This window comes from Amycolatopsis sp. (genome assembly GCF_036008905.1).
GTDB lineage: Bacteria > Actinomycetota > Actinomycetes > Mycobacteriales > Pseudonocardiaceae > Amycolatopsis.
Window position 1 is genome coordinate 1 of sequence record NZ_DASYMU010000129.1, and the last position, 53,266, is coordinate 53,266.

54 protein-coding genes are annotated in these 53,266 nt (G+C 68.4%); 34 read left to right on the forward strand and 20 right to left on the reverse strand.

Annotated elements, in window-relative coordinates; all coding sequences use genetic code 11:
- The 4 genes from VGP60_RS22530 to VGP60_RS22545 form a co-directional block, all read left to right on the forward strand.
- A partial coding sequence (locus VGP60_RS22530; protein WP_327550041.1) for a hypothetical protein occupies window positions 1–822 on the forward strand: 822 nt, incomplete at its 5' end.
- Window positions 823–835: 13 nt separating this feature from the next.
- Complete coding sequence (locus VGP60_RS22535; RefSeq protein WP_327550042.1) at window positions 836–1,264, forward strand: hypothetical protein; 429 nt, start codon at window positions 836–838, stop codon at window positions 1,262–1,264.
- 288 nt (window positions 1,265–1,552) lie between these two features.
- A complete protein-coding gene (locus VGP60_RS22540) occupies window positions 1,553–1,738 on the forward strand; it encodes a MerR family transcriptional regulator (RefSeq protein ID WP_327550043.1) in 186 nt (61 codons plus the stop codon).
- Window positions 1,739–1,864: 126 nt separating this feature from the next.
- Window positions 1,865–2,749, forward strand: coding sequence for a MurR/RpiR family transcriptional regulator (locus VGP60_RS22545; protein WP_327550044.1), 885 nt, complete (start codon window positions 1,865–1,867; stop codon window positions 2,747–2,749).
- A gap of 86 nt (window positions 2,750–2,835) precedes the next feature.
- Here VGP60_RS22545 and VGP60_RS22550 read toward each other — a convergent pair whose 3' ends face one another.
- The gene (locus VGP60_RS22550) at window positions 2,836–4,638 is read right to left on the reverse strand and encodes an AfsR/SARP family transcriptional regulator (protein ID WP_327550045.1); all 1,803 of its coding nucleotides are present in this window, start codon (window positions 4,636–4,638) and stop codon (window positions 2,836–2,838) included.
- Window positions 4,639–4,797: 159 nt separating this feature from the next.
- On the opposite strand from VGP60_RS22550, the gene VGP60_RS22555 reads away from it, so the two are divergent.
- From VGP60_RS22555 to VGP60_RS22575, 5 genes are all read left to right on the forward strand, one after another.
- Window positions 4,798–5,772, forward strand: a complete 975-nt coding sequence (locus tag VGP60_RS22555; RefSeq protein ID WP_327550046.1) for a winged helix-turn-helix domain-containing protein — start codon at window positions 4,798–4,800, stop codon at window positions 5,770–5,772.
- 67 nt (window positions 5,773–5,839) lie between these two features.
- Window positions 5,840–7,009, forward strand: coding sequence for an RNA polymerase sigma factor (locus VGP60_RS22560; RefSeq protein ID WP_327550047.1), 1,170 nt, complete (start codon window positions 5,840–5,842; stop codon window positions 7,007–7,009).
- Between the two features lie 78 nt (window positions 7,010–7,087).
- Window positions 7,088–7,441: a YciI family protein gene (locus VGP60_RS22565; protein ID WP_327550048.1), complete on the forward strand. Its 354-nt coding sequence runs from the start codon at window positions 7,088–7,090 to the stop codon at window positions 7,439–7,441.
- Entirely contained in the window at window positions 7,438–8,634 is a 1,197-nt protein-coding gene (locus VGP60_RS22570; RefSeq protein WP_327550049.1) for an RNA polymerase sigma factor, read from the forward strand. The genes VGP60_RS22565 and VGP60_RS22570 overlap by 4 nt, the downstream gene beginning before the upstream one ends.
- Before the next feature lie 82 nt (window positions 8,635–8,716).
- On the forward strand, window positions 8,717–9,133 hold the full coding sequence (locus VGP60_RS22575) for a nitroreductase family deazaflavin-dependent oxidoreductase (protein ID WP_327550050.1): 417 nt from the start codon (window positions 8,717–8,719) through the stop codon (window positions 9,131–9,133).
- Between the two features lie 288 nt (window positions 9,134–9,421).
- On the opposite strand, the gene VGP60_RS22580 is transcribed toward VGP60_RS22575, so the two are convergent.
- Window positions 9,422–10,915, reverse strand: a complete 1,494-nt coding sequence (locus tag VGP60_RS22580; RefSeq protein WP_327550051.1) for an alkaline phosphatase family protein — start codon at window positions 10,913–10,915, stop codon at window positions 9,422–9,424.
- 318 nt (window positions 10,916–11,233) lie between these two features.
- Here VGP60_RS22580 and VGP60_RS22585 point away from each other — a divergent pair, with 318 nt between their 5' ends.
- Both VGP60_RS22585 and VGP60_RS22590 read left to right on the forward strand, forming a co-directional pair.
- On the forward strand, window positions 11,234–11,653 hold the full coding sequence (locus VGP60_RS22585; RefSeq protein WP_327550052.1) for a hypothetical protein: 420 nt from the start codon (window positions 11,234–11,236) through the stop codon (window positions 11,651–11,653).
- 213 nt (window positions 11,654–11,866) lie between these two features.
- Window positions 11,867–12,433 (forward strand): EF-hand domain-containing protein, encoded by a 567-nt coding sequence (locus VGP60_RS22590; RefSeq protein WP_327550053.1) that lies wholly within the window; start codon window positions 11,867–11,869, stop codon window positions 12,431–12,433.
- Between the two features lie 4 nt (window positions 12,434–12,437).
- On the opposite strand, the gene VGP60_RS22595 is transcribed toward VGP60_RS22590, so the two are convergent.
- From VGP60_RS22595 to VGP60_RS22610, 4 genes are all read right to left on the reverse strand, one after another.
- On the reverse strand, window positions 12,438–13,241 hold the full coding sequence (locus VGP60_RS22595; RefSeq protein ID WP_327550054.1) for a sulfite exporter TauE/SafE family protein: 804 nt from the start codon (window positions 13,239–13,241) through the stop codon (window positions 12,438–12,440).
- Between the two features lie 157 nt (window positions 13,242–13,398).
- Window positions 13,399–14,364, reverse strand: a complete 966-nt coding sequence (gene ligD, locus VGP60_RS22600) for a non-homologous end-joining DNA ligase (RefSeq protein WP_327550055.1) — start codon at window positions 14,362–14,364, stop codon at window positions 13,399–13,401.
- 45 nt (window positions 14,365–14,409) lie between these two features.
- On the reverse strand, window positions 14,410–15,603 hold the full coding sequence (locus tag VGP60_RS22605; protein WP_327550056.1) for an MFS transporter: 1,194 nt from the start codon (window positions 15,601–15,603) through the stop codon (window positions 14,410–14,412).
- Window positions 15,604–15,634: 31 nt separating this feature from the next.
- Complete coding sequence (locus tag VGP60_RS22610) at window positions 15,635–16,393, reverse strand: DeoR/GlpR family DNA-binding transcription regulator (RefSeq protein WP_327550057.1); 759 nt, start codon at window positions 16,391–16,393, stop codon at window positions 15,635–15,637.
- A 124-nt stretch (window positions 16,394–16,517) separates the two neighbouring features.
- Between VGP60_RS22610 and VGP60_RS22615 the strand changes: the two genes are divergently transcribed.
- On the forward strand, window positions 16,518–17,111 hold the full coding sequence (locus VGP60_RS22615; protein ID WP_327550058.1) for a TetR/AcrR family transcriptional regulator: 594 nt from the start codon (window positions 16,518–16,520) through the stop codon (window positions 17,109–17,111).
- Window positions 17,112–17,183: 72 nt separating this feature from the next.
- On the opposite strand, the gene VGP60_RS22620 is transcribed toward VGP60_RS22615, so the two are convergent.
- From VGP60_RS22620 to VGP60_RS22640, 5 genes are all read right to left on the reverse strand, one after another.
- A complete protein-coding gene (locus VGP60_RS22620; RefSeq protein WP_327550059.1) occupies window positions 17,184–18,284 on the reverse strand; it encodes a Gfo/Idh/MocA family oxidoreductase in 1,101 nt (366 codons plus the stop codon).
- Window positions 18,281–19,021 carry a sugar phosphate isomerase/epimerase gene (locus VGP60_RS22625; RefSeq protein ID WP_327550060.1) on the reverse strand — a complete coding sequence of 247 codons (741 nt, stop codon included), beginning with the start codon at window positions 19,019–19,021 and terminating at the stop codon, window positions 18,281–18,283. The genes VGP60_RS22620 and VGP60_RS22625 overlap by 4 nt, the downstream gene beginning before the upstream one ends.
- A gap of 143 nt (window positions 19,022–19,164) precedes the next feature.
- Entirely contained in the window at window positions 19,165–19,287 is a 123-nt protein-coding gene (locus VGP60_RS22630; protein WP_327550061.1) for a ribosomal protein bL36, read from the reverse strand.
- Between the two features lie 59 nt (window positions 19,288–19,346).
- Complete coding sequence (locus VGP60_RS22635; RefSeq protein WP_327550062.1) at window positions 19,347–19,940, reverse strand: hypothetical protein; 594 nt, start codon at window positions 19,938–19,940, stop codon at window positions 19,347–19,349.
- A 119-nt stretch (window positions 19,941–20,059) separates the two neighbouring features.
- Entirely contained in the window at window positions 20,060–20,614 is a 555-nt protein-coding gene (locus VGP60_RS22640; RefSeq protein ID WP_327550063.1) for a peroxidase-related enzyme, read from the reverse strand.
- Window positions 20,615–20,809: 195 nt separating this feature from the next.
- Here VGP60_RS22640 and VGP60_RS22645 point away from each other — a divergent pair, with 195 nt between their 5' ends.
- Window positions 20,810–21,385 (forward strand): hypothetical protein, encoded by a 576-nt coding sequence (locus VGP60_RS22645; protein WP_327550064.1) that lies wholly within the window; start codon window positions 20,810–20,812, stop codon window positions 21,383–21,385.
- On the forward strand, window positions 21,378–22,697 hold the full coding sequence (locus VGP60_RS22650; protein WP_327550065.1) for a copper resistance CopC/CopD family protein: 1,320 nt from the start codon (window positions 21,378–21,380) through the stop codon (window positions 22,695–22,697). The genes VGP60_RS22645 and VGP60_RS22650 overlap by 8 nt, the downstream gene beginning before the upstream one ends.
- A gap of 3 nt (window positions 22,698–22,700) precedes the next feature.
- Here the strand turns inward: VGP60_RS22650 and VGP60_RS22655 are convergent, their stop codons facing one another.
- Window positions 22,701–24,434 carry a pyruvate dehydrogenase gene (locus VGP60_RS22655; RefSeq protein ID WP_327550066.1) on the reverse strand — a complete coding sequence of 578 codons (1,734 nt, stop codon included), beginning with the start codon at window positions 24,432–24,434 and terminating at the stop codon, window positions 22,701–22,703.
- A 114-nt stretch (window positions 24,435–24,548) separates the two neighbouring features.
- Between VGP60_RS22655 and VGP60_RS22660 the strand changes: the two genes are divergently transcribed.
- From VGP60_RS22660 to VGP60_RS22670, 3 genes are all read left to right on the forward strand, one after another.
- On the forward strand, window positions 24,549–25,457 hold the full coding sequence (locus VGP60_RS22660) for a LysR substrate-binding domain-containing protein (RefSeq protein WP_327550067.1): 909 nt from the start codon (window positions 24,549–24,551) through the stop codon (window positions 25,455–25,457).
- The gene (locus tag VGP60_RS22665; protein ID WP_327550068.1) at window positions 25,454–26,128 is read left to right on the forward strand and encodes a maleylpyruvate isomerase family mycothiol-dependent enzyme; all 675 of its coding nucleotides are present in this window, start codon (window positions 25,454–25,456) and stop codon (window positions 26,126–26,128) included. The genes VGP60_RS22660 and VGP60_RS22665 overlap by 4 nt, the downstream gene beginning before the upstream one ends.
- Before the next feature lie 66 nt (window positions 26,129–26,194).
- Complete coding sequence (locus VGP60_RS22670; protein ID WP_327550069.1) at window positions 26,195–27,814, forward strand: AMP-binding protein; 1,620 nt, start codon at window positions 26,195–26,197, stop codon at window positions 27,812–27,814.
- 80 nt (window positions 27,815–27,894) lie between these two features.
- Here the strand turns inward: VGP60_RS22670 and VGP60_RS22675 are convergent, their stop codons facing one another.
- Window positions 27,895–28,689, reverse strand: coding sequence for a class I SAM-dependent methyltransferase (locus VGP60_RS22675; RefSeq protein WP_327550070.1), 795 nt, complete (start codon window positions 28,687–28,689; stop codon window positions 27,895–27,897).
- Window positions 28,690–28,698: 9 nt separating this feature from the next.
- Window positions 28,699–29,613 carry a LysR family transcriptional regulator gene (locus VGP60_RS22680; RefSeq protein ID WP_327550071.1) on the reverse strand — a complete coding sequence of 305 codons (915 nt, stop codon included), beginning with the start codon at window positions 29,611–29,613 and terminating at the stop codon, window positions 28,699–28,701.
- An 82-nt stretch (window positions 29,614–29,695) separates the two neighbouring features.
- Between VGP60_RS22680 and VGP60_RS22685 the strand changes: the two genes are divergently transcribed.
- Genes VGP60_RS22685 through VGP60_RS22695 form a run of 3 tightly spaced genes read left to right on the forward strand, consistent with a single transcriptional unit; the run spans window position 29,696 to window position 33,076 of the window.
- Complete coding sequence (locus VGP60_RS22685) at window positions 29,696–30,400, forward strand: succinate dehydrogenase cytochrome b subunit (RefSeq protein WP_327550072.1); 705 nt, start codon at window positions 29,696–29,698, stop codon at window positions 30,398–30,400.
- Window position 30,401: 1 nt separating this feature from the next.
- Window positions 30,402–32,333, forward strand: coding sequence for a fumarate reductase/succinate dehydrogenase flavoprotein subunit (locus VGP60_RS22690; RefSeq protein ID WP_327550073.1), 1,932 nt, complete (start codon window positions 30,402–30,404; stop codon window positions 32,331–32,333).
- Window positions 32,330–33,076, forward strand: a complete 747-nt coding sequence (locus VGP60_RS22695) for a succinate dehydrogenase/fumarate reductase iron-sulfur subunit (protein ID WP_327550074.1) — start codon at window positions 32,330–32,332, stop codon at window positions 33,074–33,076. The genes VGP60_RS22690 and VGP60_RS22695 overlap by 4 nt, the downstream gene beginning before the upstream one ends.
- 2 nt (window positions 33,077–33,078) lie before the next feature.
- Here VGP60_RS22695 and VGP60_RS22700 read toward each other — a convergent pair whose 3' ends face one another.
- Entirely contained in the window at window positions 33,079–33,510 is a 432-nt protein-coding gene (locus VGP60_RS22700) for a nitroreductase/quinone reductase family protein (protein WP_327550075.1), read from the reverse strand.
- A 28-nt stretch (window positions 33,511–33,538) separates the two neighbouring features.
- Entirely contained in the window at window positions 33,539–34,351 is an 813-nt protein-coding gene (locus VGP60_RS22705) for an SAM-dependent methyltransferase (RefSeq protein ID WP_327550076.1), read from the reverse strand.
- Window positions 34,352–34,479: 128 nt separating this feature from the next.
- On the opposite strand from VGP60_RS22705, the gene VGP60_RS22710 reads away from it, so the two are divergent.
- The 10 genes from VGP60_RS22710 to VGP60_RS22755 all read left to right on the forward strand — a co-directional run bounded on the left by VGP60_RS22710 (window position 34,480) and on the right by VGP60_RS22755 (window position 45,272).
- The gene (locus tag VGP60_RS22710; RefSeq protein WP_327550077.1) at window positions 34,480–35,823 is read left to right on the forward strand and encodes a cytochrome P450; all 1,344 of its coding nucleotides are present in this window, start codon (window positions 34,480–34,482) and stop codon (window positions 35,821–35,823) included.
- 88 nt (window positions 35,824–35,911) lie between these two features.
- Entirely contained in the window at window positions 35,912–36,991 is a 1,080-nt protein-coding gene (locus tag VGP60_RS22715) for an alpha/beta hydrolase (protein ID WP_327550078.1), read from the forward strand.
- Between the two features lie 80 nt (window positions 36,992–37,071).
- The gene (locus tag VGP60_RS22720) at window positions 37,072–39,225 is read left to right on the forward strand and encodes a putative bifunctional diguanylate cyclase/phosphodiesterase (RefSeq protein ID WP_327550079.1); all 2,154 of its coding nucleotides are present in this window, start codon (window positions 37,072–37,074) and stop codon (window positions 39,223–39,225) included.
- 2 nt (window positions 39,226–39,227) lie between these two features.
- Window positions 39,228–40,727: a glycosyltransferase family 39 protein gene (locus VGP60_RS22725; RefSeq protein ID WP_327550080.1), complete on the forward strand. Its 1,500-nt coding sequence runs from the start codon at window positions 39,228–39,230 to the stop codon at window positions 40,725–40,727.
- 114 nt (window positions 40,728–40,841) lie between these two features.
- Window positions 40,842–41,465 (forward strand): hypothetical protein, encoded by a 624-nt coding sequence (locus VGP60_RS22730; RefSeq protein ID WP_327550081.1) that lies wholly within the window; start codon window positions 40,842–40,844, stop codon window positions 41,463–41,465.
- A gap of 336 nt (window positions 41,466–41,801) precedes the next feature.
- Complete coding sequence (locus tag VGP60_RS22735; protein ID WP_327550082.1) at window positions 41,802–43,316, forward strand: sensor histidine kinase; 1,515 nt, start codon at window positions 41,802–41,804, stop codon at window positions 43,314–43,316.
- Window positions 43,301–43,720 (forward strand): roadblock/LC7 domain-containing protein, encoded by a 420-nt coding sequence (locus VGP60_RS22740; protein WP_327550083.1) that lies wholly within the window; start codon window positions 43,301–43,303, stop codon window positions 43,718–43,720. The genes VGP60_RS22735 and VGP60_RS22740 overlap by 16 nt, the downstream gene beginning before the upstream one ends.
- Window positions 43,717–44,076 carry a DUF742 domain-containing protein gene (locus VGP60_RS22745; RefSeq protein ID WP_327550084.1) on the forward strand — a complete coding sequence of 120 codons (360 nt, stop codon included), beginning with the start codon at window positions 43,717–43,719 and terminating at the stop codon, window positions 44,074–44,076. Before VGP60_RS22740 ends, VGP60_RS22745 begins: the two co-directional genes overlap by 4 nt.
- Entirely contained in the window at window positions 44,057–44,686 is a 630-nt protein-coding gene (locus VGP60_RS22750) for an ATP/GTP-binding protein (protein WP_327550085.1), read from the forward strand. Before VGP60_RS22745 ends, VGP60_RS22750 begins: the two co-directional genes overlap by 20 nt.
- Window positions 44,676–45,272: a GAF domain-containing protein gene (locus VGP60_RS22755; protein ID WP_327550086.1), complete on the forward strand. Its 597-nt coding sequence runs from the start codon at window positions 44,676–44,678 to the stop codon at window positions 45,270–45,272. Before VGP60_RS22750 ends, VGP60_RS22755 begins: the two co-directional genes overlap by 11 nt.
- On the opposite strand, the gene VGP60_RS22760 is transcribed toward VGP60_RS22755, so the two are convergent.
- Window positions 45,187–46,467 (reverse strand): acyl-CoA dehydrogenase family protein, encoded by a 1,281-nt coding sequence (locus tag VGP60_RS22760; RefSeq protein WP_327550087.1) that lies wholly within the window; start codon window positions 46,465–46,467, stop codon window positions 45,187–45,189. The two genes, VGP60_RS22755 and VGP60_RS22760, sit on opposite strands and share 86 nt — an antisense overlap.
- A 584-nt stretch (window positions 46,468–47,051) precedes the next feature.
- Here VGP60_RS22760 and VGP60_RS22765 point away from each other — a divergent pair.
- Window positions 47,052–47,744 (forward strand): MOSC domain-containing protein, encoded by a 693-nt coding sequence (locus VGP60_RS22765; protein ID WP_327550088.1) that lies wholly within the window; start codon window positions 47,052–47,054, stop codon window positions 47,742–47,744.
- Window positions 47,734–48,420, forward strand: coding sequence for a TetR/AcrR family transcriptional regulator (locus tag VGP60_RS22770; RefSeq protein WP_327550089.1), 687 nt, complete (start codon window positions 47,734–47,736; stop codon window positions 48,418–48,420). The genes VGP60_RS22765 and VGP60_RS22770 overlap by 11 nt, the downstream gene beginning before the upstream one ends.
- Here the strand turns inward: VGP60_RS22770 and VGP60_RS22775 are convergent.
- Entirely contained in the window at window positions 48,341–49,228 is an 888-nt protein-coding gene (locus tag VGP60_RS22775) for a LysR family transcriptional regulator (RefSeq protein WP_327550090.1), read from the reverse strand. The two genes, VGP60_RS22770 and VGP60_RS22775, sit on opposite strands and share 80 nt — an antisense overlap.
- Before the next feature lie 81 nt (window positions 49,229–49,309).
- On the opposite strand from VGP60_RS22775, the gene VGP60_RS22780 reads away from it, so the two are divergent.
- Together VGP60_RS22780 and VGP60_RS22785 are read left to right on the forward strand one after the other, a co-directional pair.
- Window positions 49,310–50,545 (forward strand): MFS transporter, encoded by a 1,236-nt coding sequence (locus VGP60_RS22780; RefSeq protein WP_327550091.1) that lies wholly within the window; start codon window positions 49,310–49,312, stop codon window positions 50,543–50,545.
- Between the two features lie 74 nt (window positions 50,546–50,619).
- Window positions 50,620–51,471: an alpha/beta hydrolase gene (locus VGP60_RS22785; protein ID WP_327550092.1), complete on the forward strand. Its 852-nt coding sequence runs from the start codon at window positions 50,620–50,622 to the stop codon at window positions 51,469–51,471.
- A gap of 26 nt (window positions 51,472–51,497) precedes the next feature.
- On the opposite strand, the gene VGP60_RS22790 is transcribed toward VGP60_RS22785, so the two are convergent.
- Together VGP60_RS22790 and VGP60_RS22795 are read right to left on the reverse strand one after the other, a co-directional pair.
- The gene (locus VGP60_RS22790) at window positions 51,498–51,908 is read right to left on the reverse strand and encodes a hypothetical protein (protein WP_327550093.1); all 411 of its coding nucleotides are present in this window, start codon (window positions 51,906–51,908) and stop codon (window positions 51,498–51,500) included.
- A 229-nt stretch (window positions 51,909–52,137) separates the two neighbouring features.
- On the reverse strand, window positions 52,138–53,266 hold a 1,129-nt coding region (locus VGP60_RS22795), incomplete at its 5' end, for a glycoside hydrolase family 3 protein (protein ID WP_327550094.1).

Below are 53,266 nucleotides of genomic sequence, written 5' to 3' on the forward strand. Positions count from 1 at the left end.
GCCCGGAACTCGTTGTACAGCCAGGTTCCCCGGCTCGCGCTCGACTACGCCGCAGAGCATGTAGCCGCGCCGTTCGAGCCGATCCCGGACGATCAGAGCCTCCGGAACGGCATCAAGCTCACCCGCAAAAACGGCTCCAGCATCCGTGTCGAGCAGACGACCGGTCCGCTCTCGGTCTCGTCACCGTTCGACGCGCGCGGTGTCGGGCGCTACGACGCCGAGAGCACGCAGAACCTCTACGCCGACAGCCAGCTTCCGGACGCGGCGGCCTGGCTCCTGCTCAACGGCACGGTTGACGAAGATCGATACCCGTCGATCGGGGTCAACCTGCTCACCTTCGATCGCCAACTGTTCCTGGACTCGCTCGCCGTCGACATCGGCGACCGGCTCACGATCGACAACCCGCGCGCCGGGGGCGACCCGAATCAGATCAGCCAGATTGTCCAGGGGTACAAGGAAACGATCAACTCGTTCTCACACAACATCACGTTCAACTGTTCGCCGGAGTCGCCCTACGCGACTGTCCGGCTCGACGTGACGGCGATGGACAAAGTGGACAGTGGTTCGTCGGTCCTGGCGACCGGCTACAGCTCCTCGGCTACGTCCCTGTCGGTCACAACGACGATCGTCACTGACTTGTGGAAGACCGGCGCGGTGTCGATCCCGATCACGGTCGCAGGCGAGAACATGTTGTGCACCAACATTTCCGGCGCGTCCAGTCCGCAGACCTTCACAGTGACCCGCTCGACGAACGGCGTCACGAAGGCGCAGTTGTCCGGCGCTGAAGTCCACGTTGCCCGCCGGGCGACGCTCGCCTACTAGATCGGAGAACATCATGACCGTCTCGGCGGGTATGGACCTCACGGCCGCGATCCTCAACGCGCTCGTCAACGGCACCATCAAGATCAATAGGGCGCTCGCCAGCAGCAACCAGACGGCGGGTGGCCAGACGGACATCGCCGGAACGTCGATGAACATCGTGACGACGGTCCCCAACACGCTGTGGGTCGCGTTCGCCTCATTCGACGTTGCACAGACCACGATCGGTGACACGTTCGTAGGAAGGCTGAGTGTCGGCGGCGTTGTTCAAAACGAACAAGCCATCAGCAACACTCTGCGCGCATGCATCGGACAACACTGGGATGGAGTGATCGCGAGCGCGGGTACCACCGTGTTCAAACTCAGGTCCGAAGTGACAGCCGGAGCCGACACGTCGACACAGGCCACGCACACGAAGCTGACCGTCATTCAGTTCGCGCTCTAAAGCCCCTCGTGCCAGTGCTCGCACCGGTAGGCGTACCCCGCGTTGACGTAGGTCACCTTGCAGTGGAAACACGTCCGAACCTCGACATCTGTCGCCGTCCACGCGCGCACGTCCTTCGGTTCGGCCCTGCCCTTGCGCGCCGACTCAGGCGCCCGTACCCGCGCTAGCCGATCGTGTGGCCCTGTGTGCTCAAGTTGTGTCATTTGGTAATCGTTGCATTCGTAGGTAATCGTGGCAAACGTCGCAGGTCAGGGGCATACGACGCATCCGTGTGCAAGCGTCTTGATCATGTCGCCGAAGCTCGTGCCGACCGGAGTTGCCGCGCAGGCGCTCGGGGTCGATCGCGGCACCCTCGTACGATGGTGGCAACAGGAGATGGTTACCCCGGCTGTCGTCACCCCCGGCGGACACGCGCGGTGGGACCTGGACGACCTACGGCGGCAGCTAGACGCGCTCCGCAAGCGCGACGAATAGCCGGATCTCAGTCACGGATACTGCGCGCGCAACGCTCGCTTACGACCTGGCTGAACAGCGGTTACCTTGACGTTCAGGGCCGCATACAGACCACGTATCGTGACTCTCGATCAAGGGAGAGACACCGTGACAGAGACAGCCGCGGCCGACGGTTTCGAGGACTGGTTGCGCACCCGGGTACCCGAGCGCGGCCTGCGGCCCAAAGCCGCGGCGGTGCTCGAAGTCCTGTTGTCCCAGCCGCGCCGGGCCACCTTCGGCTCGACGGTCGAACTGGCGCAGCTCGCGGGCGTCAACATCGCCACCGTGACCCGCACCGCGCAGGCGCTGGGCTTCGCCGGCTGGCCCGCGCTCCAGCAGGAACTCCGCGCGCGGTACCTCTCGTCGCTGAGCGCCCCCCAGGTCGCCGCGGAGCACCACAGCGCCGACTCGGACTCCCCCGGCTCGGCGTCCCTGCGCCGCGACCTCGACAGCCTCGCGCTCCTCAGCCGCCGCTTCGACGAGGACGCGATCCTGACCATCGCCGAAGCGGTCGCCGCCGCGCACCGCACCATCGTCATCGCCGACGGCAGCTACGCGGCCGTCGGCATCGCTTTCGCCCACAACGCGCGTCTCGCCGGCTACGACGTCGTCGCGGTGACGGCCGGGGACGCGGAACTGGCGAACTCGGTGGCCGCCATCCGCCCGGACGACGTCCTGATCGCGATCAGCTTCTGGCGGCTCTACGAAAGCACCGTGCTCGCCGCCAACCAGGCGAAATCGCGCGGCGCCCGGGTGTTCGCGGTGACCGACGCGGCGAGCCCCGCCCTGTCCGCCGCCACCGAGGAAGTGGTGCTCGTCCCGGCCGAGGGTGTCGCGTTCTTCCCGTCACTGACCGCCGGGATGGCCGTCGTCCAGGCGATGGTCGCGCAGCTCGCGGCCATCGACCCGGCGCGGACCAGCGCCGCCATCGAAAACGCCGAAAGCATGTGGTCGGCCTTCGGCCTCCTGCACCGCCGCCCCACCACCAACTAGCCGGAACGCGTCGTTCAGGGCACCGCAGGTCCAGTGGCCGCGTGGGGGTCGTGAGTGGCAACGAGTGTTCTAACACTCGTAAACACTCACGACCCACCCACCCGACTGAGCGGCCCGTGAAGCGCGGGTTCGTCGGCGCGGTACTGGCGGAGCGCGAACTCGCGGAGCAGGCGGTGCAGCCGGAACCGGCCACCGCCCAGTTCCTCGACGACACTCGCCGCGGCCAGGCGGCAGAGCCGGAGCAGCACCTCGTCCGGGGCCGTGCCGGTCACCTTGGCGACGGTCCGCGCGGTGAACTCCGTGCCGGGCACCGAGCCGAGCAGCCGGAACAGTTTGCGCTGCGCGGGGGCGAGCGTGCGGTAGGACGCCACGAACGCCCGGGTCACCGCGCTTTCGCCGGCACCGTCGAGCGTCAGGCCGGCGAGGACGCCGTGACACGCGAGTTCCTCGGCCAGTCCGGCGATCCGGGGTTCCGCGTTCGCACCGATCTTCGCCGCCGCGATCCGCAGGGCCAGCGGCAGATGGCCGCACAACCTCGCGAGCTCGTCGGCGGCGAAGGACTCGGCCGCCACCGGACCGGCACCGAGCAGCGCGGCCAAGAGGGCGCGGGAGTCCTTGGCGGGCAACACATCCAGGCGCAGCGACCGCGCACCGGTCGACACCATCAGGTCGCCAAGCCGGTGCCGGCTCGTCACCAGTACGGTCCCGCTGGGCGGCAGCAGCGGCCACACCTGCTCGGCGTCGCGCGCGTTGTCGAGGATCAGCAGCACCCGCCTGTCCGACAGCAGCGACCGGTACAGCCCGGCCTGCTCGTCGAGCTCGCCGGGAATCCGTTGCGGCTCCACGCCCAGCGAGCGCAGAAGCTGCGAGAGCACAGTCACGGGAGCGAGCGGGTCGCGGTCCGCGTCGAAGCCCCGGAGGTCCACGTACAGCTGGCCGTCCGGGAACCGCTCGCGCGCCTGGCAGGCCCATTCCACCGCCAGCGCGGTCTTCCCGACCCCGCCGATCCCGGTGATCACCCAGATGTCGGCCGCCGGTTCCCCGGAACCGAGCTGCTCGTCCAGCAGGTCCAGCTCACGCGCGCGGCCGGTGAACCCGCGCGCCGGCGCGGGCAGCGCCGCGGGACGCGAGGGTCTCTTCCGGTGCGGGACGCTCCCGCCGCGCAGGATCCCGGCATGCAGATCCCGCAGTGCCTTCCCCGGTTCGATCCCCAGTTCCGCGGCGAACCTGCGCCGGGTCTCCGCGTAGACGTCGAGCGCGTCGGGCACCCGGCCGGACCGGCTCAACGCCGTCATCAGCTGGGCCAGCAGCCGTTCGCGGAACGGGAACTCTCCGGCCGTCCGGCGCAGCTCGCCGATGAGATGGGCGCAGCGCCCGGTGGCGATCTCCGCGTCGAACAACTCCTCCCGCGCGGTCATGCGCAGCTCTTCGAGCATCGGGCCCTCGCGCCGGGCGAGTACGTCGGTCACGCCGCTCAATCCGTTGCCATGCCACAGTTCCAGCGCTTCGCGAAGCAGGCCGACACTCTCCCGCGACCGCCCCGACGCGCGGGCCTTGGCGACGCCGTCGCGGAAGGCGTGCAGATCCAGCTCACCGGGCCGGACCTCGATGAGGTAACCCGACGCGGAGCGCACGATCACCTCGCGGCCGAGCAGTTTCCGCAGTTCGAAGACCCGGAGCTGCAACTGTCCCCGCGCGCTCGACGGCGGCGCGTCCTCCCAGAGCAGATCGATCAGCTGGTCCTCGGACACCGGCCGGTTCGCGTTCAACAGCAACGCGGCCAGCACCGTGCGCTGCTTGGGACCCCCCAGGCGCACCGGACCGGCGTCGGTTTCCGCCGAAACCGATCCGAGCAGCCGGTAACGCGCACCGATACGTGAGTTGGCCACGTCGCGAACCTGCCAGCGCCGGAGAGGAGGCGTCAACAACGCCGGGAACGTTTCGGATGGGAACGAAACGTCGGGAATCGGTGGCATGCGTCACTGCCCGGGCACGAATAACGAAGGCTACGATCGCTTATCGACGTTGTCGCCTTGGGGGCAGTACAGGTGTTGAAAATTCACTTCACCGAAAAGGATTTGGCCCGGATCAAGATCGCCGCGAGCGCCGAGCCGATGTGGGAAGTGCTGACGAGCGCGTATCGTCTGCGCCGCCCGGAAGGCGGCCGCGTCTACGGCCAATGGCGCAACGAGTCCAGGAGCGTCATTCCCGCGACGGGCAAGGCGCTGATGGACGTCATCCCGGCTTATGGCTATTGTCCGGATTTCCTCACTCCGGCCGATTCGGCGCCGGACATCCACGACGGCGCCTCCGCGCTGGTCCGGACGCCGGAAGCCGAGCTCCGCCGGGATCTCGGCGAATTCGCGGTCCAGGGGAACCGCATTCCGCCGTGGCTCGTCCGGATGGCCGAAGGGGAAAGCAGCGCGCTGCGCGGTCTCGGCACCGCGGCGCAGGAGTACTTCCGGCAGTGCCTGGCGCCGCACTGGAGCCACATCACGCGGACGGTCGCGAAGGACAGGGCCCTGCGCGCCGAAGCGCTGCTCTCCGGTGGTCTGGACCTTTTGCTCTCGACGTTGCACAAGTCCGTGCGGTGGCGGGCACCGGTGCTCGAGGTGGACTTCCCGGTGGAGCAGGACCTCCACCTCGACGGCCGCGGCCTGCGGCTCATCCCGTCCTTCTTCTGCCACGGCATGCCGACCACCTACAAGAACCCCGAGCTGTCCCCGGTGCTCGTCTACTCGATCGACCACCAGGGGCCGCTGAGCACCGGCGGCCGGGATCTCGGCGCACTGTCGGCGTTGCTCGGCGAAACCCGCTCCCGGGTGCTCGAAGCCGTCGCGCAGGGCGACTGCAACACCAGTGAGCTCGCCTACCGGACCCAGACCTCGCTGGCGACGGCGAGCCAGCACGCCTCGGTCCTGCGCAACGCCGGGCTGATCGCGAGCCACAAGATCGGCAAGTCGATGATCCACGTCGCCAGCGAACTAGGCTTGGCCCTGCTCAGCCCGCAGGTCCGGCACTAGCGCTGGAGAAGAACTGAACCCGATCGAAGCAGCGGTCGCCGGCGCGCACCGTCGCGAATGGGCCTACGTGCTCGCCGCGACAGTACGGGTCACGCGTGACCTCGACACCGCCGAAGAGGCGGTGCAGGACGCCTACGTCCAGGCGCTGACGACGTGGGCCCGCGACGGCGTGCCCGCCCGGCCCGGGGCCTGGCTGACGACAGCCGCGCGCAACAACGCGCTCAACGTCCTGCGCCGCCGTCAGACGCTCGCGACCAAGCTGCCACTGCTGCTCGAACCCGAAACCACCGAAGCACCCGAGCCCGACACGATCCCCGACGACCGGCTGCGGCTGATCTTCACCTGCTGTCATCCGGCACTGGCCCCGGAGGCGCGGATCGCGCTCACGCTGCGGCTGGTGTGCGGGGTGACGACGCCGGACATCGCGCGGGCGTTCCTCGTCGCGGAGCCGACGATGGCCGCCCGGCTGACCAGGGCGAAGAAGAAGATCACCGCCGCACGCATCCCGTACACCGTGCCGTCGGCCGCCGACCTGCCCGAGCGGGTCGACACCGTGCTGACCGTCCTCCACCTGCTCTACACCACCGGGCACACCGCGCGGTCCGGCGAAGACCTCGTCCTCGACGAACTGACCGGCCGCGCGCTCGACCTCGCCCGCCTGCTGCGCCTGCTGCTCCCGGACGACCGGGAGGTGGCCGGGTTGCTGGCGCTGCTGCTGGTCCACCACGCGCGCCGCGCCACCCGGACCGACCCGCACGGCAGGCTCCTGCGGCTCGACGAGCAGGACCGTTCCCGGTGGGACACCACGTCGATCGCCGAAGCCGACAGGCTCGTCGTCGCCGCGCTGACCGCGGGCGCACCGGGCCGGTTCACCCTGCAGGCCGCGATCGCCGCGCTGCACGCGCAGGCACCGAGCTACGACGAGACCGACTGGCCGCAGATCCTCAAGCTGTACGACGCGCTGCTGCGGGTCTGGCCGACGCCGGTCGTCGCGCTCAACCGCGCGGTGGCGGTGTCGATGGTCGACGGACCGGCAGCCGCGCTCGCCGAGGTCGAGGCGCTCGAACACGACGGCCGCCTGGCCGGTTACCACTACCTGCCCGCGACCAAGGCGGACCTGCTGCGCCGGCTCGGCCGCGACGCGGAGGCGGCCGAGGCCTACCAGGCGGCGCTGGCGCTCAGCGGCAACTCCGCCGAGCAGGAGTTCCTGGCCGAGCGCGTCAGAGAAACTTCCTGAAAGATCTGGGACGGAAGTGTCGATCCGGCCGGACGCCGTTCGTGTAGAGGGTGCAAGCCCACCAAGGAGGGACACGACATGACCCAGTACCTGCTCAGCATCTACCAGCCCGACGGCCCCGCTCCTTCGCCCGAGTTTCTCGAGCCGATCATGCGGGATCTCAAGGTGTTCCAGCGCGAACTCCGGGCCACCGGCGCCTGGGTGTTCTCCGGCGGCCTCCACGAACCGAGCACGGCGACGGTGGTGCTGGCCAAGAACGACGAGGTCCTCATGACCGACGGGCCGTTCACCGAGGGCAAGGAACACCTCGGCGGGTTCACCATCATCGACGTGGCCGACCTCGACACCGCCCTCAAGTGGGGACGCCAGCTCGCCGCGGCGACCACGCTGCCCGTCGAAGTCAGGCCGTTCCACGACGAATCCCCGCGGTGATCGATCGGATCTTCGCCCGGGAGTACGGCCGGGCGGTGGCGGTCCTGGTCCGCGTCTTCGGCGATATCGACATCGCCGAGGAAGCGGTCCAGGACGCGTTCACCGAGGCCGTGCGCCGGTGGCCGTCCGACGGCGTGCCACCGAGCCCGGCCGGGTGGATCATCACCACCGCGCGGAACCGGGCGATCGACCGGCTGCGCAAGGAGGCGTCCCGTGAAGACAGGCACGCCCAGGCGGCACTGCTGCACGCCGGTGCCGAACCGGCCGAGGAGAGTGCCGTGCGCGACGACACGCTGCGCCTGATCTTCACCTGCTGCCACCCCGCGCTCGCCGCGGGCGCCCGGGTCGCGCTCACGCTCCGGCTGCTGGGCGGGCTCACGACGCCCGAGATCGCGCACGCGTTCCTGGTGCCCGAACCGACCATGGCGCAGCGGCTGGTCCGGGCCAAGGGCAAGATCCGCGACGCGCGAATCCCTTACCGCGTCCCGAGTGAGGCCGAACTCCCCGACCGCCTCCGGCCGGTGCTCGCCGTCGTCTACCTCGTCTTCAACGAGGGTTACACGGCCAGCTCGGGTGATCGGCTCGTCCGCGAAGACCTCTGCGCGGAGGCCATCCGGCTCGGCAGGCTGCTGGCCGAGCTCATGCCCGACGAGCCCGAAGTGCTGGGACTGCTCGCGTTGATGCTGCTCATCGAGTCGCGCCGGGCCGCGCGCAGTTCGCCCGGCGGCGAGGTCGTACTGCTGGCCGACCAGGACCGCGGCAAGTGGGATCGCGGCCTCGTCGCGGAGGGACAGGCGATCGTCCGGGAGTGCCTGCGGCGCGACCGGCCCGGTCCGTACCAGATCCAGGCCGCGATCAACGCCGTCCACAGCGACGGGCCGTCGACCGACTGGGTCCAGGTCCTGGCGTTGTACGACCAGCTCCTGAGGTTCACCCCGACCCCGGTCGTGGCGCTCAACCGCGCTGTCGCCGTCGCCGAAGTCGACGGCCCGGCCGCCGCGCTCTCCCTTGTCGACGACCTGGATCTCGAGTCGTATCACCTGTTCCACGCCATCCGGGCCGATCTCCTCCGCCGGCTCGGCCGTCCCGGTGAAGCCGCCCAGGCCTACGGGGAAGCGATCACCCGCGCCGAAAACGCCCCCGAACGCACCTTCCTGCGCGGGCGGCTCGAAAGCCTCTCTGAGTCCACTTAGGACACTCCGGCGTGATATGTTGGCGCATCACCAAAGTCACGGTAGTTTCACATTCAAGTATCCCCTTTTCGAAAGGTCGCACATGTCTGAACCGGTCGACTTCAACGGCGGCGTCATCAAGGAGTTCCGGGAGAACGAGGGCAAGGTCGGCGGCATGTTCGAAGGCGCCCCGATGATCCTCGTGCACCACGTCGGCGCGAAGTCCGGCACCGAGCGCATCGCGCCGTTGATGTACCTGCCCGAGGACGGCAAGATCTACATCTTCGCCAGCAAGGGCGGCGCCCCCGAGAACCCCGCCTGGTTCCACAACCTCCAGGCGCACCCGAAGACCACCGTCGAGGTCGGCCCCGAGACCTTCGAGGTGACCGCGAAGGTGATCGAGGACCGCACCGAGCGCGACGCGATCTACACCAAGCAGGCCACCGCGTACCCGCAGTTCGCCGAATACGAGACCAAGACGACGCGGGTCATCCCGGTCGTCGAGCTCTCGCGCGCCTGAGGCACACCAACGTCGCCGGGCACTGACCATTTTGGATGGACGGTGCCCGGCCTTCGCCATCTCCTCGACTGCTTCTGGGCCCTGGCGGGCCATCGTGAGCGGTGGAAATTTTCACTCCAGCTGGCGGGTCACGCGGCCCCTGCCAGAGAGGCACTTTCGCGAGAAAGCGCGCCGCGTCGTGACCCCAACCGCACGGCTGACCGGCGACGCTCTGAACGACGCGTTCATGTCACTCAACGCCCTGAACGCGTCGTTCAGGGCATCCCCGAGCACGCCGCATTTGGCGCGTTAGCCGACCTGCGGGCGGTGACCCGGTTCCTGCCGCGGCAGGCTTTGCCGCGTGGTGGGCACGGTCGGCAGCGGCAACTGGCTCGCCTCGAACTGCGCGAGGTTGTACTGACCCAGCGTGTCCGGCAGCACCGGCGCGTGCTTCGTCGCGTCGTGGAACCGGAAGGCCGAGGTCAGGTCACCGACGGTCCGGCGGCGCCAGTCGCTGATGTTCGTCTCGGCGACCCCGGTGACCCGTTCGAGGAGCCGCAGCTGCGAAGTGTGGTCGAAGGTCTCCGAACACACCCAGCCCCCGGCCGTCCACGGCGAGACGATGATCGCCGGCACCCGGAAACCCAGCCCGACGGGCAGTCCGCCACCGTACACCCCGGTCACCGACGTCTTGGTCACGAACTCGTCGGGCGTTCCGGGCTCCGGTGTCGGCGGGACGACGTGATCGAACATGCCGTCGTTTTCGTCGTAGGAAAGGATGAACGCCGTCTTCGCCCACACCTCCGGGTTGGCCGCGATGGCGTCGATCTTGCCCGCCACGAACGTGGCGCCGGCCGCGGGCAGCCCGGCCGGGTGCTCATCGAAGCCCGACGGCGGCAGGATCCAGCTGACGGTGGGCAGCTTGTCGTTCTTGGCGTCGTACTCGAACTGCCCGAGCGGCTGCGGGTTCATCGCCTTCTCGAACAGGTCCGAACCGGGCTTCGCGTTGAAGTACTGGGCGATGTGCTGGATCGCGGCCAGCCCGGTCACCGAACCCGGCTGGTGGTAGATCTTCCAGCTCACCCCGGCCTCGGTCAGCCGTTCGGGATAGGTCTTGAACGAGTAGGCGCCGTTGGGCGCGCCCGTGGTCAGCGACGGGCCACCCGCGACCCCGTCCGGGTCGATGGTGCCCGCCATCCACATGTGCCGGTTCGGGCCGGTGGGGCCGAGCACCGAACAGTGATATCCGTCGAGAACGGTGAACGCGTCGGCGAGAGCGTACTGGAACGGGATGTCGTCGCGGGTGAAATAGCCCATCGTGTAAGGACCGGCGGCGCCGTCGGACGCCATGTGCGCCGGCAGCCAATTGTCCATTTTGCCGTTGTTCCAAGCCTGGTGCTGCACTGTCCACTCGTGACTCATCGAGGGGATCGCCTGTGCCGAGGTGGTCCGGGTGTCCAGGTGGTACGGCAGCAGGTAGCCGTCCGGGTTGGCCGGGTCCGGCTGATAGAACACCGATCGACCATCGGGAAGCCGGGCCGCGTGCGGGTCCCCGAAGCCACGAACTCCTGACAGGGTCCCGAAATAGTGGTCGAAGCTGCGGTTCTCCTGCATCAGCATGACGACGTGCTTGACGTCGCTGATCCGCCCGTTCTCCGGCGGCGGGGACGCCAGCGCCTTGCGGACGTTGGGCGGCAACGCGAGCGAGGCGGCGGCGAGACCACCGGCCGCGGCGGCGGAACCGAGCAGCCGCCGCCGGGTCATGCCACGGCGTTCGTCCGGCGTTTCCGGAGTGTCACTCATCGGGGTCCTTTCGAATCGGCCTCACGGCCGGAGTGGGAGCACCATGACACTCGTCCGGCGTCCCTTCTCCCTCGGTGATCCTCAGATGAGCAGATCCTGAACATCGGCTGAAACTGTTGTCCTGGAGTGGATCCAGCCGCGATCCGGGGCGGACATCCACCACCGGACCAGCCGATTCCATGCGGAAAAGGCAATAAGTGATCCGGCTACCTTTTAGAGTGAAAAGACACCGGAAGCCTTTTCCCGGACACCGCCGATCCCTAACGTTGTCGATTACCCGCGGAATTCGCGCCCCGAAAGCGAGGATGACGGTCAGCCATGACACAGGCCACCGAGATACCGGTCCAGGAATTCTGCCTTCGCTGGACGTTGCCAGGAGCTCGCGGCGGCAGAGTCGGTATCGAGATAGCGGGCCAGGTCTCCCTGTTGCACGACGGACGGTTCTACAAGATCGACGGGGTGCTGTATGTCGCCGAGGGGTCGACATACAGCAAGGAGATCGGGAATCCGCGGCTGACCGTGCTCCGCAACGGCGTCGAAGCCAGCGGGCGGCAATGGGGCTGGGAAACCGTCGCGAAGAAGTCGTGCGCGCGCTTGTGCACCTTCGACAACTACTTCGTGCGGACCGGCTACTGGGCTCCGTCGGATCGGACGATCCAGCTCAAGATGGGCGCCGAGTACGGGTGGGGCCGCCAGAAGACCTACAGCCCGAAGATCGACGTCCGGATGGTCGACTGAGCGACGTCGTCGGCCCGTTCGGCGACGGCGGTACGCGTATCCACGGGTGGGTTTACGGCCTGAAGAGCCGGCTGGCGCGCCAAGGTGCCCAGGGCGGCGCACGACGGAATCCGATCAAGACCGAGCTGCTCCATTTGTGGCAAGTTCACTACGCCATATGGCCTTCGCGCACGGGCTGCGTTAGGAACAACTGAGCAAGCCCCGAAGCGAACCATGGCTGTGGAGGTCACTGTGCCGGATCCCGAAGTTCAGGCCCGAGCGCTCGCCCTGCGTTTCCGGCATTGGGATCGTGACAACAGCGGCTTTCTCGAACTTTCCGATCTCAAAACCTCCGCCCGGCGGCTCGGTGAAGCGTTCGGGCGGCCGGTGAACGCACCGGAACAGCTTGCACTGGAAGAATCCTGCCGTCAGCTCTGGGAAATCCTCGCCCGGCATGCCGACGTCGACCACAACGGCCGGATCAGTCAGGACGAATTCATCGCCGCGTTCACGGAAGAGGTACTCGCCGATCCGGCCGAGTTCGACCGCGTTTACCGGATACTCCTGGAAAACGTCGTCAAAGCGGCGGACGCCGACGGCGACGGGAAACTCGACCTGGGCGAGTACGTCCGGCTGATGGAGAGTTGGTACAGCGCCGGTGAATCCGACGCCGTCGCCGCGTTCGCGAAACTTGATCGCGACGCCGACGGTTTTCTCACCCTCGAGGAATTGGTTCGCTCGGCGATGGAGTTCTATCTCGGCGAAAGCCCGCCCTTGGCGGCTTTCCCTCCCAGCCGATGAGCCGTCAGGCGAAAGCCTGCCAGGCGAGTACCCCGGCAAGACCGAGTCCCGCGACGCTGATCCCGATCCGAAGCGGCCCGGCGGGCAGCCGCCGGACGATCATCGGCCCGATCCAGGCGCCGAGCGCCGAACCCACGCACAGCATCACCGCGGCGGGCCAATAAACCTTGCCGGTGAAGGAAAACACCACCGCGGCGATCAGGTTCGCCGCTCCGGTGGCGATGTTCTTGGCCGCGTTGGTCCTGGCCAGCGACTGCGTCCACACCGTCGAGAGCAACGCGAGCATCAACACGCCCGCCGCCGCCCCGAAGTACCCGCCGTACACCGCGACCCCGAACGCGGCGATCCCGGTGAGGGCGTGTCTTGTGGCTCTGTTCGATGGGATTCGTGATCCAGCACGCCCTCGCCCCAGCCCGGCCGCGTCCGCGCGCTCCCCCGCCGCGCGCAGGCGCGGACCGGCCAGCAGCAGGATCGACGCGCCGCTGATCAGCCACGGCACCACCGTGGTGAACGCGCCCGGCGGGGTCACGAGCAACAGGAACCCGCCGAAAGCGCCGCCGACGGCGGTGATCACGCACAACCGCAGCAGCCGTCCACGCTGACCCGACAGTTCGGGCCGCGAACCCGCGGCGGCCCCGAACGTGGTCCCGAGCATGGCGACGGTGTTGGTCACGTTGGCCATGATCGGCGGCAGTCCCGCGAGCAGCAACGCCGGGTACGACACCAGCGACGCCAGCCCGGCCACCGAACCGACGAGCCCGGCCCCGACGCCGGCCACCAACAGGAAGATCAACACGCCCAAGGTCACAACTACGCAGTCTCGCCGACACTCCCCCTCCCGGCCGCCCTACGTGCCCTTTTTCACTTTCCCCACCTCGATCTCGCCCTCCCCACCCCGTATAGGATATTATACACCCACCTCACAAACGGGAAACACCGTGTCGCGCGTCTGGCGTGTTGCGCGGTTACGGGGTCTCTTCGGCGGTGCGGCGGGCGCGGGCGCGGCGTTTGCCCTCGTGCATGGCCTGGACGCGGGCGACCGGGATGGCGCGGCCCTCCTCGACGAGGTCGGCGCTGAGGCGCTGGGGCTCGGGCATGGCCTCGGCCCACGGGTCGCGGCCGCCGAGAAGGTCGACGGCGGTGTGGAGCGTGAAGTCCCGCGGCGACACGTTGTCGATCTCGTCCCACGACACGGGGAACGACACGGGTGCGCCCGGACGCAGACGCGGGCTGTACGCCGAGACCACCGTCGCTCCCCCGGCGCGGGTCGAATCGAGGAACACCTTGCCGTGACGGTCATCCACGATGTACGCCGTCGTCGCGAGCACCGGGTCGATCCGCTCGGCCCGCGCCGCGATCGCCCGCGTGGCCGCGGCGGCTTCCTCACCGGTCACCTCACCATCGAGCGGCACGAACACGTGCACGCCCTTGGCCCCGCTGGTCTTGACCGCGCCCGACAGCCCGGAATCCGCCAGCGCCTGACGCACCAGATGCGCCGCGCCGACGGCGAGCGAGAACGTCTCCCCTTCGGGCGGGTCGAGGTCGAGCACCAGGTACGTCGGATGCTCCCAGTCGCCGGCGCGCACCAACGGCGGGTGGTACTCCACCGCGCGCTGGTTGGCGAGCCACAGCAGCGTCCGGCGGTCGTCGCAGACCGCGTAGGACACTTCGCGTTTCGACGCCTCGGCCCACAGCGGCAGCGTCCGCACCCAGGGTGGCGTGTACTTCGGGACGTTCTTCTGCATGAACGGCGCCCGGCCCCGCAACACCCGCATGACCGACAACGGCCGATCGCGCAACTCGGGGATGATCCGGTCGTGGACGGCGTCGAGGTAGTCGACGAGGTCACGCTTGGTCGCGTCGGCGCCGTCGAACAGCGGCTGGTCGAGGTTGGTCAACGGAACGTCGTCACGAACCTCATCGCTGCCCATCGCAGTACCTTCCCCCAGTCACCCTCCCCAAGTCCACACCCGGGGTCAACTCGGAAGCTGCGCTTTTTCCGTCCGCGGCGTGAGCACCGACGCGCCCACCGCGGCGACCCCGCACAGCACGATCGGCAGGATGAACGCGACGTTGAGCGGAATCCAGTGGGTGAGCCCGCCGATCACCGCGGGCCCCGCGAGCAGGCCCAGGTACCCGAGGCCGACGACCTTCGCCATGAGCGCGCCGGACGCGCGCGTGTCGAGGTTGCCCGCGGCGGAGAACAGCTGCGGCACACATCCGGACAGGCCGACGCCGAACAGCGCCCAGCCCACGATCGCGACCACGACCCAGGGCGACGCCGCCGCGATGGTCAGCCCGAGCCCGGCCAGCGCCGCGCCGTACCGGACGACCGCCACCGGCCCGACCAGCGCGGTGACGCGGTCCGCGGTGAACCGGCCCGCCGTCATGGCGACCGAGAACGCGCCGAAGGCCAGCGCCGCGGTGCTCGGCGAAGTGCCGAGGACGTCCTTCAGGTGCAGCGCGGCCCAGTCGTTGGCGACGCCTTCGGACAGCATCAGCGCGAACGCGAGGCAGCCCAGCAACCACACGAGCCGCGTCGGCGCCGCTACCCGAGTCGCGGGCTCAGTCGTGGCCTCCACCGGCTCCGAGTCCACCTTGGTGCCGATCAGATGGCGCCCGGCGAACAACGCACCGCCGACACAGACCGCGGCGCACACCGTCAACGTCGTCGACGTCCGGATCCCAGTGCCCAGCACGATCGCGCCCAGCGCGGCCGCCGCCGCGCCACCGATCGAGAACATGGCGTGGAACGCCGACATGATCGGCCGCTGGTAAACGCGTTCGACAGTGACGGCCTGGGCGTTCATCGCGACGTCGAGGGCGCCGTTGCCGAGCCCGAACAACACCAGCGCCAGAGCGAGCGTCCACCAGTTCGTGGCCAGGCCGGGGCCGACCAGCGACAGGCCGAGCAAGACCCCGGCGGCGGGCACGACGACCCGGTGGCCGAACCGGTCGGCGAGCGGGCCGGAGACCTGCATGCCGATGAACGCCGCCCCGCCGAGCACCAGCAGCAACGCGCCCAGCGTGCTGTGGGAAATGCCGGTCGCGGCCTCGATCACCGGGATGTGCACCACCCACATGCCGAGGGCGAAACCGTTGAGGCCGAAGAAGGTCCAGGTGGCGAGGCGGGCCGCGCGGGGCGGCGGGGCGGCGGATCGGTCGGTCATCTCTGCGGGCTCCTGCGGTATCGGTTCGGGATCAGGCGACGTGGACGTGCACACCGCGGGCGGCCAGTTCGGCACGCTGGTCCGGTGACGAAGAAGAGTCGGTGACGATGACGTCCGGCCGGTCGGCGGAGCAGACGTAGGCGAGTGCGGTCCGGCCCCATTTCGAGCCGTCGGCCAGCACGATCGTGCGGGCGGACACCGCGAGCGCCTGCTGCTTGGTCTCGGCGTCACCCAGGTCGAACGCGGTGAGCCCGTCCACGACACTGAGCGCGCACGGGCTGAGGACGGCGACGTCGAACCTCAGCGACCGCAGCGAAGCGAGCGCGAGCGGCCCGACCATCGCGAGTTCACCCGGGCGGGGTTCGCCTCCTGGCAGCAGCATGCGGACGTCCGGAGCGTCGAGGAGCTCACGGGCGGCATGCAGCGACAGCGGCATGACGGTGACCGAGCGGCCCCGCAGCAGGCGGGCGACCTCGAGCGCGGTCGTTCCGCTGTCGAGCACGATCGTCTCGCCGTCACGGATCAGCGAGACGGTGGCGGCGGCGATGGCTTGTTTCGCCGTGCTCGCCGACGTCGTCCGCGCCTCGAAGGGCGGTTCGACCCCGGTAGGCGAGGCCGGGATGGCGCCGCCGTGGACGCGGCGCAGGACGCCGTACGCGGCGAGCGCGTCGAGGTCCCGGCGCACGGTCATTTCCGAAGCCCCGGTGGCATGGGCGAGTTCGGTCACCGCGACTTGAGGGGCTTCCCTGAGCCGCTCGACGATGACCCGTTGCCGTTCCGCACTTTTCACTTCTTCATGATCGCACATTATCTGATGATTCTCACAAGTCCTTTGTGCGAACGCTCACGCCAGGGGTCGGCGGGCGCCTGCGGCATGATGGGCGGGTGACGAACGAACGCCCGAGCGGCCCGCCATGGTGACCGGGGGCTATCTCAAGGGCCGGATCCGCCGGGAGGACATCATTTCGGCGGCCGCCACCGTGTACGGCGAAGCCGGCTACCACGGGTCGTCGTTGCGGGAGATCGCCAAGCGCGTCGGCATCTCCCACGCCGGGCTCCTGTACTACTTCCCGACCAAGGAAGCCCTGCTCGCCGCCGTGCTCGAGCGGCGCGACGCCGAAGACGGCGAGCGCGAGCAGCTCATGGGACCGCCCGGGCTCGAAGTGCTCCGCCACTTCCTCGCACTGGCCGCGCACAACGTCCGCAACCCCGGCATCGTCGACCTCTACAGCAGGCTCGCCGCCGAAGCCGTCTCCCCCGACCACCCCGCGCACGACTACTTCGAGCGGCACTACCAGGACGCGCGCCACGGCGTCGTCAAGTCCTTCAAAGCGCTGGCCCGCCGCGGCGAACTCCGCGACGGGATCGACCCGGAGTTCGCCGCGCTGAGTTTCATCGCGCTCATGGACGGCTTGCAGGTGCAGTGGCTGACGAACCCGGCGAAGGTGGACCTCCTGGGCTCGCTGCGGTTCTATCTCCAGAGCCTGCTCACCGTTCCGCTCGACTAGGTCGTGTCTGGTGAATCTGTTCGCCTGGGCGCGGAGATCGCGAACTTGATTTGCCAGACACGACCTAGCTGCTTAATCCAGCGTCGACTCGCGCGGATCCCATCCAGCGGGGAGCGCGGGCGGGACCTCGACCGTGCTCTCGACGTCGACGGAATGCCCGTGTGCCAACGATTCGTCGATCGCGAGCAGCGCGTCGAGCACGTGGTAGGCCAGCTCCCCCGACGCCCGTTCCGGGACCCCGGCGCGGATCGCCCGCGCCAGTTCCAGCGCCCCGGTCCCCCGCGACGAACCGTGGCCGTCCGGTTCGAGCTCGACGGGTTCCTCCTCGGCGTGCAGATGCAGCGCCGTGACGCCGTCGAACCTGTTGGGATCAGGGAGAACCGCGGTACCCAGACCGCCGGTCACCTCCACGAACCCGGTGCGCTTCACCGCCGAGTCGAAGCTCAGCTGCAGCTGCGCGAACCCGCCGCGTTCGAACTCCACGAGCGCGCTCACCGTGGTCGGCACGGTCACCGGGAACTCGGTACCGGCACGCGGGCCGGAGCCGATGACCCTGGTCTCGCGGACGCGTTCGCCGGCGCCGGTGACCCGGCGGACCGGGCCGAGCAGCTGGACGAGCTCGGTCAGGTAGTACGGCCCCATGTCGAGCAGCGGACCGCCCCCGGCCTGGAACAGGAATTCCGGGGCCGGGTGCCAGCTTTCCGGGCCGGGGGTCTGGAAGAGCGCCAACGCGGACCGCGGCTCGCCGATCCGGCCTTCGTCGATCGCCCGCCGGGCCGTCTGCAATCCGGCGCCGAGCACGGTGTCGGGCGCGCTGGCGACCCGGAGACCCCGTTCTTTCGCCCGATCGAGCAGCTTTCGCGCGCTTTCCCGGTCCATCGCGAGCGGCTTTTCCGCCCAGACGTGCTTGCCCGCGTCGAGCGCCGCCAGCCCGACCTCGACATGCGCGGCGGGGATCGTCAGGTTGACGACGAGCTCGATCTCCGGATGGTCGAGCAGTTCGTTGACGGTCCCGCTGCCAGGGACGCCGTGCTTGGCGGCCTGCTCCGCGGCGCGTTCGGGAACCAGGTCCGCGACGAACAGCACGCGGAGGTCAGGGAAGCCGGTGAGGTTCTCGAGGTAGGTATCGCTGATGACCCCGGCGCCGATCACGCCGACGCCGACGGGGCTCACTGGGCCGATCCGGTCAGGTAGGCGTAGCTCGCGGCGATCCCGTCGAAGACATCGCCGTCGTAGGCGTCGAACTCGACCACGCGCAGTGCCGTCGGCGCGGCCGCGAGGACCTCGGTGAGCGGGACGCTGCCCTGGCCGGCGGGAACCTGGCCGGAGGCGTCGGTGTTGAGCTCGCCGTCCTTGACGTGGATGGCGTGCACGCGAGAGCCGAGCCGCTTCAGCAGCGCGGGAGCGTCTTCGCCACCGGCCGTCGCCCAGTAGGTGTCGACCTCGAGCACGATCTCCGGGTCGAGCTGGTCGGCGAACACCTCGAAGGCGCTCCGGCCGTCGATCCGGGATTCCAGCTCCCACCAGTGGTTGTGGTAGCCGACCTTGACCCCGTGTTCGCTCGCGAGCTTGGCGGCGCTGTTGAGCGCGGACGCGGTGGCGGCGATGTCGGCGGCGTCGGCCCACAGCTCCGGCTTCACGAGCGGGTCGATGATCACGGCGATGCCGAGGGACACCGCGGCCTCGAACACCGCGTTCTGATCCTCGCCGATGAGCCGGGCGTGCGCGGTCGGCGCGGTGAGACCGTTAGACGGCAGGCCGTCCCGCAGCACGTCCACGTTCTCGACGACTCCGTACGGCTCCACCTGCTTGAACCCGATGTCCGCGAGGCGCCGAAGGGTCGCGGCGGGGTCGGCCGCGAAGGCGTCCCTGACCGAATAGAGCTGTACGGAAAGGCCGGGCGTGTCCATGAGAGCGCTCCCTTATTCGGCTTCGTTGACTACGAAGAATTTCTACCATCTGGTCAAAATTGGCGCCAGACCTTTTTCCAAGGTAAGAAAAAAGCCCCGGCGCCGGGTGGCGTCGGGGCCTGGACGAGCTCAGTGTCGGTGTTTCAGCCTTGGCGAGCCTTCGAGCGGGGCTCGTTCCGGTTGACGACGAGGATCTTGCGACCCCGCCGGACGACCTGCGCGCCCGGACGCCGCTTCATCGAACGCAAAGAGCTGCGTACCTTCATGGTGTTCCTCCCGGCGACCTCGTACGGTCGCACCGGGTGTAACCGGCACTCAGGGTTGGCTATTCCAACCCAGCAGACCGGAGGTGGTCGAGGACACGCCGGCCCCGAGGAGAGATCCGGTAGCCGACTTCGAGGCTTTCGGTGAGGCCCTGCTCCTTGAGCTTGCGTACGTCGAGCTTGAACAGCGCGGCCTCCCGGCCGATCTCGACGGCCAGATCGGGCGCCCGGGTGGCGGGCCGCTCGGCGATCAGGGCCAGCACCCTGGCGGTCCACGGGCCGCGCCCGCTGCGGGCGTCCAGCCGCCGGAGTTTCGCCGTCACCTCGGCCAGCTCGGACTCGTCCAGGCGATCGTTCTCGCTCAGCGCGAGGCGCGGATCCGGTCCCCCGTAACGGATTTCGACGCGGTAGAGCTCCCTGTCCGCCCCCGGGCGCAAACTCGCGAACAACGTTTCCCGGTCGTCGAAACCGGCACGCCTGGCGTCGGCTTCGGACACCGAGGACGGCTCGGCCTTGGTCACGGTGTCGATCTCGATCACGCCGAACACCGTCCGCACGCGGCCGCCGGCCTTCGCTTCGGGGCGGCGCCACCGCCGGTACGCCAGTTCGATCTTCCCTGCTTCGACCCCGGCCACGACCTCCTGGGGAAACTGCATCGCGCCCTCCCGGCTCGTCTTCTCGCGACCCTACCGACCGGCGGGCCGATCGGCGACAACAGCGAGAAACGCGGAGATTCCGGAAAAGCGAAATCCACCCCGGGAAAACTATTCCGAATTCACGGAAACACCGAACTTCGTTCGCGTATGTATCCCTCCGCGACAATCCTCTTCGCGCTGGGGACGTACCCCTCCCGCCCTTCCGGACTAAAAGCGCCCAGCCCGTCGACGTACCGGTTGAACATGCAGAACGCCGCCGCGATGAGCACGGTGTCGTGAATCTCGATCTCGCCGGCGCCGGCCGCCTTCGCGGTCTCCACGTCGGCCGCGGTGACGGCGCCGCCGCTCTTACGGGTCGCCATGGCGATAGTGAGCAACGCCTTCATCTTCGGCGTGAGGTTGGCGTCTTCCCAGTTTTGACAGGCTTCGTCGACCATCGGGAAGCCGCCGGGAAGCAGTTCCGCGGCGATCGCGGCATGGGAATTGGCACAGAAAACGCACTCGTTGCCCCGCGACACCACCGCGCCGATCAGCTCGCGCTCACCGCGCGTCAACGTGCTGGGGCCGCGCAACAGGACTTCCGCGAGCTCCATGAGCGGCTTGGCTGTCTCCGGGCGGAACTCCAGCAATGCGGAGATCCCCGGCAGGACCGGATTCACTTCGATATGGGCCACCATTCGATACTGGCGGTGACATCCGACCGGCGTCAAGATGCTCTATCACCACATCGAACTACTGCATAAACTGAATTCCTGCCGTCATTCGGCCTATTCCGACGGAGCAATCCAGAAGTAGGCCGGAGAGGTGCCCGATCGATAGTATGATCGCCGATCCCTGGAAAGAAACCGTCCCCGCAGAGGTGAATGCGCATGGCCGAATTCGACGTGGCACGGTCCCCTGGCCGGCTCGAGACACTGAACCGGAAACATCACCACACCGCGCTGAACGTCTTCATGGTCATCGTGATCGCGCACTGGGCCGAGCATCTCGTGCAGGCGTTCCAGATCTACGCACTCGGCTGGAAAACCCCCGCCGCGCGAGGGGTGCTCGGGATGCCGTTCCCGTGGCTGATCACCTCGGAGTGGCTGCACTACGGCTACGCGCTGGTGATGCTGGCCGTACTGTTCCTGCTGCGCAAGGGATTCGCCGGACGCTCGCGGCAATGGTGGAACCTCGCGCTGGGTCTCCAGTTCTGGCACCACATCGAGCATCTCCTGCTGTTCCTGCAGGCGCAGATGGGCTGGCGGCTCACCGGCGGCGGCGCGCCGTCGAGCATCGTGCAACTCCTCATCCCCCGGGTGGAACTCCACCTGTTCTACAACACGATCGTCACCATCCCGATGGTGATCGCGGTCGTGCTGCACCGGCGTGCGTCGGCCGCGGAACGCGAGATCACCGGCTGCCGCTGTGGCCTGCCAGCGGGCCGCGCACCCGCCCATGCCTAAGGGCTTCTGGCGGCTGGGGCTGATTCTGCTGGCCTTCCTGGGGTTCTCCGTCCTGCTCGCCCCAGCCGCCGCGGCACACGTGCAGATCATCGCGTTCGGTCCCGCCGACGGTTCCCGGCTGGGCGCCGCGCCGGCCCAGGTCGACGTGCGGCTGTCGGAGAACGTGGGCGTCCAGCAGGGTTCACTGCGGGTGTTCGACACGCGCGGCACCCAGGTCGACGACGGCCGGGTGTTCCAGCCGGGTGACGAGTCCGCGCTGGTCGCCGTCCGGCTGCGCCCCGGCCTGGGTGACGGCAGCTACCTGGTGAACTACGCCTTCGTCTCGGAGGACTCCCATCCGGTGCGGGGCGCGTTCGCGTTCGTCGTGGGTGAGGGGCCCTTGCTCAGCGCCAGCGGCGCGGTGGCGGCGTCGACCGGCACGGACACGGCCGTCGACACGACGTTCACGGTCTTCAAATGGGGATCGTTCCTGGGGATGGCCGCACTCGGCGGACTGGTGTTCGTCCTGTGGTGCCGTCCGGCGGGCCGGACCGACCCGCGGGTCCGCAAGGTGCTTCTGGCCAGCGCGGCGATGGTGGCCGTCTCGGGTGCCGCCGCACTGCTCCTGCAAGGGCCGTACAGCACGGGCCAAGGCCTCTCCGGCGTCTTCTCGCCGAGTTCGCTCAAGACGACGCTGAGCCTGCCGCACGGAAAGCTGCTGATCCTGCGCTTGGTCGCGGTCGCGGCACTGGCCGTGCTCATCCGCCGCCTGCTCGTCCCGCTCGATTCGCTGACCGAGCGCGTCCGGTTCCGGTACGAGAACCTCGCGATGGTCACGGGTTTCCTTGTGCTGCTGTCGTTTTCCGCGTCCGGGCACGCCGTCTCCGACAGCGTCCCGTTCTTCACCATCACCGCCGACCTCGCCCATCTGGGCGGGATGGCCGTCTGGCTGGGCGGGCTCGTCCAGATCACGCTGTGCCTGCGCCGGTCCGGGTCCGAAGAAGAACTGCGGCAGGCGCTGGCCCGGTTTTCGCCGCTCGCGGCGATTTCCGTCGGCGTCGTCGCGGCGAGCGGCGTCTACCTGGGACTGCGGATCGTCCCGTCGTTCTCCGCGCTGTGGACGACCACGTACGGGATCCTGCTGCTGCTCAAGCTGTCCGGGTTCGTGGTGCTACTGGCACTCGCCAACCTCGGCCGGATCGCGGTGCGCCGCCGGATGACCGCCGGCGGCGTGGCGACGGCGACCAGGATGCGGGTCACCGTCGCCACCGAGGTCGCGATCGCCGCCGTGGTACTGCTGCTCGCGGCGATCCTCTCCACTACCGCTCCTTGAGCGTCACGGCCGCGGGATGTTGCGCAGGTTGCTGCGCGCCATGTCGACCATCTTGCCGACGCCGCCGTCCAGCACGGTCTTGCCCGCCGCCGCGGCGAACCCGCGCACCATCTTGCCGGTGATCTTCGGCGGGATGGACATCGCGTTCGGGTCGGTGACCAGCTCCACCAGCGCCGGGCCGGGGTGTGCGAAGGCCTTCGTGAGCGCTTCGCGGATGTCGCCGGGCTGTTCGACGCGGGTGGAGTGGATGCCGACGGCCTTGGCGATGGCGCTGAAGTCGACCGGCGCGTGGTCGGTTTCGAAGTCCGGCAGGCCGTCGACGAGCATCTCCAGCTTGACCATGCCCAGTGTGGCGTTGTTGAACAGCACCACCTTCACCGGGATGTCGTAGGCGGCCAGCGTGATCAGGTCGCCCATCAGCATGGCCAGGCCGCCGTCGCCGGAGATCGACACCACCTGGCGCTCCCGGGAAGCGAACTGCGCGCCGACGGCGTGCGGCAGCGCGTTGGCCATGCTGCCGTGCCGGAACGAGCCGATCACCCGGCGGCGGCCGTTCGGGGTGAGGTACCGCGCGGCCCAGACGTTGCCCATGCCGGTGTCCACGGTGAACACGGCGTCGTCGTCGGCCAGTTCGTCCAGAACGGCGGCGGCGTACTCGGGGTGGATCGGCGTGCGGTGCTCGATGTTCCTGGTGTAGGCGTCGACGACCTTTTCCAGCCCCCGCGCGTGTTCCCGCAGCATCTTGTCCAAAAAGGACCGATCGGTGCGTGGGCGCAGGAGCGGCAGCACCGCGCGCAGCGTCTCCTTGACGTTGCCGTGCACGGCGAGATCGAGCGCGCTGCGGCGGCCGAGCCGGGCCGCGTCGTTGTCGATCTGGACGGTCCGCGCCTGCGGAAGGTAGTCGTCGTAAGGGAAATCGGTGCCGAGCAGGACGACCCGGTCGGCTCGCTGCATCGCGTCGTAGCAGGCGCCGTAGCCGAGCAGGCCGCTCATGCCGACGTCGTACGGATTGTCGTACTGGATCCATTCCTTGCCCGCCAGCGAATGGCCGACCGGCGCGCCGAGCCGCTCGGCGAACTCCATCACCTCGGCGTGCGCCCCGCGGGTGCCCGCACCGGCGAAGAGCATCACCTTCTCGCCCGAGTTGAGCAGTTCGGCCAGTTCCGCGATCCGCTCGGCACCGGGGACCACGGGCGACGGGTGAACGAGGTGCACGACCTCGTCGTCCGCGGCCGCCGCCTTCCGCTCGGAGACGTCACCGGGGATGGTCAGCACGGCGACCCCGCCACGGCCGACCGCGGTCTGCATCGCGACGCGCAGCAGGCGCGGCATCTGCTCGGGCTGTGAGACCAGTTCGCTGAAGTGGCTGCATTCGACGAAAAGCCGGTCGGGGTGGGTCTCCTGGAAGTAGCCGGTGCCGACCTGCGCGGACGGGATGTGCGAGGCGATCGCGAGGACCGGCGCGCCGCTGCGATGGGCGTCGTACAGGCCGTTGATCAGGTGGAGGTTGCCCGGTCCGGCGCTTCCGGCACAGACGGCGAGCTTGCCGGTCACCTGCGCTTCGGCGGCGGCCGCGAACGCGGCGGACTCCTCGTGGCGGACGTGCACCCACTCGATGCCGTCGGTGCGGCGCACGGCGTCGACGATCGGGTTGAGGCTGTCTCCGACGATGCCGTAGATCCGCTCGACACCGGCGTCGCGCAGCGTGCGTACCAGCTGTTCGGCCACTGTAGCCATGATCGTTTCTCCTTGTCCGGCACCCGAAGTTCCGCTGACTCCAGCATCCGCCGGATCTCAGTATGCGTCCAATGCCGATAAGCTGCTGGGTCCATGTCGTGAGAGTATGGATTCATGGATCTGCAAGTGCTGCGCTGGTTCCAGGCCGTCGCCGACGGCGCGACGGTGACGGAAACGGCCGCGCGAGCCCACATCACGCAGCCCGCGCTGTCGCGGGCGCTGGCCAGGATCGAGCACGAGGTCGGTGCCGCGGTGTTCCAGCGGGTCGGCCGGGCGCTGCGGGTGACCCCGGCCGGGCGGGTGTTCAAAGCGCACGCCGACGAGATCCTCGACGCCTACGACCGCGGGGTGCGCGCGGTCGGGGACGTCGTCGACCCCGAAGCCGGCGTGATCCCGCTGGCGTTCCTGCACACCTTCGGCACCTGGCTGGTGCCGCCGCTGCTGAGCGGTTTCCGTGAGAACCACCCGAAAGTGCGGTTCGCGCTGACCCAGCACGGCGAAGAAGGGCTCATCCAGGAACTGCTCGACGGCACCGCGGACCTGGTGATCACCAGCGGTGATCCCGGCGATCCGCTGCTGCACTGGGAGCGCCTGCTGGTCGAGCCGCTGTGGCTGGCCGTGCCACCGGGTCACCGGCTCGCGCGGCGCAGGCGGGTGCGCCTCGCGGAGGTGGCGGACGAGACGTTCATCCTGCTGCGGCAGGGATACGGCCTCCGCGCCACCACCGAACGGCTGTGCCGGGAAGCGGGGTTCACGCCGCGGGTCGGCTTCGAGGGCGAGGAGGTCGAGACGCTGCGGGGACTGGTCACGGCCGGGCTCGGCGTGTCGCTGCTGCCGCTCCCCCAGACCGCCGCGTTCCCGCTGGCCACCGGCAAACCCGCGGCGCCGCATCTGCGCGTGACCGACGTCGTCAGCACGCGCGACATCGGCCTGGCCCGGCTCGCCGGGCGCATGCTGCCCCCGGCGTCGGAGAACTTCCGGGTACACGTCGTCGAAGCCACCCGGGCCATACTCGGGACATGAAGTGGTTGAACCAGGGCACGAACCTGCTCGCCGAGACCGTCGCCGGGCTCGGCGACGCCGAATTCGACGAGCCGAGCGGCCTGCCGGGGTGGACCCGGCGGCATCTGCTCGCGCATGTGGCCGCCAACGCGGAGGCGTTGCAGCGTCTCGTCCAGTGGGCGCGCACGGGAGAGCGGACTCCGATGTACGCCTCCGCGGACCAGCGCAACGCCGACATCGAAGCGGGCAGCAGGCTTCCCGCGGCGCGCCTGCGCGAGTGGATGTCCGAGGCCGCGGCGAAACTGGGCGAAGACCTGGCCGCGTTGCCCGCCGACGCCTGGGAAAACCCGGTCTCCACCGCCCAGGGCAAGCTCATTCCCGCGACCGAGATCCCGTGGATGCGCACCAGGGAGGTCTGGATCCACACGGTGGACCTCGACGCCGGAGTGGGCTTCGAGGACTTCCCCGCCGACCTGTGCGCCGCCCTGCTGACCGACGTCACCGGTGCGCGGTCGGGAGACCACGGTGTTCTCCTGCGCGCCACCGACTGCGACGACGTCTGGCGGATCACCGGCACCGGCCCGGCGGCCGAGGTGTCGGGCACGCGAGCGGCTCTGGCCCGCTGGGTCACCGGCCGCGGCACCGGCGGACTGACCCCGCCGACTCCCCCGGAGCTGGGCCGCTGGCTGTGAACATCTTGCTTGCGTGACGGCCGACACCGAAGCTACACTTCGGCCGCCCCAGAAGGGAGCACCGCTGTGCAGCTGGTGGACTCCGCACACGTCGACACGTTCTGCCGGGACAACCTCCCGCCCGGCGAACTGTGGCCCGAATTCCGGTTCGACCTGCCGGAATTGCGCTACCCCGGCAGACTGAACTGCGCCGAACAGCTGCTCGACGAGACGATCCGCGCGTTCGGCGCGGACCGCCCATGCCTGCGCACTCCGGCCGAAACCTGGACATACGGCGATCTTCGGCGCCGGAGCAACCAGGTGGCCCGCGTGCTGACCGAGGATTTCGGCCTGGTGCCGGGAAATCGCGTGCTGCTGCGGGGGCCGAACAACCCGTGGCTGGTCGCGACCTGGTTCGCCGTCCTCAAGGCGGGCGGGGTCGTGGTCACCACCATGCCGCTCCTGCGAACCGGTGAGATCACCTCGCTGTTCGAACTCACCCGCCCCATGCTTTCGGTGTGCGACACGCGGTTCACCGAAGACCTCCGCGCCGCCGATCCCGGCCTGCCCATGCTGGTCTACGGCGGCGACGAGCCCGGCGACCTGATCACCCGCGCCGCCACGAAAAGCACGGAGTTCACGACGGTGGACACCGCGGCCGACGACGTCGCCCTGCTCGCGCCGACTTCCGGCACGACCGGGAACCCCAAGGCCACCATGCATTTCCACCGCGATGTGCTCGCGAACGCCGACACCTTCGGCAAACACGTCCTCAAAGCCACCGCGGACGACGTCTTCACCGGGACCCCGCCGATCGGGTTCACCTTCGGGCTCGGTGGATTGGTGATCTTCCCGATGCGGGCCGGCGCGTCGGCGTTGCTGCTGGAGCGGGCGAACCCCGGGGAACTCGCGGACGCCATCGCCCGGCACCGGGTCACGGTGCTGTTCACCGCGCCCACGGCGTACAAGGCGATCCTCGCGACCGGGAAGGCGGGCGGCCTGGTGAGCCTGCGCCGCTGCGTGTCCGCCGGCGAATACCTGGCGAAACCGGTGTGGGAGGAGTTCTTCCGCACCACCGGGATCCGCATCATCGACGGGATCGGCGGCACCGAACTGCTGCACATCTTCATCGCGGCGGCCGACGACGACATCCGGCCAGGGTCCACCGGCAAACCCGTTCCCGGCTTCCACGCCGCCGTCCTGGACGACGACGGCGACCCGGTGCCGGACGGTGTCGCGGGCAGGCTCGCGGTGAAGGGACCCACTGGCTGCCGCTATCTCGCCGACGAACGCCAGCGGGTGTACGTCCACAAAGGATGGAACATCACCGGCGACACCTTCGTCCGCGACAGCGACGGCTACTACTGGTACCAGGCCCGCAATGACGACATGATCATCTCGTCCGGCTACAACATCGCCGGGCCCGAGGTCGAAACCGCGCTGGCAGGCCATCCCGACGTCCTCGAAGCCGCGGTGGTCGGCGCCCCCGACCCCGAACGCGGCACGATCGTGAAGGCGTTCGTGGTGTTGCGCGAAGGTGCCTCAGCCGATGAGGCGAAAGTCGTGGAGCTGCAGGAGTTCGTCAAAGGCGCGATCGCGCCCTACAAGTACCCGCGCGATGTCGAGTTCGTCCCGGAGCTCCCGAAGACCGGCACCGGCAAGATCCAGCGCTTCCTGCTACGGCAACTCGCCGCCCACCGCGAGTGACCTCTCCGCCATCTGTCGACAGATGGCGATCCCTTGGTTCGTAAGAGATCACGTGATGTCGACATCTCGTGGGGTCCGCCTCAGGCAACCCGAGACGCAACGGCCAGCTGAGTCATATACCGCTTCACAATCCGGCCGCCATACCGACGATCGATCAGATCCCCGATACACCCCAACAACCCCAACCGAGCGTCAGCACCCATAGCCCGATGCCCGGAGTACGTCGACAACAGGTTCAAATACTCGGAAGTCGTATACCCCTGTTCCCACTCGTACCGAAAAAACCGCACATCCCCAAACCGCCCAGACCGCTCGAACTCCTCAGCCTCCCGAGGCACATCAGCACCCGGAGTAAGCCGCAACCCTGGCGGCGTCGCCGGATCAAACCGCTCGTAACACCTCTGCACCTCAACAAAAAGCGCCTCACTACCCCCAGCCACATGATGAGTGGACACCACCGCCAGCGCTCCGCCCACCCGCAACGCGTCGGCAGCCTTCACCACCCGCACAGCCGGATCCACCCAATGAAACGCCGTCGCCGACAGGACTGCGTCAAACCCGGCGTCAGGCAAAACCCAGTCCTCAAAAGCGGAAACCACCACCTCGGCCCGAGGAAAACCGACAAGATTGCGCCGAGCGACAGCAGCCATCTCCGCACCCAACTCCACCGCCACGACCTCACACCCGAGTCGAGCCAGCGGCACGGTCGCCTGCCCTGTCCCGCAACCGATTTCCAGCACCCGGGACGAGGAACCCAAGTCGGTCACCCGGACAAGGTCCTCGAACATCCGTGACGGATATCCGGGCCGGGACCGGTCGTAGAGAGCGGCGTCTTCGGTGAAGGTTCTACGCAGGCGCTCCCGATCTTCGTCCACGAACGCAGGTTACCGGCCGCCCAGCGCCTTGGCGCCCGGCGGAAGACGGTCGGGGTACCGCGTGATGGCGTCCTTCAGGGCACGCACCGCTCGCGACGGTTCCAGGTCGCGGCGGTAGGCGAACTGGACGGCGCGGCTCAGGCCGGGGGCGCTGAACCGCGTCATCCGGAAGCGGTCTCCGACGACGGTGCTCGGCACGACGGCCAGCCCGATTCCCGCGTTCACGAATTCGAGCACGGCGTCCATCTCGCCGCCCTCGATCGCGAACTTCGGTTCGAAGCCCTCGGCGCGGCACGCGGCCACAGTGGCCTCCCGGAGGTCGTATCCACGGCGGAACATGACCAGCGGAAGTCCTTTCAGGTCACCGATCTTGATCTGCGCGTCCGGTACCGGCGCCGGTGACGTCTTCGGCGAGATCACGACGAGTTCTTCCTCGAACAGCGGCAGCATCGACAGTCGCGGATCGTCGTGCAGCCGCGAGTCGACGATCATCGCGAGGTCCAGCGCTCCTTCGGAAAGCGACGTCTGCAGGTCCCGTGAGCCGCCCTCGGTCAGGACGATTTCGATCCCGGGGTACGTCCGGCAGAACGCCGAGAGCATCGACGGCAGCAGTCCCGTGCACAGGCTCGGGGTCGCGCCCAGGCGTACCCGGCCGCGGCCGAGCTCGTCCAGTTCCCGGATCGCGCGGTAGGCGGTGTCCGTCTCCGCCAGGATCCGGCGGGCGATGGGCAACAGCGTCTCCCCCGCCTCCGTCAGGGACACGTTGCCTCGGATGCGGTGGAACAGGCTCGCGCCGACGTCTTTCTCGAGCGCCCGGACCTGCTGGGACAGCGAAGGCTGCGCGACGCGCATCTGTTCGGCGGCGTGGGTGAAGTGACGGGTCTCCGCGACGGCGACGAAATACGCGAGCTGCTGGAACTGCATGAGCCCATCATAGCCAAAGCCTCTCGAGATGAGAGTTAGCATCTGTTTGCCCTCTATTGGTACTAGGCATACCGTCGAATCCGTGGTAGTTGATCTCGCAACGCGCAAACGTTCGGCGGCGCGCACCTTCTGGGACTCGACGATCGGGAAGAAGGCGGTCATGGCCGTCTCCGGCCTGATGATGCTCGGGTTCCTGTTTTTTCACATGCTCGGCAACCTGAAAATCTTCTTCGGGCCGACCGACTTCAACGGATACGCCGCCTGGCTGCGCACGATCGGCGAGCCGGTGCTGCATCACGAGTGGTTCCTGTGGATCATGCGCGCCGGCCTGCTCGTCGCACTGGTCGCCCACGTCGTCGCGGCGGCGCAACTGTCCAAACGCGACCTCCGGGCGCGTCCGGTGCGCTACCAGCACGGACAGCGGGCGAAGGCGACGTTCGCCACCCGCACCATGCGCTGGGGCGGCGTGATCCTGGCGCTGTACATCGTCTGGCACATCCTCGACCTGACCGTCGGCGTGGCGAACCAGGATTTCAAGGCGGGCCAGCCGCATCACAACGTCGTCGCGGACTTCCAGGTGTGGTGGGTCAACGTCATCTACCTCGTCGCGATCGCGATGGTCGGCATCCACATCAACCACGGGTTCTGGAGCGCCGCGCAGACCCTCGGCGTCAACCGGCCGGCGCGTGACAAGGCGATCAAAACCCTCGGCACGACCCTCGCCGTGGTGATCACGGCGGGTTTCGCGGTCGTTCCCCTCGGCGTGATGACAGGACTGGTGAGCTGACATGCTCGACTACACCGTCGGCGAACCCATCGCCGACACCAAAGCACCGCAAGGCCCCATCGAAGGACGTTGGCAGGAAAGGAAGTTCTCGGCCAAGCTGGTCAACCCGGCGAACCGGCGCAAGCACCGGGTCATCGTGGTGGGCACCGGGCTCGCGGGCGGTTCGGCGGGCGCGACCCTCGCCGAGCAGGGCTACCACGTCGTCCAGTTCTGCTTCCAGGACTCCCCGCGCCGCGCGCATTCCGTCGCGGCACAGGGCGGGATCAACGCGGCCAAGAACTACCGCAACGACGGCGACTCGGTGTATCGGCTCTTCTACGACACGGTGAAGGGCGGTGACTTCCGCTCCCGGGAGTCCAATGTGTACCGATTGGCCGAGGTCTCGGGCCAGATCATCGACCAGGCCGTGGCACAGGGTGTCCCGTTCGCGCGGGAATACGGCGGCCTGCTCGACACCCGATCTTTCGGCGGCGTCCAGGTGCAACGCACCTTCTACGCACGCGGCCAGACCGGGCAGCAGCTCCTGATCGGCGCGTACCAGGCGCTGTCGAAGCAGATCGACGCCGGCAACGTCGAACTCCACGCCCGCACCGAGATGCTAGACCTCGTCGTGATCGACGGCAAAGCCCGCGGCATCGTCACGCGCGACCTCGTCACCGGCAAGGTCGAGACCCATCTCGCCGACGCCGTCGTGCTCGCCACCGGCGGCTACGGCAACCTCTTCTACCTCTCCACCAACGCCAAGGGCTCCAACGCCAGCGTGATCTGGCGGGCCCACAAACGCGGCGCCTACCTGGCGAATCCCTGCTACACGCAGATCCATCCGACCTGCATCCCGCGGTCGGGCGAGCACCAGTCGAAACTCACGCTGATGAGCGAGTCACTGCGCAACGACGGCCGGATCTGGGTGCCGAAGCAGAAGGGCGATCCGCGTCCGCCGGGCGAGATCCCCGAAGACGAGCGCGACTACTACCTGGAGCGGATCTACCCCAGCTTCGGCAACCTGGTCCCGCGCGACATCGCCTCGCGCGCGGCGAAGAACCAGTGCGACGCCGGTTTCGGGGTCGGGCCGGGCGGGCTCGGGGTGTACCTCGACTTCGCCGACGCGATCACACGCCTCGGGCGGCCCGCGATCGAAGCCAGCTACGGCAACCTTTTCGACATGTACGAGCGCATCACCGCGGAGAACCCGTACGAGACCCCCATGCGCATCTATCCCGCGATCCACTACACGATGGGCGGGCTGTGGGTCGACTACGACCTGCAGAGCACCATCCCGGGCCTGTTCGTGATCGGCGAGGCGAACTTCTCCGACCACGGCGCCAACCGGCTCGGCGCCTCCGCGCTGATGCAAGGGCTCGCGGACGGCTACTTCGTCCTCCCCTCGACAGTCAACGACTACATCGCGCGCGGCGGCTTCGAAGACATCGCCGCGGACAACCCGGCGGTCGCCCAGGTCGAGGCCGAGGTCACCGAGCGGCTCCACAAACTACTGTCCAACAAAGGCGACCGGACGGTCGACTCGTTCCACCGCGAACTGGGCACGCTGATGTGGGAGTACTGCGGCATGGCCCGCAGCGAGGCCGGGCTGCGCAAGGCACTCGAGCGGATTCCCGAGCTGCGCAAGGAGTTCTGGAACTCGGTCAAGGTTCCCGGCTCGGGCGAAGCGCTGAACCAGGAGCTCGAAAAGGCCAACCGGGTCGCGGATTTCCTCGAGTTCGGCGAGCTTCTCCTGCTCGACGCACTGGCACGCGAGGAGTCCTGCGGCGGGCACTTCCGCGAGGAACACCAGACCACCGAAGGCGAAGCGCAACGCGACGACGAACACTTCAGCTACGTCGCGGCCTGGGAGTACACCGGCGAGAACCCGGTGCTCCACAAGGAAAACCTCGAGTTCAGCTACGTCCACCCCACCCAGCGGAGTTACACGTGAAGCTCACCGTTCGCATCTGGCGCCAGGCCGGCCCCGACAGCGAGGGCGGCCTGGTCACCTACCCGGTCGACGACATCAGCCCGGACATGTCGTTCCTGGAGATGCTCGACGTCCTCAACGAGGAACTCGTGCTGCGCGGCGAAGAACCGGTCGCGTTCGACCACGACTGCCGCGAAGGCATCTGCGGCGCGTGCGGCGTCGTGATCAACGGCCGCGCGCACGGACCCGAGCAGACCACCACCTGCCAGCTGCACATGCGCGCGTTCCGCGACGGCGACGTGATCGACGTCGAGCCGTGGCGCGCCCAGGCCTTCCCGATCATCAAGGACCTCGTCGTCGACCGCTCGGCGTTCGACCGGATCGTGCAGTCGGGCGGCTACGTCACCGCCCCGACCGGCAGCGCACCCGACGCGCACGCCACACCGGTGCCCAAACCGGACGCGGACCTGGCCTTCGACAACGCCACCTGCATCGGCTGCGGCGCCTGTGTGGCGGCGTGCCCGAACGGCTCGTCGATGCTGTTCACCTCGGCGAAGGTGACACACCTGAACCTGCTGCCGCAGGGGCAGCCGGAACGCGAACAGCGGGTACTCGACATGGTCGGGACCATGGACGACGAGGGTTTCGGCGGCTGCACCAACAGTGGCGAATGCGTCGCGTCCTGCCCCAAGGGCATCCCGTTCACCAGCATCGTCAACCTGAACCGGGAGTTCCTGCGGGCCTCCCGGTCTTCACGGAAGTGAGCTCAGGCCTTCGGCTCGAGCAGGACGAGCGCGATCTCGCGGTCGGTCTTCTTCTGGTAGTCGGCGTAGTTCTTGTGGTCGGCGGTGATCAGCGGCCACATGCGGGCCCGCTCTTCGGCGGTCGCGACCCTGGCCTGCATGCCGACGGCCGGCTTGCCCTGCACGGACACCTCGACCTCGGGCTTGGCCTGGATGTTGAGCAGCCACAGCGGCGGCTGGTCGTCGCCACCGCGTGACGCGACGACCACCAGCGCGTCGCCCTCCCGCAGCGGCGAGGTCAGCATCACCGAGCGCGGCTGGCCCGTCTTGCGGCCGATCGTGGTCAGCTCGACAACGGGCATGTTCGAGACGTGCAAGCCCAGCCGCCCGCCACTGATCTTGACCAGGCCTCGGTGGACGGCGTTCATCGTCTTCAGGATCGTGTCGCTCGGCATGCCGTCAACATACCAGCGGTATGGCAGGTCAGGGCTTGCGGCCGACCCCGGCGTAGGGCAGCGAGTTGACCGTTGGGTCGTCAGACATGTCCCCGACGCCCTGCGGCCGCCACATCGCGCAGCCGACCAGCCCCGGCTCAACGAGTTCGTAGCCGTCGAAAAACCGGATCACCTCATCGTAGGTGCGGGGATAGGGCTGGTTCTGGGTGCTTTTGTAGGCCTCGACGGCTTCGGGTAGCCGCGCGGCCTCCGTGTCGGCGGCGACATGCGAGACGGCCAGGAAGCTGCCCGGGGCGAGCCTGTCGCGGTAGCGGGCGAGGATGGCCTCCGGATTCCAGGCGTCCGGGACGAAGTGCAGCAACAGCAGCATGAACAGCCCGACCGGCTGGTCGAAGTCCAGCAGCCGGGCGGTTTCGGGCGCGTCGAGGATGTCGTCGACGTCGCGCAGGTCGGCCTGGATCACCTCGCAGCGGTCATTGCCCTCGAGCAGCATCCGGCTGTGCGCGACGGCCACCGGCTCCCGGTCGACGTAGACCACCCGGCATTCCGGATCGGCGCGCTGCACGATTTCGTGCAGATTCCCGACGGTCGGAATACCGGAACCGATGTCGAGGAATTGCCGGACTCCCGAATCAACCATGAATCCGGCCGCGCGGCGCAGGAATGCCCGATTCAGCCGGGACGCGTCGCGAACACCCGGCATGATCTTCAGTATTTTCTCACCCAGTTCGCGATCGGCCTGGAAATTGTGATCGCCGTCGAGCCAGTAGTCGTATACCCGGGCCGGATTGGGCACACTCGTATCGACGTCGGGCGGCACCCAGTCGAGGCGCTCGGTCACCGTGGTCCCCCGTTTTCGTCGGCGGAAGTGCTTGTCGAATGGGCGAGTGTAGCCGCGATGCTCGTCCGTTTGTGTGGATATCCGCGCGCGTTTTCCGTCTTCTCCCGCCGCGGAACTAGTGTTGCCGGATGCCGGCCGACCCGCGGGATCAGGTCCGGGCAGTTCCCGGCCGTCTGCCGCTGCTCGGGCACAGCGTTTCCCTGCTGCGCGGCCCGGTGAAATTCCTGGCTTCCTTGCGCTCCCACGGCGAACTGGTCCGGCTGCACCTCGGCCCGCTGCCGGTGTACCTGGTCACCACCCCGGAACTGGCCTGGCAGATCCTGGCCGTCGACGCCGACAAGTTCGACAAGGGCATCGTCTTCGACAAGATGCGCCCGCTGTTCGGTGACGGCATCGCGACGTCGAACGGCGAGTTCAACCGGCGGCAGCGCCGGATGGTACTGCCCGCCTTTTCCCGCGGCAGGATCGCCGGATACGCCGCGTCCACAGTGACCCCGCTGGCCGCACGGCTGGCTGATTCCTGGTGCCACGGCCAGGTTGTGGCGCTGGACGAGGAACTTCAGGACCTGGCACTGAGCGTCTCCGGCCAGACGCTGTTCTCCACCGAACTCGGCCGGGAGGTGCTCGACGAGATCCAGCGGTCGATCCCGATCATGCTCGACTACGTGCTCGTGCGAGCCTTCTCGTCAAAGGTGATCGAAAAGCTGCCCATCAAGGCGAACCGGGAATTCGACGCGGCCGCCGCGCGCCTCCGGAAGGTGATACCGGACGTCATCGTCAACGCCAGGGCCGACGGCGGTGACCACGGCGATCTGCTATCGACCTTGCTGCTGGCCACCGACGAGGACACCGGCGAACCAATGACCGACGAGCAGATCCACGACGAGGTCATCACGATCCTCACCACCGGCGCCGAAACCACCGCCGTGGCACTGGCCTGGTTCTTTCACGAAATCGGGCAGCACGGCGACATCGAACGGCGGTTCCACGCGGAGGTCGACGAAGTGCTGGGCGGACGGCCCGCCACCTTCGACGACGTTCCCCGGCTCGGGTACACCCAGCAGATCGTCAACGAGGTCCTGCGCCGGAACCCGCCACTGATCCTCATGCGGCGGACCCGGGAAACCGTGGACATCGCCGGGGTTTCGCTGCCGCCGGGGACCGAGGTCGCCGTCAGCCAGCACACCCTGCACCAGGATCCGCGCTGGTTCCCCGATCCCGCCAGGTTCGATCCCGACCGGTGGGCGCCGGGAGCCGCCGCTTTGCCGAAAGGTGCCTACATTCCTTTCGGTGCCGGGGCCCGGCTTTGCCCGGGGCACGTGTTCGCGCCGATCGAAATCACCATCGCGGCGGCGACACTGGCCGCGCGGTGGCGGCTGGTCCCGTTACCAGGGAAAACCGTGTACCCCAAGATCACCGCGACAATGCAGCCCAACCGGCTGCCGATGACGGTGATAGCACGGCACGAATGATCCACCGCGCCACCACCTTGCAGGGAACGAACCCCTGTCGGGTGTAGCGTTTTCGCCTTCAAGAGTTTCCGGATTCGGAGGATTTCCCGTGCGACTGCCGGTGAAGGCGATCACCGCGTTGTTCGCCTGTTGTGCTTTGCTCGGCAGCGCCGCCGCCGCCGCGCCGCAGGCACTGGCAGCGGAAGTGAACTGCTCGGACACCGACCTCCCGGTGGCCGGTCCCATCGCACCGGCGACCATGCACGGCCGGTTGTGCCTGCCTTCGGGCGCCACGCCGGCCGCCGTGCAACTGCTGGTCCACGGCGGCACCTACAACAGCGCCTACTGGGATCTTCCTTACGACCCAAGCCATTACTCCTATCAGCGCGACATGGCGAAGAACGGGTTCGCCACCTTCGCGGTCGACCGGCTCGGCACCGGCCGGAGCACCAAGCCGTTCAGTGTCCCGCTGCTGATCGGCGCGGAGGCGCGGTCACTGCACGACGTCGTCGGTCATCTCCGCGCCGGCCGGGTCGACGGGCTGCCGTTCGCCAAGGTCGTCATCGTCGGGCATTCCGTGGGCTCGGGCATCGTGGCCGCCGAGGCCGCGACCTATCACGACGTCGACGGCGTTGTCCTGAGCGGAATCACGCATCTGCCTTCGGTTCCGGCGCTCGCGCTGGGCGCCGCGCTCGGGCTGCAGCCGGTCTTCCTCGACTCCGACCTCGCCCGGCTCGGCAGCGATCCGTTGTATTTCGCGACCAGGCCGGGCGCCCGCGCGGGACTGTTCTACGCGCAGGGCAACGCCGATCCGCGGGCGATCGCGGCCGACGAGGTCACCAAGGACCAGGTCTCCGTGCCGGGGATGGGAACCGTGGCGGTGTTCGGCATCGTGCTTCCGGCGACACTCGGTATCGACGTGCCCGTTTTCCAGGCCGTCGGCGGGAATGACATTCTGTTCTGCGGTTTACTCGCGCTGCGCGATTGTTCCAGCGCCGAACGGCTGCGGGTACAGGAAGCGTCCTATTTCAGCCCATCGGCAAATCTTTCCACCTATGTGCTGCCGAACGCCGGACATTCGCTGGGTCTGCATCAGAACGCTGACCAGTATCGGAACGCGACCCGGGTCTGGCTGGGGCAGCGAATCGGCGTCGTCCCGAGTGTTGTCACCCGATCGGATCATCGGTGATCCGGCTGTGCTCGATAGAATCCACCGTCGCCCCGCGGCGATTCCGTGCCAGAGCGTCTCAGACCACTGGACAGGCTGACATGTGTGCCCCCTTTTCGAATAACGAGGACTCGGCGGAACCGGGCGGCTCCCCCGAAGAGGCCAGGGCCCGGCGGGCGAAACTCGCGCGCAAATGGGCGTATCTGATCAGCACCACGGCTTATCTTCCGCTCCAGCACACCGAGGTCGAGCGGCAACTGCTGGAACTGGTCGACAGGCTGTTCGACTCCGTCCTCAGCGAGCCGTTCGAAAGCGCACCCGCCGGCGAGGCCGGCACCCGGCTCGTGGAGCTGCAGTGTGTCGGCCGCGACAGCATCCGCCGCTCGGTGGAGGTGCTCGGCAAGGCCATGCTGCGCGAGCCCGAACTGAGCCGCGCGGACAATCTCGCCGACCGCATCGTGCTGGTGCTCGGCGAGATGACGGCGGACTACAGCGAAACGCTCAGGCTGGTCACCCAGCAGCGGCAGGAGCTGCTCAACCAGTCGCTGCTCAACGTCGCCCGGGATTCGCGGCGCAAGCTGAAGATCAGCCGGGCGCAGTTCGACGAGATCTTCTCCCGCACCACCAGCGGTGTCGCGCTCACCGAGCTCGACGGCCGGTTGCTGCGCGCCAATCCCGCGCTCGCCAAGACGTTGCGGCGGTCCACGGCCGAGCTCGCCGAACTCACCCTGTTCGACCTCGTCCACGCCGAAGACGTCGACGATCTGCGCGACGCGTACCAGGAGCTGCTCGCCGACCAGACCCGGCTACGGCAGACGTGCCGTCTCCTCGCCCAGGACGGCGAGACGATGTGGGCGTCCTTCACCGCGACACTGGTCCGCGACGAAGAGGGCGAACCACACCATTTCGTGACGATCATCGACGACGACACCGAGGTTTCGCTGCTGCAGCGACGGCTGAGCCACCAGTCGCTGCACGACGCGCTGACCGGCCTGCCGAACCGGCAATTCTTCAGCACCCGCTTGGAAAACGCGCTCCGGCACGCCGACCCGGCCACCGGCATCACGCTCTACCATCTCGATCTCGACGGATTCTCGCTGGTCACCGACGGCCTCGGCCACGACGTGGGCGACAGGCTGCTCAAGACCGTCGCGGGCAGGCTGCAGAGCATCTTCGCGCCGGAGAACGCGATCGTCGCCAGGGTCGGCGGCGACGAGTTCTGCGTCCTCGTGGTGAACACGCCGGGCACCCCGGACGTCGTCACCACGGTCCGCCGCATCCACCAGGAGCTCTCCGCCCCGATCTACGTCAACGGGCACCGCGGGGTGGCGGCGTCGGCGAGCATCGGCGTGGTGCACCGCCCGGCGCGGGACACCGATCCGGCCGAGCTGCTGCGGGCGGCGGACATGACGCTGCGGCGCGCCCGGCGCAACGGGCACCGGCAGTGGCAGCTGTTCGACGCGGCGCAAGATCTGCGTGACCGCAAGGCGTTCAGTCTCGCCGCGACCATGCCGGGCGCCTGGGAGACCGGCGAGATCCGGGTCGTCTACCAGCCGATGGTGCGTCTCGGCGACGAGCGGGTCATCGGTATCGAGGCGTTGCTGCAGTGGGATCACCCCGAGCTCGGTCCCCTGCCGCATGGCCGGTGCCTGAAGGTGGCCGACGAGACTGGGCTGAGCCTGCCGCTCGGCAACTGGTTCGTGCGATCGGCCTGTGAGGAGATGCGCGGCTGGCAGACCCGCTCCGGTCAGGACCTGCCGCTCGCCCTCGGGCTGACGCCGAATCTCGCGGCCGACCCGGACCTGGTCGGCGGGATCCAGCGCACCCTCGACGAGACCGGGTTGAGCCCGGAGTGGCTGCGTCCCGGCTTTCCCATCCAGGCGCTGCTGACCGACCACGGCGAGGCGGTCGACAATGTGCGCGTGCTGGCCGACATCGGCATCGAGTCCGAAGTGCACGGGTACGGCGCCACGGGTGACGTGGAATGCCTGGAGGACCTTCCGGTGCAGGCCGTCCGGGTCGCGCGGCGGCTCGTCCAGCGGCAGACCGAGCGGGCCGGCGAAGACTCCCTCGTCGCGCGGTCGCTGACGAACCTGATCGAAATCGCGCACCTGGCCGGGGTGGACGTCATCGTCGACGGCATCCGGACCGGGCGGCAGGCGAGCTGGTGGCGCGCGGCAGGCGGCGACGTCGGCGCGGGACGCCACTTCCGCCCGGCGCCCGGCGGCCTGCCCGCGCCCGCGGCGAGGAACTAGCGATGGACGCGCACACCGATCCCCTGCCCCGGCTCGCACTGGGCCCGGTCGGTGTCGTCGTCGCGGTGCAGATCGCCGTGCTCACCGCACTCTCCGGCCGATACGGATTCCACCGCGACGAGCTGTATTTCCTGGCCGCCGGCGCCCGCCCGGACTGGGGTTATGTCGACCAGCCACCGATCACGCCGGTGCTCGCGCACCTGTCGGCGACCGTCTTCGGCGACACCCCGAGCGGGGTGCGAGTCGCCGCTACCCTGATCGGCGCGGCGACGGCCATCGTCGTCGCGCTGGTCGCCAGGGAACTGGGCGGCGGCCGGGGCGCACAGGTGCTGTCGGCCGTGGCGGCGGCGTTGTCGTCGTTCGTGCTCGCGGTGTCGCACATGCTGTCCACCACGACCGTCGACGTGCTCATGTGGACGGTGATCGGTTTCTTCGCTCTGCGCTTGCTGCGTACCGGTGACGGGCGCTGGTGGATCGCCGTCGGCGCGGCTGTCGGTGTCGGGCTCGAGAACAAATGGCTCGTGTTGCTCCTGGTGGCCGCGCTCGGTATCGCGCTGCTGGTCACCGGCCCGCGAGAGGTCTTGCGCAGCGGCTGGCTCGCCGCCGGTGTCGTGGTGGCCGCGGTACTCGCGGCGCCGACGGTGCTTTGGCAGGCCGCGCACGGTTTCCCGCTGCTGACCGTCGCTAGCGGGATCAGTGAGGACGACGGCGCCGAGAACCGGATCCTGTTCGTGCCCATGCAACTGGTCTACGTCTCGCCGGTGCTGGTCCCGGTGTGGCTCGCCGGGATCGTGCGGCTGTGGCGGGACCCGGCGCTGCGCTGGGCCCGCGCGCTCGCGGTGAGCTACCCGGTCCTGTGTGTCGGATTGCTGGTACTGGGCGGAAAACCGTACTACTCGGTGCCGCTCCTGGTGCTGCTGACCGCGGCCGGTGCGGAACCGGCGCTACGCTGGCTCGATCGGGGACGCCGCACGGTCCGGCGTTCCGTCGCCGCCGTCTTGGCCGTGGTGGCCGCGGCGATCTCCGTGGTGATCGGCCTGCCCGTCCTGCCGGCCGCGGACCTGGGGCCGGTGCTCGCGATGAACCGGGAACCGGGCGAGCAGGTCGGATGGCCGGAGTTCGCGCACACGGTTTCGCTTGCCTGGAAACAGATTCCAGTGGAACAGCGAGGCACCGCGACGATCTTCACCAGCAGCTACGGGCAAGCGGGCGCGGTCGAGCGGTACCGCGAAGAGTACGGACTGCCACAGCCGCACTCCGGGCATATGTCCTATGCGGACTGGGGTCCGCCACCGGATACCATGACCGGGCCTGTGGTGCTGGTCGGCGGGTTCGAAGACATTTCCGAAACTCAGCGCCTGTTCACCGGCTGCCGGGTGGTCGCGGTGCACGACAACGGAATCGGCCTGGACAACGAGGAACAGGGCACCCCCATCGCACTGTGCTCCGGCCCCGCGGCACCGTGGTCGCAACTCTGGCCCGACCTCCGGCGCTTCTACTGAGGCTCACCACCTCCGCCATCTGTCGACAGATGGCGGTAGTTGCGGACGCCGGGTATCACGAGATGTCGACATCTCGTGATACCCACACCGCCTACAGGAAGAACGGTCCTGCTCATGAACCGCACCACGCCCGCCCCCTCCTCTCGCCGGACAGCGGCACGGCTGGCGACAGAAGTGCTCGCGCCGTGGGTGTGGGTGCTCGGGCTGCCGCTCGTCGTGGGCTGGGAAGTCACCGGGCACCACCTCGGCGAGACCTTGTTGTGGGGGCTCGTCGTCGGCATCACCGGGTCGCTGATCCCGATGGCCGTCATCATCCGCGGGGCACGGCAAGGGAAATGGGACAGCCACCACGTCACCGACCGTGCCGGACGGCTCGTCCCGTTCGCCGTCTGCATCCTCTCCCTCGGCGGTGGACTGGCCCTGTTGCTGGTCGGCAACGCGCCACATCGGATGATCGCGATGGCCGCGGCCGAGCTCGCCTGCCTGATCGCCGCGCTGGCCATCACCTTCGGCCTGAAGTTCAAGATCTCGATGCACGCCGTCGTCGCCGCGGGGGCGACCGTCATGCTCATCGTGGTCTACGGCCCGGTCATGGCGCTGCTCATCCCGTTGGTGATCTGGGTCTGCTGGTCGCGCGTCGAACTGCGCGACCACACCACGGCCCAGGTCGTCACCGGCACGCTGCTCGGCGCGGTGCTCGGCGGGGTGGTCTACTTCCTGGTGGCCGGTGCGCTATAACCGTTTTCCGGCCGGACAGGGAAAGGACTGCGGGTTTCCCGGCTCCGCACGTGGCAATCGACTCCCCGATGGCCGCCGTTATCAATCGGGACACTCGGGAAGCAGCTCCTTGACACGGCAATCGGGAAAACTTCCCCAGCGTGCTCCGGTCGTCCGGACGACCGGGCAGGACAGCACGCCGGGCAAGGGTTGCCCGGCAGGGCCCCATTTTGGGCGTGGTCATTGAGGTAGGATCGCTCGCGCCAAGATCATTTGTCCGCGTCAGGCCTGTGGTGCCGCATCGATGAGATATGTGTCAGCTGTTCTCTGTTGCTGTCCAAATCAAGGAAGGACCTGATGTCTGATTCGCCATCACCCGGCAGGCCGATCCCCCCGCCGTGGGAGCGCGAACAGGGAGGCGGCCGCGCCGGCTCGGCTGTCGTCGACGGCCTCCGAGCGCGACTTCGGCGTATTGCCCTGGTTTCGGTGGTCGTGGTGGCCGTGCTCGGCGCCGCGGGAATCGTGACCGTGGTTCTCGAACAATCACTGGCGACGCTGGTCGCCGTGTGCGTCGGGGCGGGCAGTGTGCTCGTGGTCGTGATCGCGGGCTCCCGCGCCGTTTCCGCCACCCGCTCGCTCAGCCAGGCGCAGTTCGCCGCCCCCGCCGAATTCGTCCCGGCCGCCGATCCCGCGCCGGTCGAGGCCGTGCGCGCGGCGGACTCGGATGACCCGGACCAGCGCCGGGAGGTGTTCGTCAAGCTGGCCCGGCGGCTGCAGTCCCTTGTCAACCGCGCGATCGGGCAGATCGACACGCTCGAACGCGATATCGAAGACCCCGAAATCCTGCGCGGCCTGTTCGGCGTCGACCACCTCGTCACCCGGGTACGCCGCCAGGCGGAGAACATCGCCGTCCTCGGCGGGGAAGCCCCCCAGCGCCGGTCGGTCAAACCGGTCAGCGTCTACGCCGTGCTGCGCTCCGCCGTCGCCGAAATCGAGCACTACAAGCAGATCTCGATCATCGGCGTCGAAGGCGCCCACCTGCACGGACACGTCGTCGCCGAGATCATCCACCTGCTCGCCGAACTGCTGGAGAACGCGACGACGTTCTCCGCCCCCGACTCCGGCAAGGTCGTACTGCGCGCGCAGAAGGTGACCGCCGGGCTCGCGATCGAAGTCCAGGACCGCGGTCTCGGAATGAACTCCGAGGACCTGGAGCAGATCAACCACCTGCTCGACGGCTCCACCACGATCGACATCACCGAACTGCTCGGCGACGGCCGGATCGGCCTCGCCGTGGTCAAACAGCTCGCCGGACGCCACCACGTCCGCGTCCGGTTGCAGACCAACGTGTTCGGCGGGATCGACGCCGCCATCGTGCTGCCACACCAACTCCTCGTCGACCCGCCGGTGGAGAAAGCCACCCCTCGGCCGGCTCCGCAGTCGTCGCAGGCACCGCAGGCACCACAGGAGGCCCGTGTTCCCGCGGCGAACCTGCCGCCCGCGCCGGCGACCTACGGCAACGACGCACAGCGCGGCAACCCGTTGCCGATGCGTCAGCCCCGGCAACCGTCCGCGTCCGTTCCGCAGGCGCAGCCACCCGACCAAATCCGCAACGCGCTCGACGGAGCCCCCGCCGAACAGCCCGCACAGCCCGAACACCCGCCGCTGCCGCAACGGCGTGGGTCCTACCTGAGCCCGCAGCTGCGCGAGCCCACCTCCCCCACCCGGCCGCTCCCCGGCCACACCACGAATCTGATGGCCACCGTCCAGCAAGGCTTCAACCGCGGGCGCACCGAACAGGACCCGCCCGCCGAGACGCCCCAACCCCAGCACGGAACCACCCAAGGAGAGTCCCCATGGCCGACGACCTGACCTTTCTCCTGTCCCGGTTGGCGGAGAAAGTCCCCGGCACCCAGAGCGCGCTGCTGCTCTCGGCAGATGGGATGGCGAAGTACTGGCACGGCCTGGACCGTGACGGCGCGGACGCGCTGGCGGCGTTGTCCAGCGGGCTTTTCTCGCTGTCCCACCAAGTGGGCAGCCGGTTCGGCGGCGGCGGCGGGGTCCGGCAAGTCATCTCGGAACTCGGCGACATCATCCTGTTCGTCACCGCGGCCAGCACCGGCACCGTTCTCGCCGTCCTCGCCAGCCGTGACGTCGACGCGTCGATCCTGAGCTACGAGATGGGCAAGCTCAGCACCCAGGTGCCCGACCATCTCGCCACGCCCAGCCGCCAGCAGACCTATAGCGCCATCGACAACAGGATCAGGCGAGCATGACCGCTGCCGATCACGGGCACGACTTCGGCGAGCTGTGGGTCCGTCCCTACACCTCGACCGCGGGGCGGACCCAGCCCAGCACGCCGCTCGACCTCGTGTCGATCGTGCGCGCGACCGGTCGTGGCACGGTGGCACCGGAACGGCTCGGGCGGGAACACGCCCAGGCGCTGCACCTGTGCCACTCCCCCACGTCCGTCGCCGAGGTCGCCGCGCATCTGCGGCAGCCGGTGATGGTCACCAAGGTGCTGCTGTCGGATCTCATCGAGTCGGGTGCGGTCACCACGAGATACCCCAGGTTCGAAACCCCCACCCCGGAAAATTTGGAGAGATTGCTCCATGGTCTCCGACGCCTCTGAGGCGTACCCCATCCAGTTCAAGCTCATCGTCGCGGGTGGTTTCGGCGTCGGCAAGACGACGTTCGTCGGTGCGGTGAGCGAGATCGAGCCGCTCACCACCGAGGAGACCATCACCGCGGCCAGTATCGGCACCGACAGCCTGGACGGTGTCGAAGGCAAGCACACCACCACGGTCGCGATGGACTTCGGCCGGATCACCTTCGCCGCGGACAACATGGTGCTGTACCTGTTCGGCACACCGGGCCAGCAGCGATTCTGGTTCATGTGGGACGAACTGTCCCGCGGCGCGCTCGGCGCGGTCGTGCTGGCCGACACCCGGCGTCTGGAAGACTGCTTCGCGGCGGTCGAGTTCTTCGAACGGCGTGGCATCAGGTTCGTCGTCGCCATCAACGAATTCGACGGCGCGCACCCCTACACCGACACCGCTCTCCGGGCCGCGCTCGACCTCAAGGCGCACGTACCGCTCCTGCGGTGCGACGCCCGCAACGCCGGCTCGGCCAAGAGCGTGCTGATCCAGCTCATCGAACACATCGTCGCGGATTTCCCGTCACGTCAAGGGGAAACCGCCATCACCGCCACCGGATACGGAGCCACCAGCCATGCCCTATGACGAAGACCGTCTCATCACCGCCCCCGACGACCCGGAGGCCCCCCGCCGGATGGCGCGGATGCGCGAGCTCGGGCTGACCTCGCGTCCGGACCAGGAGTTCGACCAGTTCGCGGCCAGGCTCGCGCAGATCACCGGCGCGCCCTACGCGATGGTGAACTTCGTCGGCGACCAGGAACAGTACTTCGCCGGGCTCTACACGCCGTCCAACTCGGCGACCAGCTCCGCGCTGGAGGCCGCACAGGCCTCCGCGCACGGGAGCCCGGGCCGGACCATGGCACTGGACCACGGTTTCTGCCCGCACGTGGTGGTGCGGCGCAAGGCGCTGGTACTCGACGACGTCTGCGACTACCCGCGGTTCGCGGGCAACCCGGTGGTCGACAAGCTCGGCATCCGTAGCTACCTGGGTGCCCCGCTGATCGACCGGACGGGCACGGCACTGGGCACCGTCTGTGTCATCGCAAACGAACCGCGCCCGTGGGGCCGTGCCGGCCTCGAAACCATCAAGTCGATGGCAGCCGAACTGATGACACTGGTTCAGGAGCGGGCGGACCAGCTGGCGTCCGCAAACCGTCAGCGCTATCCCTGAGCTGCTCGGACAGGATGAGCGACCACTGTTCCTTGGACGATGATCCCAGCGCCACTTCGGCCAGTCGTAGCCGCTGGACGTCGGAAGTCCCGGCGGGAGCGTAGATGTGGTGCGCGTCGCGGACGTACCGCTCGACCCCACGGTCGGCGGACAGCCCGTACGCGGCGTGCACCTCCATCGCCGTCCGCGCAGAGTCCAAAGAGGACTCGACGTTGACGAGCTTGGCGTTCATCAGCTCGGTGTCACACGGCAGGCCCTCGTCAAGCAGGTGTGCCGCGTGGTAGGCCAGCAGGCGCGCGGTCATCAGCTGGGACTGTAGCTGTCCCAATTTCTGCTTGACCGTCGGAAGTTCTCCCAGTGGCTTGCCATAACGACGGTGCTCCTGGGTGAACTGGATGGTCTCCTCGACCAGCGCCCGATGGATGCCGAGTGAGACCGCGGTCAGGTTAGGACGTCCATAAAGGACACTGGACGAGTACGCGACGGGCAGGCCATCCCCTTCGGACCCGAGCAGGTTCTCCGCCGGCACCCGGACGTCCTCGAAGACGAGCTCGCCGAAGCTGAATCCGTGCAGCCCCATCGTGGCCTCGTGCTCGCCGAGGGAGAGCCCGGAAGTGCCCGCCTCGACCAGAAACGCCGACAGCCCCTTCGACCCGGGCCCCGTGCGCATCACGACGCCATGGAGGTCGCCGACATGGCTGTTGCCGACGAACACCTTGCGCCCGTTGAGGATGTAGTCGTCACCGTCGCGCCGCGCCGTCGACGCCATACCCAGCACGTGACCACCGGACTCGGGCTCGGTCACCGCGATGGTGGGCAGGCAGCGACCCGCGGCGATTTCGGGCAGCCACCGGCTCTTCTGGCGCTCGTTGCCGAAGTGGAGGATCTTCGCCACGCCCAGCTGGGACGCCTGCACCATGGCGCCCATGGCGCCGCTCACGCGCGCCAGCTCCTCGATGATGATGGTCTTGGCCAGGTGCCCCAAACCCATTCCGCCGTACCGCGAGCCGATCGTGACGCCGATCCATCCCTGCTCGGCGATCAACCGCGACAATCCATGATGGACGGACCGGGACGACTCCATCTCGGCGATCAGCGGACGCACTTCCGCCTCGGCGAAGATCCGAACCTTGTCCCGGAGTAGGTCGTGGTACCCGGTCGTGAAATAACCGTCCTGCTGGGCGGCAAGATCCACTTCGTGCTCCCATATGCCAGTAACCGCCCTCGTGCGGCGGAATCCCGGCTTACTGTGTGCCGACAACCATGGCTACTTTCGCACCCGCCCGGCAGTGGAGGTACCGCCTACGCGGTGATCTCCGGCACGGGCCAGCGGATCTTCGTAACTTGTTGTCACCAAAGGGATTCCATCACTCTCACCAGAAGTACATCCCTCTTGGCCATCATGCCCGCTGATCAGCGGTTACCTTCAAGTGGACAGTCACGGCCAGACCGTGACGGAAAGTCGTTCCCCCGCAACGATCGAGAGCTACGTCACGCCGAGCAGAACTCATTTTTCTTTACCTAGAACAGTTGTTCGATGATCTACGACCCACATTCATGACGCTCGGTAACCATTAGCATTGCTACATAACACAGGAACCTGTTGACATTCCAGGGATTCCGAGCGTTCTGTCCGATCAAGGTTCACGAGACATCTTTCACCCCAAGCCATTCGGGCATACCACGACGATTGCCCGAAGCGCATCCTTACTGGTCCAGACAACACGAAGCCTTCCCACGCCAGGAAAAGTATACGAACAGTCGTGCTACTTTCTGGGCATGGCTCTCGGGTTCTCAGCAGTCTTCGTCGGCAGGCCGAGCGTGCTCGGCTTCGTGCGTGAACGGCCGGTGTACAGCGCGATCACCAAGGCACGGGTGACCGTGCCGACACTCGGCCTGTCCGAAATCAACCTCGACGGCGACGACCAGGCCGATCGCTCGGTGCACGGCGGTGTCGACAAAGCCGTCTATGTCCACCCCGCCTCGAACTACGCGGCCTGGCAGGCGGACGGCTTCGAGGTTTCGGCGGGAGCGATGGGCGAGAACGTCACCGTGACCGGTACCGACGAGCAGGTCGTGCGGATCGGCGACGTCTGGGCGTGGGGTGACGCGCGAGTACAGGTGTCGCAGCCACGACAGCCGTGCTTCAAGCTCGCGATGAAGACCGGCCGCAAGGACGTCATCCCGGCGATGATCGACTCCGGCCGCACTGGCTGGTACCTGCGCGTGCTGGAGACCGGCGAGGTCCCGGCTTCCGGGGCCATGACGCTGGTTTCGCGGCTTCCGGAGGCCCCGACGCTCGCCGAGGTTCAGCTGGTGGCCTTCGCCAACGTGGCCCACCTCGACGGCGAACGGCGTGACGCGTACTTCCGGTTGGCGGAGAAGGTTCTCGCCGTTCCGGAACTCGCGGAGCAGTACCGCGGTGGTATCGAGTCGACGGTCGAACGCTGGGCGGCCCGCGATGCCCGTTGACGGGCGGCTCGTCCGGGGCGAGGCCACCCGCCGGGCGATCCTGGAGCGTGCCACCGACGTCGCCTCCGTCGAAGGGCTTGAAGGACTCTCGATCGGCAGGCTCGCGGCCGACCTCGAACTGAGCAAGAGCGGCGTTTTCGCGTTGTTCGGGTCCAAAGAGGAGCTTCAGCTCGCCGCGATCCGGTTCGCCGGAGACATCTTCGCCGACAACGTCACCCGGCCGACGCTCGAAGTGGAACCCGGGATCGGGCGATTGCGCGCGTTGTGCGAGAACTGGCTGGGCTATTCGGAGCGCCGGATCTTCCCCGGTGGCTGCTTCTTCTTTCACACGGGCGCCGAATTCGACGCCCGGCCCGGCCGTGTCCACGACGCCGTCGCCGAAGCGGGCACGGCGTTCTCCGTGTTCATCACCCGTACCGCGCGGGAAGCACAGGACATCGGCGAACTGCGGGCCGACATCGACGTCTCGCTGCTCGCCTTCGAACTGCACGCGCTGGGCCAGGCGGCCAACGCCGATTCGGTGCTGCACGGGGGAATCGAGCCCTATCGTCTCGCCAGGGCGGGTATGCGCAACCGCGTCGGCGGCGCCGCCAGCACTAGCCGACCCCCAATGGCATCCGTTCCGCAAGGAGTTCCAGCAGCGCGGCGATGGCCGGGCTCGGCTTCGGCCGGCTGATGGCACTGAGCATCCAGCCGATACCGTCGTCGAGCGGGAGCAGCACGATACCCGGCGTCGGGCGGTAGGTGATCAGCGGCAACACCGCGACACCGAGACCGGCCCGGACGAACCGGGGCACCTCGCCGAGGTCGGCGACTTCCGCTTTGACCGTCCGGCCGAGACCGGCGGCGGCGAAGGCACGCTCGACGGCGATGCGGTTGCCGAAGCCTTCGGGCGCGTCGACCCACAGTTCGCCCGCGAGTTCGGCGAGGCTCACACTTTCCTTGCCTGCCAGCGGATGCGCGGCGGGCAGCACCGCGACGAACGCCGAGCTCGCGAGTTCGAGGACCCGGAACCCGGCGAGGTCCTGTGCCGGCAGGCCCATGAACGCGACGTCGATCCGGCCTCGGCGCACGTTGTCCGCGAGACCCGTCGAGCCCGACGGTGAGGCGCCGAGCTGGAGATCGACGAGCGGGTAGCGCTCGTGGAACTCGCCGAACAGCGCGGGCAGGTCGACGAAATCGAGGTGGGTGAAGATGCCGACGCGTAGCCGTCCCCGGATGCCCCGCTTCGTCAGGGTTACCGCGCCGCGCACGCGATCGATCGCCTCGATGGCGGCGTGTGCCTCGGGGAGCAGGGCGACGCCCGCCGACGTCAGCTCGACCCGTTTGGACGACCTTTCGAAGAGCGCGGCGCCGAGCTCGTGTTCGAGCGACCGGATCCCGGCCGACACGGTCGACTGCACCGCGAATAGGCGTCGCGCGGCGCGGGTGAAGTTGAGCTCCTCGGCGACCGCGACGAAGTATTCGAGCTGGCGGGTGTCCACCGGTCAATCATCGCTCAGATCGATCGTTGGTATCAAGTATGTTCGTTGGACACGATCGATGGGCGGGCGCACGCTGGAAGCATGACTTCCACGATCACCAAGCCCGAGGTATCCACGACCTGGAGGCTCCGCCACGGGGTGGGCTTCTGGGTGATCGCCTTCGCGTTCCTCGTCGTGATGGCCTTCTCGACCGTGCCGACGCCGCTTTACGCGCTCTACCAGGCGCGCGACGGCTTCGCCACCTTCCTGATCACCGTCATTTTCGCCGCGTACGCGGTCGGCGTCATGGCGAGCCTGTACCTCGCCGGGCACGTGAGCGACTGGCTCGGGCGGCGGCGCGTCATCCTGGCCGCCGTCGTGATCGAGCTGCTCGCCGCGGTCTTGTTCCTCGTCTGGCCCGACGTCCCCGGCCTGCTCGTCGCGCGGTTCGTCTCCGGGGTCGGTGTCGGCGCCCTGACCGCGACGGCCACGGCGCACCTGAGCGAGCTTCGGGCCGTGGCGTGGCCCAAGGAAGACGGCCGGACGTCGAACACCGTCTCCAGTTTCGTCAACATCGGCGGACTGGCCTTCGGCCCGCTCATCGCGGGCTTCCTCGCGCAGTGGGTCACCGCGCCCCTGGTCGTGCCGTACGTCGTGTTCCTCGTCCTGCTCGCGTTCGCCGCGATCGGGGTCGCGCTCGTGCCGGAAACCGTCGAGCGGTGGGAAGAACGTCCCGCGTACCGCCCGCAGCGGGTTTCGTTGCCGCAGGCGTCGCGGGGGACGTTCTACTCGGCCGGCGCGGCGGCGTTCTCGGCCTTCGCGATCTTCGGCCTGTTCACCTCGCTCGCGCCGACCTTCATCGCGGGGACGCTGCACGAGACCTCACGGTTCGTCGCGGGCGCGGTCACGTTCGCCGTTTTCGGTGCGGCGGCGGTCCTCCAGGTGCTCACCGGGCGGCTGCCGATCGTGCGCCAGCTGCGCCTGGCCGCGCTGCTCATGGCGACCGGGCTCGTCGCGATGTCCGCGGCGGTGCTGGTGGTGAGCCTGCCGTTGTTCGTGCTCTCCGGTGTCATCGCGGGTGCGGGCGTCGGTGTGCAGTTCCGGGCGTCGGTCGCGGTGGCCGCGTCGCTCGCCCTGCCGCCGTCGCGTGGCGAGGTGCTCGCGGCACTGTTCCTGATCGCCTACGCGGGACTCGCCGTTCCCGTGCTGCTCCTCGGTGTGGCACTGACTTTCCTGTCGAGCACCACGGTTCTGCTGGGATTCTCGATGGTCGTGCTGGTGCTCGCCGCCTGGGCGAGTCTTGGCATGAGCACCCGGATGGCAGCACAGGTGTCTTGACCCAGCGTCACGCGTCACGAGATGTCGACATAACGTGATCTCTCAGTTCCCGAGAGATCACGTTATGTCGACAGATGGCGAAGTGGGGCGAGGGTGAGCACAATCCGGGCATGACCCAGGCCGGAGTTCTGCGCGCGCTCGTGACGGTGGTGATCGTCGTCGTGGTGGTGCTGGGCGCGGTGTGGATCTTCCAGCGCAAGCTCATCTACCTGCCCGACTCGTCCCCCGTGCCCCCGGCCGCCGCCGTGCTGCCCGGAGCCCAGGACGTCCGCCTGCGCACCACCGACGGGCTGGACCTGGGCGCTTGGCTCGTGCCGGCCACGGGTCCCGGCCCGGTGACGGCGGTGCTGGTGGCCAACGGAAACGGCGGCAACCGGCTCGGCCGGGCGCCACTGGCCGCCGCGCTCGCGCGCTCGGGGCTGACCGTCCTGCTGTTCGACTACCGCGGCTACGGCGGGAATCCGGGCAGCCCGACCGAGGACGGTCTTGCCCTCGACGTCCGGGCCGCGTACGGATTCCTTACCCAAGAACAAAAACTGGCACCCGAACGGATCATCTTCTACGGCGAGAGCCTGGGATCGGCCGTGGTGACCGAACTGGCCGTCGACCATCCACCGGCCGGGCTGCTCCTGCGCTCGCCGTTCGTCGACCTGGCCGCCGCCGGCGGCGAGCTGTACCCGTTCCTGCCCGTCCGGCTTCTGCTGCGCGATCGCTTCCCGGTCAAGGAAAATCTCGCGCGGGTCCGGGTGCCGACCGTCGTCGTGTACGGCTCCGCGGACTCGATCATCCCGGCCGCGCAGAGCCGCGACGTCGCCACCGCGAACTCCGCCCGGCAGGTCGAGATCACGGGCGCCGACCACAACGACCTCGTCCTGCTCGACGGGGCCCGACTCGTCGACGCCGTCAGGTCGCTCATACCGCGTTGACCTGCGGAGTCAACGGGTATTCGTGCCTACAGGTCGCGGGGTTCGATCATGACCGCCTTGAGCGCCAGGTCCGTGCGCCCTTCCTTCTTCACGTACTTCATCAGGGCGTCGTACTGCGCCCGGGGCAGCCAGCCCTTGTCACGGCCGGATTCGAGCCGCCAGATGTGGACGACCAGTTCGATCGAGTCCCGTCCGCACCCGCGGAGTTTCTGCGAGAACCGCGCGGCGGCTTCGGGCTCGCCGTCGCAGCGTGCCATCACCGACAGCATCAGCGACGTCGCGGCGGTGATGTCACCGCGGTGGATACCGCCCTCCGCCGCGAGATGGTCGGCCAGCTGGTAGCTCCGCGTGCCGACTCCCTTGGCCCCCTCGACCCGTACCGCTTCCACCAGAGCCCGGCTCTGGATCGTCACGTAATCCTCGTTCAGTGCTGCCATCCCCACGTCCCCTCCACTCGTGAGCCCCCGTGAAGGGGACTCCCCGCCCTCATCAACAGGTGCCGCGCACCCCGGCACCAGATACGTCGAATGCCAGACAATATTCACCCAGGCGGCCTAGCGGGAGTTAAGGGGGGTCGCGAACAGGACACGATTTGTCACCGGGGCGCTCTCCGACAGCGCGACGACGGGGACATCCCCAGGTGGCAAGGTCCCCGTCGCCATCGCCTCAAGCGAGGTATTCGGCCGCCGCCCGCAGGCTCACGTAGGAGCCGCCGAAGGTGTCGATCCGGTCGCCGTCACCGGCGTCCGGACCGGGTGCGCCGGTTTCCACCCGGATGACGTCCACAGTGGACTCCCGGAGCCCGTCGAGCAGCGCGCGCACCGCCGGGTACCGGTGTGCTTCCCGCGTCACGACGACGACACTGCGGAACCCTTGTGCCGATTCGAGAACCGTGTCCAGGCCGTCCCCGGACACGGTGATCGCCCGCGTGCCGGGAACGAGCTCGGTCAGGTGCGAACCGAGGCCCCACGGCATCGGACCGGCCGCGATGTTCGGGTCCGTCCGGACGTCCACCACCAGCGGCGGGCCGTCCAGGCGCGGGCTGCCCTGGATCCGCAGTGCCTTGCGCGCGACTTCGAGGCCGAGCCGGTGGTCGACCGGCACGATCTCGGCCTTCGCCGGCTCTTTCGCCAGCTCCGCGGTCCGCGCGGACGCCTCGGCGAGCCGTTCGAGCGGCAGTTCCCCGGAAGCCACGGCGGCTACGATCGTCGCGGTGATCCGGTCGAGGACCTCCGCGTCGAAAGCCGCGCCCCCGATGCACAGCGCGTCGGCACCGGCGATCAGCGACCGGACCGCGGCGTTGCCGAGCCCGTCGTGTCGGCCGAGCTCGCCGGACACCGCGCCCATCTCCAGCGCGTCGGTGATGATCGCGCCGGTGAAGCCGAGTTCCCCGCGCAGGACCTCGGTGAGGGCCTTGGCGTTGAGCGTCGCGGGCAGCTCACCCCACGCCGGGACCACGAGATGCCCGGTCATGATCGACCGGACCCCGGCCCGGATCGCCGCGGCGAACGGGACGAGCTCGACCGACCGAAGTTCTTCTTCGGTCCGTCGCAGCACCGGCAGGGCCACGTGCGAGTCCTCGGTGGCCGCGCCGTGGCCGGGGAAATGCTTCGCGCAGGCCGCGACGCCGTACTTCTGCATCCCCGTCACGTAGGCCGCGACATGCGGCGACGCGTGCACGGGATCCGAACCGAACGCCCGCACCCCGATGATCGGGTCGTCGGGCGTCAGCGTCAGATCCGCGCACGGCGCCAGGTTCACCGTGACCCCGCAGGCCGCGAGCCGCTCACCGAGG

What these genes read in the sequence shown, in the direction of transcription:
- VGP60_RS22710 (WP_327550077.1), top strand. Translation starts at nt 34,480, where the DNA reads ATGCCGGCCGACCCGCGGGATCAGGTCCGGGCAGTTCCCGGCCGTCTG.
- VGP60_RS22750 (WP_327550085.1), top strand. Translation starts at nt 44,057, where the DNA reads ATGGTCTCCGACGCCTCTGAGGCGTACCCCATCCAGTTCAAGCTCATC.
- VGP60_RS22585 (WP_327550052.1), top strand. Translation starts at nt 11,234, where the DNA reads ATGACACAGGCCACCGAGATACCGGTCCAGGAATTCTGCCTTCGCTGG.
- VGP60_RS22730 (WP_327550081.1), top strand. Translation starts at nt 40,842, where the DNA reads ATGAACCGCACCACGCCCGCCCCCTCCTCTCGCCGGACAGCGGCACGG.
- VGP60_RS22590 (WP_327550053.1), top strand. Translation starts at nt 11,867, where the DNA reads ATGGCTGTGGAGGTCACTGTGCCGGATCCCGAAGTTCAGGCCCGAGCG.
- VGP60_RS22630 (WP_327550061.1), bottom strand. Translation starts at nt 19,287, where the DNA reads ATGAAGGTACGCAGCTCTTTGCGTTCGATGAAGCGGCGTCCGGGCGCG.
- VGP60_RS22790 (WP_327550093.1), bottom strand. Translation starts at nt 51,908, where the DNA reads ATGGCAGCACTGAACGAGGATTACGTGACGATCCAGAGCCGGGCTCTG.
- VGP60_RS22770 (WP_327550089.1), top strand. Translation starts at nt 47,734, where the DNA reads ATGCCCGTTGACGGGCGGCTCGTCCGGGGCGAGGCCACCCGCCGGGCG.
- VGP60_RS22580 (WP_327550051.1), bottom strand. Translation starts at nt 10,915, where the DNA reads ATGAGTGACACTCCGGAAACGCCGGACGAACGCCGTGGCATGACCCGG.
- VGP60_RS22780 (WP_327550091.1), top strand. Translation starts at nt 49,310, where the DNA reads ATGACTTCCACGATCACCAAGCCCGAGGTATCCACGACCTGGAGGCTC.
- VGP60_RS22615 (WP_327550058.1), top strand. Translation starts at nt 16,518, where the DNA reads ATGGTGACCGGGGGCTATCTCAAGGGCCGGATCCGCCGGGAGGACATC.
- VGP60_RS22565 (WP_327550048.1), top strand. Translation starts at nt 7,088, where the DNA reads ATGACCCAGTACCTGCTCAGCATCTACCAGCCCGACGGCCCCGCTCCT.
- VGP60_RS22785 (WP_327550092.1), top strand. Translation starts at nt 50,620, where the DNA reads ATGGCGAAGTGGGGCGAGGGTGAGCACAATCCGGGCATGACCCAGGCC.
- VGP60_RS22720 (WP_327550079.1), top strand. Translation starts at nt 37,072, where the DNA reads ATGTGTGCCCCCTTTTCGAATAACGAGGACTCGGCGGAACCGGGCGGC.
- VGP60_RS22625 (WP_327550060.1), bottom strand. Translation starts at nt 19,021, where the DNA reads ATGGACACGCCCGGCCTTTCCGTACAGCTCTATTCGGTCAGGGACGCC.
- VGP60_RS22645 (WP_327550064.1), top strand. Translation starts at nt 20,810, where the DNA reads ATGGCCGAATTCGACGTGGCACGGTCCCCTGGCCGGCTCGAGACACTG.
- VGP60_RS22650 (WP_327550065.1), top strand. Translation starts at nt 21,378, where the DNA reads ATGCCTAAGGGCTTCTGGCGGCTGGGGCTGATTCTGCTGGCCTTCCTG.
- VGP60_RS22540 (WP_327550043.1), top strand. Translation starts at nt 1,553, where the DNA reads ATGTCGCCGAAGCTCGTGCCGACCGGAGTTGCCGCGCAGGCGCTCGGG.
- VGP60_RS22740 (WP_327550083.1), top strand. Translation starts at nt 43,301, where the DNA reads ATGGCCGACGACCTGACCTTTCTCCTGTCCCGGTTGGCGGAGAAAGTC.
- VGP60_RS22700 (WP_327550075.1), bottom strand. Translation starts at nt 33,510, where the DNA reads ATGCCGAGCGACACGATCCTGAAGACGATGAACGCCGTCCACCGAGGC.
- VGP60_RS22655 (WP_327550066.1), bottom strand. Translation starts at nt 24,434, where the DNA reads ATGGCTACAGTGGCCGAACAGCTGGTACGCACGCTGCGCGACGCCGGT.
- VGP60_RS22535 (WP_327550042.1), top strand. Translation starts at nt 836, where the DNA reads ATGACCGTCTCGGCGGGTATGGACCTCACGGCCGCGATCCTCAACGCG.
- VGP60_RS22680 (WP_327550071.1), bottom strand. Translation starts at nt 29,613, where the DNA reads ATGCAGTTCCAGCAGCTCGCGTATTTCGTCGCCGTCGCGGAGACCCGT.
- VGP60_RS22575 (WP_327550050.1), top strand. Translation starts at nt 8,717, where the DNA reads ATGTCTGAACCGGTCGACTTCAACGGCGGCGTCATCAAGGAGTTCCGG.
- VGP60_RS22605 (WP_327550056.1), bottom strand. Translation starts at nt 15,603, where the DNA reads ATGACCGACCGATCCGCCGCCCCGCCGCCCCGCGCGGCCCGCCTCGCC.
- VGP60_RS22745 (WP_327550084.1), top strand. Translation starts at nt 43,717, where the DNA reads ATGACCGCTGCCGATCACGGGCACGACTTCGGCGAGCTGTGGGTCCGT.
- VGP60_RS22665 (WP_327550068.1), top strand. Translation starts at nt 25,454, where the DNA reads ATGAAGTGGTTGAACCAGGGCACGAACCTGCTCGCCGAGACCGTCGCC.
- VGP60_RS22690 (WP_327550073.1), top strand. Translation starts at nt 30,402, where the DNA reads ATGCTCGACTACACCGTCGGCGAACCCATCGCCGACACCAAAGCACCG.
- VGP60_RS22725 (WP_327550080.1), top strand. Translation starts at nt 39,228, where the DNA reads ATGGACGCGCACACCGATCCCCTGCCCCGGCTCGCACTGGGCCCGGTC.
- VGP60_RS22735 (WP_327550082.1), top strand. Translation starts at nt 41,802, where the DNA reads ATGTCTGATTCGCCATCACCCGGCAGGCCGATCCCCCCGCCGTGGGAG.
- VGP60_RS22660 (WP_327550067.1), top strand. Translation starts at nt 24,549, where the DNA reads ATGGATCTGCAAGTGCTGCGCTGGTTCCAGGCCGTCGCCGACGGCGCG.
- ligD (WP_327550055.1), bottom strand. Translation starts at nt 14,364, where the DNA reads ATGGGCAGCGATGAGGTTCGTGACGACGTTCCGTTGACCAACCTCGAC.
- VGP60_RS22755 (WP_327550086.1), top strand. Translation starts at nt 44,676, where the DNA reads ATGCCCTATGACGAAGACCGTCTCATCACCGCCCCCGACGACCCGGAG.
- VGP60_RS22635 (WP_327550062.1), bottom strand. Translation starts at nt 19,940, where the DNA reads ATGCAGTTTCCCCAGGAGGTCGTGGCCGGGGTCGAAGCAGGGAAGATC.
- VGP60_RS22765 (WP_327550088.1), top strand. Translation starts at nt 47,052, where the DNA reads ATGGCTCTCGGGTTCTCAGCAGTCTTCGTCGGCAGGCCGAGCGTGCTC.